General features: G+C 33.9%; 71 protein-coding genes and 1 pseudogene (1 of these 72 running past the window's edge). 54 read left to right on the top strand and 18 right to left on the bottom strand.

All coding sequences use genetic code 11. The annotated features are described in order from the left end of the window. Positions 1–134: 134 nt before the first annotated feature. Together JVU85_RS08510 and JVU85_RS08515 are read right to left on the bottom strand one after the other, a co-directional pair. Complete coding sequence (locus JVU85_RS08510; protein WP_002509324.1) at positions 135–602, bottom strand: CHAP domain-containing protein; 468 nt, start codon at positions 600–602, stop codon at positions 135–137. A gap of 318 nt (positions 603–920) precedes the next feature. Then, complete coding sequence (locus tag JVU85_RS08515) at positions 921–1,265, bottom strand: DUF4870 domain-containing protein (protein WP_031266534.1); 345 nt, start codon at positions 1,263–1,265, stop codon at positions 921–923. A gap of 193 nt (positions 1,266–1,458) precedes the next feature. Here JVU85_RS08515 and JVU85_RS08520 point away from each other — a divergent pair, with 193 nt between their 5' ends. Beyond that, positions 1,459–2,529, top strand: coding sequence for an NAD/NADP octopine/nopaline dehydrogenase family protein (locus tag JVU85_RS08520; protein ID WP_002509322.1), 1,071 nt, complete (start codon positions 1,459–1,461; stop codon positions 2,527–2,529). 33 nt (positions 2,530–2,562) lie between these two features. After that, positions 2,563–3,963: a Na+/H+ antiporter NhaC gene (gene nhaC / locus JVU85_RS08525; protein ID WP_002509321.1), complete on the top strand. Its 1,401-nt coding sequence runs from the start codon at positions 2,563–2,565 to the stop codon at positions 3,961–3,963. A 452-nt stretch (positions 3,964–4,415) separates the two neighbouring features. Here the strand turns inward: nhaC and JVU85_RS08530 are convergent, their stop codons facing one another. Next, positions 4,416–5,159: a CHAP domain-containing protein gene (locus JVU85_RS08530; protein WP_002509320.1), complete on the bottom strand. Its 744-nt coding sequence runs from the start codon at positions 5,157–5,159 to the stop codon at positions 4,416–4,418. 497 nt (positions 5,160–5,656) lie between these two features. On the opposite strand from JVU85_RS08530, the gene JVU85_RS08535 reads away from it, so the two are divergent. The 4 genes from JVU85_RS08535 (at position 5,657) to JVU85_RS08550 (ending at position 8,916) form a co-directional block, all read left to right on the top strand. Next, a complete protein-coding gene (locus JVU85_RS08535) occupies positions 5,657–6,709 on the top strand; it encodes an LLM class flavin-dependent oxidoreductase (protein ID WP_204171500.1) in 1,053 nt (350 codons plus the stop codon). A 13-nt stretch (positions 6,710–6,722) separates the two neighbouring features. Further along, on the top strand, positions 6,723–7,082 hold the full coding sequence (locus JVU85_RS08540) for a DoxX family protein (protein WP_002509318.1): 360 nt from the start codon (positions 6,723–6,725) through the stop codon (positions 7,080–7,082). Between the two features lie 198 nt (positions 7,083–7,280). Then, complete coding sequence (locus tag JVU85_RS08545) at positions 7,281–7,631, top strand: transcriptional regulator, SarA/Rot family (protein ID WP_002509317.1); 351 nt, start codon at positions 7,281–7,283, stop codon at positions 7,629–7,631. 205 nt (positions 7,632–7,836) lie between these two features. Continuing rightward, positions 7,837–8,916 carry a PTS sugar transporter subunit IIC gene (locus tag JVU85_RS08550; RefSeq protein WP_002509316.1) on the top strand — a complete coding sequence of 360 codons (1,080 nt, stop codon included), beginning with the start codon at positions 7,837–7,839 and terminating at the stop codon, positions 8,914–8,916. Between the two features lie 53 nt (positions 8,917–8,969). On the opposite strand, the gene JVU85_RS08555 is transcribed toward JVU85_RS08550, so the two are convergent. Genes JVU85_RS08555 through JVU85_RS08570 form a run of 4 tightly spaced genes read right to left on the bottom strand, consistent with a single transcriptional unit; the run spans position 8,970 to position 11,954 of the window. Next, a complete protein-coding gene (locus JVU85_RS08555; RefSeq protein WP_002509315.1) occupies positions 8,970–9,671 on the bottom strand; it encodes an amino acid ABC transporter permease in 702 nt (233 codons plus the stop codon). Between the two features lie 11 nt (positions 9,672–9,682). Next, a complete protein-coding gene (locus tag JVU85_RS08560) occupies positions 9,683–10,366 on the bottom strand; it encodes an amino acid ABC transporter permease (protein ID WP_204171499.1) in 684 nt (227 codons plus the stop codon). Continuing rightward, the gene (locus JVU85_RS08565) at positions 10,366–11,208 is read right to left on the bottom strand and encodes an amino acid ABC transporter substrate-binding protein (RefSeq protein ID WP_021458955.1); all 843 of its coding nucleotides are present in this window, start codon (positions 11,206–11,208) and stop codon (positions 10,366–10,368) included. Before JVU85_RS08565 ends, JVU85_RS08560 begins: the two co-directional genes overlap by 1 nt. Beyond that, positions 11,205–11,954: an amino acid ABC transporter ATP-binding protein gene (locus JVU85_RS08570; RefSeq protein WP_103388512.1), complete on the bottom strand. Its 750-nt coding sequence runs from the start codon at positions 11,952–11,954 to the stop codon at positions 11,205–11,207. The genes JVU85_RS08565 and JVU85_RS08570 overlap by 4 nt, the downstream gene beginning before the upstream one ends. A gap of 147 nt (positions 11,955–12,101) precedes the next feature. Here JVU85_RS08570 and JVU85_RS08575 point away from each other — a divergent pair, with 147 nt between their 5' ends. From JVU85_RS08575 to JVU85_RS08590, 4 genes are all read left to right on the top strand, one after another. Continuing rightward, positions 12,102–13,250, top strand: coding sequence for an acyl-CoA dehydrogenase family protein (locus tag JVU85_RS08575; RefSeq protein WP_142019459.1), 1,149 nt, complete (start codon positions 12,102–12,104; stop codon positions 13,248–13,250). 209 nt (positions 13,251–13,459) lie between these two features. Then, positions 13,460–14,371, top strand: a complete 912-nt coding sequence (locus JVU85_RS08580; RefSeq protein WP_204171498.1) for an ABC transporter substrate-binding protein — start codon at positions 13,460–13,462, stop codon at positions 14,369–14,371. A 293-nt stretch (positions 14,372–14,664) separates the two neighbouring features. Beyond that, positions 14,665–15,216, top strand: coding sequence for a biotin transporter BioY (locus tag JVU85_RS08585; protein ID WP_204171497.1), 552 nt, complete (start codon positions 14,665–14,667; stop codon positions 15,214–15,216). A 40-nt stretch (positions 15,217–15,256) separates the two neighbouring features. Further along, positions 15,257–15,994 carry a GNAT family N-acetyltransferase gene (locus tag JVU85_RS08590; protein ID WP_037558448.1) on the top strand — a complete coding sequence of 246 codons (738 nt, stop codon included), beginning with the start codon at positions 15,257–15,259 and terminating at the stop codon, positions 15,992–15,994. 44 nt (positions 15,995–16,038) lie between these two features. Here JVU85_RS08590 and fdhD read toward each other — a convergent pair. Then, positions 16,039–16,818, bottom strand: a pseudogene (fdhD, locus tag JVU85_RS08595) (formate dehydrogenase accessory sulfurtransferase FdhD); the annotation flags it as partial. A gap of 153 nt (positions 16,819–16,971) precedes the next feature. Between fdhD and JVU85_RS08600 the strand changes: the two are divergent. The 9 genes from JVU85_RS08600 (at position 16,972) to JVU85_RS08640 (ending at position 25,764) form a co-directional block, all read left to right on the top strand. After that, positions 16,972–17,973: a LacI family DNA-binding transcriptional regulator gene (locus JVU85_RS08600; protein ID WP_204172349.1), complete on the top strand. Its 1,002-nt coding sequence runs from the start codon at positions 16,972–16,974 to the stop codon at positions 17,971–17,973. Positions 17,974–18,058: 85 nt separating this feature from the next. Further along, on the top strand, positions 18,059–19,231 hold the full coding sequence (locus JVU85_RS08605; RefSeq protein ID WP_107376994.1) for a galactokinase: 1,173 nt from the start codon (positions 18,059–18,061) through the stop codon (positions 19,229–19,231). Between the two features lie 26 nt (positions 19,232–19,257). Continuing rightward, entirely contained in the window at positions 19,258–20,256 is a 999-nt protein-coding gene (gene galE / locus JVU85_RS08610) for a UDP-glucose 4-epimerase GalE (protein ID WP_002509305.1), read from the top strand. A 1-nt stretch (position 20,257) separates the two neighbouring features. Next, positions 20,258–21,748, top strand: coding sequence for a UDP-glucose--hexose-1-phosphate uridylyltransferase (gene galT / locus JVU85_RS08615; protein ID WP_204171495.1), 1,491 nt, complete (start codon positions 20,258–20,260; stop codon positions 21,746–21,748). Positions 21,749–21,888: 140 nt separating this feature from the next. Next, positions 21,889–22,662 (top strand): molybdate ABC transporter substrate-binding protein, encoded by a 774-nt coding sequence (gene modA / locus JVU85_RS08620; protein WP_037558450.1) that lies wholly within the window; start codon positions 21,889–21,891, stop codon positions 22,660–22,662. An 18-nt stretch (positions 22,663–22,680) separates the two neighbouring features. Further along, positions 22,681–23,352 (top strand): molybdate ABC transporter permease subunit, encoded by a 672-nt coding sequence (gene modB, locus JVU85_RS08625; protein WP_204171494.1) that lies wholly within the window; start codon positions 22,681–22,683, stop codon positions 23,350–23,352. Further along, positions 23,352–23,969, top strand: coding sequence for an ATP-binding cassette domain-containing protein (locus JVU85_RS08630; protein WP_021458960.1), 618 nt, complete (start codon positions 23,352–23,354; stop codon positions 23,967–23,969). Before modB ends, JVU85_RS08630 begins: the two co-directional genes overlap by 1 nt. 269 nt (positions 23,970–24,238) lie before the next feature. Continuing rightward, positions 24,239–25,243, top strand: coding sequence for a ThiF family adenylyltransferase (locus JVU85_RS08635; RefSeq protein WP_002509301.1), 1,005 nt, complete (start codon positions 24,239–24,241; stop codon positions 25,241–25,243). A gap of 14 nt (positions 25,244–25,257) precedes the next feature. After that, complete coding sequence (locus JVU85_RS08640; RefSeq protein WP_021458961.1) at positions 25,258–25,764, top strand: MogA/MoaB family molybdenum cofactor biosynthesis protein; 507 nt, start codon at positions 25,258–25,260, stop codon at positions 25,762–25,764. A 40-nt stretch (positions 25,765–25,804) separates the two neighbouring features. Here the strand turns inward: JVU85_RS08640 and moaC are convergent, their stop codons facing one another. Next, positions 25,805–26,308: a cyclic pyranopterin monophosphate synthase MoaC gene (gene moaC, locus JVU85_RS08645; protein ID WP_002509299.1), complete on the bottom strand. Its 504-nt coding sequence runs from the start codon at positions 26,306–26,308 to the stop codon at positions 25,805–25,807. Positions 26,309–26,368: 60 nt separating this feature from the next. Here moaC and JVU85_RS08650 point away from each other — a divergent pair, with 60 nt between their 5' ends. The 7 genes from JVU85_RS08650 (at position 26,369) to JVU85_RS08680 (ending at position 31,198) form a co-directional block, all read left to right on the top strand. Then, positions 26,369–27,628, top strand: a complete 1,260-nt coding sequence (locus tag JVU85_RS08650) for a molybdopterin molybdotransferase MoeA (protein ID WP_204171493.1) — start codon at positions 26,369–26,371, stop codon at positions 27,626–27,628. Beyond that, entirely contained in the window at positions 27,625–28,104 is a 480-nt protein-coding gene (gene mobB, locus JVU85_RS08655) for a molybdopterin-guanine dinucleotide biosynthesis protein B (RefSeq protein WP_002509297.1), read from the top strand. Before JVU85_RS08650 ends, mobB begins: the two co-directional genes overlap by 4 nt. Then, positions 28,101–28,547, top strand: a complete 447-nt coding sequence (locus JVU85_RS08660) for a molybdenum cofactor biosynthesis protein MoaE (protein WP_002509296.1) — start codon at positions 28,101–28,103, stop codon at positions 28,545–28,547. The genes mobB and JVU85_RS08660 overlap by 4 nt, the downstream gene beginning before the upstream one ends. Before the next feature lie 2 nt (positions 28,548–28,549). Then, positions 28,550–28,783 (top strand): molybdopterin converting factor subunit 1, encoded by a 234-nt coding sequence (moaD, locus tag JVU85_RS08665; RefSeq protein WP_002509295.1) that lies wholly within the window; start codon positions 28,550–28,552, stop codon positions 28,781–28,783. A gap of 7 nt (positions 28,784–28,790) precedes the next feature. Continuing rightward, positions 28,791–29,396 (top strand): molybdenum cofactor guanylyltransferase MobA, encoded by a 606-nt coding sequence (mobA, locus tag JVU85_RS08670; RefSeq protein WP_002509294.1) that lies wholly within the window; start codon positions 28,791–28,793, stop codon positions 29,394–29,396. A 13-nt stretch (positions 29,397–29,409) separates the two neighbouring features. Further along, a complete protein-coding gene (gene moaA / locus JVU85_RS08675) occupies positions 29,410–30,432 on the top strand; it encodes a GTP 3',8-cyclase MoaA (protein ID WP_204171492.1) in 1,023 nt (340 codons plus the stop codon). A 415-nt stretch (positions 30,433–30,847) separates the two neighbouring features. Next, positions 30,848–31,198: a SarA family transcriptional regulator gene (locus JVU85_RS08680; protein ID WP_002509292.1), complete on the top strand. Its 351-nt coding sequence runs from the start codon at positions 30,848–30,850 to the stop codon at positions 31,196–31,198. Between the two features lie 99 nt (positions 31,199–31,297). Here the strand turns inward: JVU85_RS08680 and JVU85_RS08685 are convergent, their stop codons facing one another. After that, positions 31,298–32,500, bottom strand: a complete 1,203-nt coding sequence (locus tag JVU85_RS08685) for an MFS transporter (RefSeq protein WP_002509291.1) — start codon at positions 32,498–32,500, stop codon at positions 31,298–31,300. Positions 32,501–32,503: 3 nt separating this feature from the next. Next, positions 32,504–32,938, bottom strand: coding sequence for a MarR family winged helix-turn-helix transcriptional regulator (locus tag JVU85_RS08690; protein ID WP_021458965.1), 435 nt, complete (start codon positions 32,936–32,938; stop codon positions 32,504–32,506). Positions 32,939–33,143: 205 nt separating this feature from the next. On the opposite strand from JVU85_RS08690, the gene JVU85_RS08695 reads away from it, so the two are divergent. Continuing rightward, on the top strand, positions 33,144–33,902 hold the full coding sequence (locus tag JVU85_RS08695) for a VOC family protein (protein ID WP_181566902.1): 759 nt from the start codon (positions 33,144–33,146) through the stop codon (positions 33,900–33,902). On the opposite strand, the gene JVU85_RS08700 is transcribed toward JVU85_RS08695, so the two are convergent. Continuing rightward, on the bottom strand, positions 33,899–34,150 hold the full coding sequence (locus JVU85_RS08700; protein WP_002509288.1) for a hypothetical protein: 252 nt from the start codon (positions 34,148–34,150) through the stop codon (positions 33,899–33,901). The genes JVU85_RS08695 and JVU85_RS08700 overlap by 4 nt on opposite strands. A 120-nt stretch (positions 34,151–34,270) precedes the next feature. Between JVU85_RS08700 and JVU85_RS08705 the strand changes: the two genes are divergently transcribed. Then, positions 34,271–35,521 carry a lipid II:glycine glycyltransferase FemX gene (locus JVU85_RS08705; RefSeq protein WP_002509287.1) on the top strand — a complete coding sequence of 417 codons (1,251 nt, stop codon included), beginning with the start codon at positions 34,271–34,273 and terminating at the stop codon, positions 35,519–35,521. Positions 35,522–35,669: 148 nt separating this feature from the next. Here the strand turns inward: JVU85_RS08705 and mspA are convergent, their stop codons facing one another. Together mspA and JVU85_RS08715 are read right to left on the bottom strand one after the other, a co-directional pair. Then, positions 35,670–35,987 carry a membrane stabilizing protein MspA gene (gene mspA / locus JVU85_RS08710; RefSeq protein ID WP_002509286.1) on the bottom strand — a complete coding sequence of 106 codons (318 nt, stop codon included), beginning with the start codon at positions 35,985–35,987 and terminating at the stop codon, positions 35,670–35,672. Positions 35,988–36,050: 63 nt separating this feature from the next. Then, positions 36,051–36,227: an SE1832 family protein gene (locus tag JVU85_RS08715; RefSeq protein ID WP_002509285.1), complete on the bottom strand. Its 177-nt coding sequence runs from the start codon at positions 36,225–36,227 to the stop codon at positions 36,051–36,053. Positions 36,228–36,363: 136 nt separating this feature from the next. Between JVU85_RS08715 and JVU85_RS08720 the strand changes: the two genes are divergently transcribed. After that, positions 36,364–37,272, top strand: a complete 909-nt coding sequence (locus tag JVU85_RS08720; RefSeq protein WP_002509284.1) for an AEC family transporter — start codon at positions 36,364–36,366, stop codon at positions 37,270–37,272. Between the two features lie 605 nt (positions 37,273–37,877). On the opposite strand, the gene JVU85_RS08725 is transcribed toward JVU85_RS08720, so the two are convergent. The 3 genes from JVU85_RS08725 to JVU85_RS08735 form a co-directional block, all read right to left on the bottom strand. After that, positions 37,878–38,669 (bottom strand): glucose 1-dehydrogenase, encoded by a 792-nt coding sequence (locus JVU85_RS08725; RefSeq protein ID WP_002509283.1) that lies wholly within the window; start codon positions 38,667–38,669, stop codon positions 37,878–37,880. A gap of 25 nt (positions 38,670–38,694) precedes the next feature. Then, complete coding sequence (locus tag JVU85_RS08730) at positions 38,695–39,552, bottom strand: RhaT/GlcU family sugar-proton symporter (protein ID WP_021458966.1); 858 nt, start codon at positions 39,550–39,552, stop codon at positions 38,695–38,697. Between the two features lie 456 nt (positions 39,553–40,008). Next, complete coding sequence (locus tag JVU85_RS08735; RefSeq protein ID WP_107380007.1) at positions 40,009–40,878, bottom strand: GNAT family N-acetyltransferase; 870 nt, start codon at positions 40,876–40,878, stop codon at positions 40,009–40,011. Between the two features lie 137 nt (positions 40,879–41,015). On the opposite strand from JVU85_RS08735, the gene JVU85_RS08740 reads away from it, so the two are divergent. Together JVU85_RS08740 and JVU85_RS08745 are read left to right on the top strand one after the other, a co-directional pair. After that, positions 41,016–43,154: a DNA topoisomerase III gene (locus JVU85_RS08740; RefSeq protein WP_107377808.1), complete on the top strand. Its 2,139-nt coding sequence runs from the start codon at positions 41,016–41,018 to the stop codon at positions 43,152–43,154. Between the two features lie 110 nt (positions 43,155–43,264). Further along, the gene (locus JVU85_RS08745) at positions 43,265–44,599 is read left to right on the top strand and encodes an NCS2 family permease (protein WP_002509279.1); all 1,335 of its coding nucleotides are present in this window, start codon (positions 43,265–43,267) and stop codon (positions 44,597–44,599) included. A gap of 68 nt (positions 44,600–44,667) precedes the next feature. Here JVU85_RS08745 and JVU85_RS08750 read toward each other — a convergent pair whose 3' ends face one another. Then, entirely contained in the window at positions 44,668–45,057 is a 390-nt protein-coding gene (locus JVU85_RS08750) for a hypothetical protein (protein WP_002509278.1), read from the bottom strand. 360 nt (positions 45,058–45,417) lie between these two features. On the opposite strand from JVU85_RS08750, the gene rpsJ reads away from it, so the two are divergent. The 23 genes from rpsJ to JVU85_RS08865 form a co-directional block, all read left to right on the top strand. After that, a complete protein-coding gene (rpsJ, locus tag JVU85_RS08755; RefSeq protein WP_167867853.1) occupies positions 45,418–45,726 on the top strand; it encodes a 30S ribosomal protein S10 in 309 nt (102 codons plus the stop codon). A gap of 27 nt (positions 45,727–45,753) precedes the next feature. Continuing rightward, positions 45,754–46,416: a 50S ribosomal protein L3 gene (gene rplC / locus JVU85_RS08760; RefSeq protein ID WP_002509277.1), complete on the top strand. Its 663-nt coding sequence runs from the start codon at positions 45,754–45,756 to the stop codon at positions 46,414–46,416. Positions 46,417–46,442: 26 nt separating this feature from the next. Beyond that, positions 46,443–47,066, top strand: a complete 624-nt coding sequence (gene rplD, locus JVU85_RS08765) for a 50S ribosomal protein L4 (protein WP_002509276.1) — start codon at positions 46,443–46,445, stop codon at positions 47,064–47,066. Next, on the top strand, positions 47,066–47,341 hold the full coding sequence (rplW, locus tag JVU85_RS08770) for a 50S ribosomal protein L23 (protein ID WP_002509275.1): 276 nt from the start codon (positions 47,066–47,068) through the stop codon (positions 47,339–47,341). Before rplD ends, rplW begins: the two co-directional genes overlap by 1 nt. Positions 47,342–47,369: 28 nt before the next feature. Continuing rightward, the gene (gene rplB / locus JVU85_RS08775) at positions 47,370–48,203 is read left to right on the top strand and encodes a 50S ribosomal protein L2 (RefSeq protein WP_002509274.1); all 834 of its coding nucleotides are present in this window, start codon (positions 47,370–47,372) and stop codon (positions 48,201–48,203) included. Between the two features lie 64 nt (positions 48,204–48,267). Then, positions 48,268–48,546, top strand: coding sequence for a 30S ribosomal protein S19 (gene rpsS / locus JVU85_RS08780; protein ID WP_002509273.1), 279 nt, complete (start codon positions 48,268–48,270; stop codon positions 48,544–48,546). A gap of 28 nt (positions 48,547–48,574) precedes the next feature. Beyond that, positions 48,575–48,928 carry a 50S ribosomal protein L22 gene (gene rplV / locus JVU85_RS08785; protein ID WP_002509272.1) on the top strand — a complete coding sequence of 118 codons (354 nt, stop codon included), beginning with the start codon at positions 48,575–48,577 and terminating at the stop codon, positions 48,926–48,928. A gap of 24 nt (positions 48,929–48,952) precedes the next feature. Next, positions 48,953–49,606, top strand: coding sequence for a 30S ribosomal protein S3 (gene rpsC, locus JVU85_RS08790; protein WP_002509271.1), 654 nt, complete (start codon positions 48,953–48,955; stop codon positions 49,604–49,606). Positions 49,607–49,608: 2 nt separating this feature from the next. After that, a complete protein-coding gene (rplP, locus tag JVU85_RS08795; RefSeq protein WP_002509270.1) occupies positions 49,609–50,043 on the top strand; it encodes a 50S ribosomal protein L16 in 435 nt (144 codons plus the stop codon). Continuing rightward, positions 50,033–50,242: a 50S ribosomal protein L29 gene (gene rpmC / locus JVU85_RS08800; RefSeq protein WP_002509269.1), complete on the top strand. Its 210-nt coding sequence runs from the start codon at positions 50,033–50,035 to the stop codon at positions 50,240–50,242. The genes rplP and rpmC overlap by 11 nt, the downstream gene beginning before the upstream one ends. 25 nt (positions 50,243–50,267) lie before the next feature. Beyond that, entirely contained in the window at positions 50,268–50,531 is a 264-nt protein-coding gene (gene rpsQ, locus JVU85_RS08805; RefSeq protein ID WP_002509268.1) for a 30S ribosomal protein S17, read from the top strand. Between the two features lie 30 nt (positions 50,532–50,561). Beyond that, the gene (gene rplN / locus JVU85_RS08810; RefSeq protein ID WP_002509267.1) at positions 50,562–50,930 is read left to right on the top strand and encodes a 50S ribosomal protein L14; all 369 of its coding nucleotides are present in this window, start codon (positions 50,562–50,564) and stop codon (positions 50,928–50,930) included. Positions 50,931–50,969: 39 nt separating this feature from the next. After that, entirely contained in the window at positions 50,970–51,287 is a 318-nt protein-coding gene (rplX, locus tag JVU85_RS08815) for a 50S ribosomal protein L24 (protein WP_002509266.1), read from the top strand. 25 nt (positions 51,288–51,312) lie between these two features. Further along, the gene (gene rplE, locus JVU85_RS08820; protein WP_002509265.1) at positions 51,313–51,852 is read left to right on the top strand and encodes a 50S ribosomal protein L5; all 540 of its coding nucleotides are present in this window, start codon (positions 51,313–51,315) and stop codon (positions 51,850–51,852) included. A 22-nt stretch (positions 51,853–51,874) separates the two neighbouring features. After that, the gene (locus JVU85_RS08825) at positions 51,875–52,060 is read left to right on the top strand and encodes a type Z 30S ribosomal protein S14 (RefSeq protein WP_002482625.1); all 186 of its coding nucleotides are present in this window, start codon (positions 51,875–51,877) and stop codon (positions 52,058–52,060) included. Between the two features lie 30 nt (positions 52,061–52,090). Further along, on the top strand, positions 52,091–52,489 hold the full coding sequence (rpsH, locus tag JVU85_RS08830) for a 30S ribosomal protein S8 (protein WP_002509264.1): 399 nt from the start codon (positions 52,091–52,093) through the stop codon (positions 52,487–52,489). A gap of 24 nt (positions 52,490–52,513) precedes the next feature. Further along, positions 52,514–53,050 (top strand): 50S ribosomal protein L6, encoded by a 537-nt coding sequence (rplF, locus tag JVU85_RS08835; protein WP_002509263.1) that lies wholly within the window; start codon positions 52,514–52,516, stop codon positions 53,048–53,050. Between the two features lie 31 nt (positions 53,051–53,081). Further along, positions 53,082–53,444, top strand: coding sequence for a 50S ribosomal protein L18 (gene rplR / locus JVU85_RS08840; protein WP_204171491.1), 363 nt, complete (start codon positions 53,082–53,084; stop codon positions 53,442–53,444). Positions 53,445–53,464: 20 nt separating this feature from the next. Next, the gene (gene rpsE / locus JVU85_RS08845) at positions 53,465–53,965 is read left to right on the top strand and encodes a 30S ribosomal protein S5 (RefSeq protein WP_002509261.1); all 501 of its coding nucleotides are present in this window, start codon (positions 53,465–53,467) and stop codon (positions 53,963–53,965) included. 15 nt (positions 53,966–53,980) lie between these two features. After that, positions 53,981–54,160 carry a 50S ribosomal protein L30 gene (gene rpmD, locus JVU85_RS08850; protein ID WP_002482630.1) on the top strand — a complete coding sequence of 60 codons (180 nt, stop codon included), beginning with the start codon at positions 53,981–53,983 and terminating at the stop codon, positions 54,158–54,160. 16 nt (positions 54,161–54,176) lie between these two features. After that, the gene (rplO, locus tag JVU85_RS08855; protein WP_002509260.1) at positions 54,177–54,617 is read left to right on the top strand and encodes a 50S ribosomal protein L15; all 441 of its coding nucleotides are present in this window, start codon (positions 54,177–54,179) and stop codon (positions 54,615–54,617) included. Beyond that, positions 54,617–55,909, top strand: coding sequence for a preprotein translocase subunit SecY (gene secY / locus JVU85_RS08860; protein WP_002509259.1), 1,293 nt, complete (start codon positions 54,617–54,619; stop codon positions 55,907–55,909). Before rplO ends, secY begins: the two co-directional genes overlap by 1 nt. Before the next feature lie 17 nt (positions 55,910–55,926). Beyond that, on the top strand, positions 55,927–56,162 hold the 5' portion of the coding sequence (locus JVU85_RS08865; RefSeq protein WP_002509258.1) for an adenylate kinase. 415 nt of this gene lie beyond the right edge of the window; only the first 236 of its 651 coding nucleotides appear in the window; it begins with the start codon at positions 55,927–55,929; its stop codon lies off the right edge, out of view.

A 56,162-nucleotide genomic window follows, 5' to 3' on the forward strand; every position in this document is an offset into this window, starting at 1 on the left:
GATGACTAGCATTGAAACAAGATTGGTTTAAAGGGCATTTTCAATGCAGTCAGCTACTGCCAATATGAAAAGAGGCTAGGACAATCAATATTGTCCCAGCCTCTTACAAAATATTTGTTAATTTATTTGTCTTATTAGTTAACGTGGATGTAGTTATATGAACTAGCTTCACCAGCAGGAATAGTACGTTCACTTACTGAGTAAGGTCCACCGCTATAGTTCATTTCAGATACTTCAACTGAACCATCGCTATTTACATTTTCAACGTATGCAACGTGGCCCATTGGACCTGATGAAGATTGTAAAATTGATCCAGCTTCTGGTGAATTATTTACAGTATAACCTGCTGAAGATGCTGCTGAAGCCCAGTTATTTGCATTTCCCCATGTAGATCCAATATCTCCGCCTACTTTATCAAATACATACCAAGTACATTGTCCAGCAGTGTATAAGTTACCACTTGAACTTTGTGTTGTAGTTGATTGTGTAGTTTGAGTTGATTGTGTAGTTTCTGCGGCATTTGCTTCTTGTCCGTGATCTAATCCTACGATTGCTGCTCCAATACCTGCTGTTAATGTTGTAGCTGTTACTAATTTTTTCATAATTAAAATATCCTCCCAAGATTTTGTCTAACTTATATAGTAATTCGTTTGATTGTCTGAGTTAAAATTTTTAGCCGCGAATTCATTTTTTTCAACGACAAGTCATACTGTATCAGATAAATTTACGTTTGTGTGGAATGTTATTGTTTTGTAAAGTAATTAAAAAAACCTCACATATCGTTGTAATAAACGATGTGTAAGGTTACAAAATTAAGACAAGGCGCAAAGCCCTATATTAGTTGCTTTACATTGAAAAAATAATGTAAATACGTTTTTACTATTACAATGGCTGTAAAATATCACAAAATTGTGTAACTATTATTTGAAAAATCTAATAGATAATGGTGGTAAATAATCTTCGCCATTATTTGCTTTCACAATAGCTACAATTGTAAAGATAAGCGAAAGTATTCCTAAAACAAATGAAGTAATAATACCAATAATAATAAAAACTAAAATACCACTAATGATTCCCCAAATAAAGTAAGAGAGAATAAAATTAAAATAATTCTTGCCAGCGCGATCAACAAAAGCTGATTCTTCTCGTTTGATTAACCAAATAATTAACGGCCCAATAAAACCAGTGAAAAAACTCAAGATATAAATAAGCATTGCCATCAGTCTATCATCCTTGCTAGACTGATTAAGGCGATTTTTATCCATGTTAAATTCAGTATCCTCATGCACGTGTTCAGTCACGAATATCACTCCTTTTCAGTGTATTATAGCAAATACTTAGTATTATATATATAAGAAATAAGTTGAATTTGGTTTTTACTATAGTTTATAAACAACAGAGTTGGGTTATAAAGATGAATAAAGCCTAACAAGTATTTTTATAGAAAGAAGGGAAATTATGAAAATAGCAATTGTTGGATCAGGCAATGGTGCTGTTACTGCAGCGCTAGATATGGTTAATAAAGGACATGAGGTTAAATTATATTGCCGTAATCAATCGATACACAAGTTTGATAAGGCGATGGAACGAGGTGGCTTCGATTTTAAGAATGAAGGCAGTGAACAATTTGTACCATTTACAAATGTTAGTGATGATATGGAATATGTGCTAGAAGGAGCAGAAGTGATTCAAGTTATTATTCCGTCATCGTTTATAGAGCATTATGCACAAACTATGGCGCCTTTTGTGACTGACAAACAACTGATTTTATTTAATATTGCAGCAGCTATGGGGTCTATTCGATTTATTAATGTTTTAGAAGATATGCATATTGATGTAATGCCTAAATTTGCAGAGGTAAATACTTTAACTTATGGTACGCGTGTTAATTTTAATACAGCAGAAGTAAACTTATCACTCAATGTTCGTAAAGTACATTTTACTACGTATGATGCTGAGTATTTATCAGATTCATTTAAGTTAATAGAAAAACTTTATCCATATATAGTGAAAGAAGAAAGTTTATGGAAGACTAATTTAGAAAATGGAAACCCTGAAGTTCATCCAGGTCCTACATTGCTCAATGTAGGCCGAATTGATTATGCAGATGACTTCTCATTATATAAAGAAGGTATCACTAAGCATACGATTAAATTGTTGCATGCAGTAGAATTAGAACGTTTAGCATTAGGTAGAAAACTAGGTTTTGAACTTAATACTGCTAAAGGTGCCAGAATTGAAAGAGGTTATTTATCACAAGAAGATGAAGATGAACCTTTAAATCGTTTGTTTAATACGAGTCCAGTGTTTTCACAAATAAATGGTCCGAATGAAGTGAAAAATAGATACTTAACAGAAGATATAGCTTTTGGTTTAGTTTTATGGTCAAGTCTAGGCAGACTAATAGATGTGAGTACACCGAACATTGATGCAATTATCGTGCTTGCATCTACTATATTAGAAAGAGATTTTTTTGAAGAGGGACTTACAGTAGAAGAGTTAGGGGTCGATAAACTCGGTTTAGACTAATAACCGTAACTAATTGAATAAGGGGGACTGTGTATGGTAAGACAACCAACATTTTTGGAAGCAATATCAACTATTATTGTAATGGTTATTATTGTGATTACTGGATTTGTAGTATTTGAAATACCGATACAGGCATTATTGATAATGTCTTCAGCTTATGCTGCGTGGATTGCTAAACGTGTTGGATTGAAATGGTCAGACTTAGAAGATGGCATTACTAAGCGCTTATCTACAGCAATGCCAGCATTATTCATTATATTAGCAGTTGGTATCGTTGTCGGAACTTGGATGTATTCCGGTACGGTACCAGCATTAATTTATTATGGTTTAGAATTTCTTAATCCGCATTATTTTTTAGTGTCTGCATTTATTATTTGTGCAATAACATCAGTTGCGACAGGTACAGCATGGGGTTCTGCTTCCACAGCAGGTATTTCGTTAATGGCTATAGCACATCAATTAAATATAGATGATGGCATGGCTGCTGGGGCTATTATTGCAGGTGCTGTGTTTGGGGATAAGATGTCGCCGTTATCAGATACAACAAATTTAGCTGCACTGGTTACAAAAGTTAATATTTTTAGCCATATTAGAGCGATGATATGGACAACAGTACCAGCTTCAATTATTGGTTTAATCGTTTGGTTTTTTGCAGGCTTAGGCTTACAGCAGACAGCAAATACTTCACAAATAAATCAATTACTGAATGAATTGGAAAATATTTATAACTTGAATGTTTTTGTATGGCTACCGATCATCATTATTATTATTTGTTTGATTTGTAAAATTGCAACCGTACCAGCGATGTTGATATCGAGTTTAAGTGCGATTTTAGTTGGAACGTTCAATAATAAATTTAATATAGTTGATGGATTTAAATCTACATTTGATGGCTTTAACCAGTCTATGTTGATACATAGTGATGGTTTATCTGAACGTACTATGACTCTCATTCAGCAGGGGGGAATGATGAGTATGACAGAGATACTCGTCACAATATTTACGGGTTATGCATTTGCAGGAATTGTTGAAAAAGCAGGTTGTTTAGATGTTATTCTTCATAGAATTTCTAGTAATATCCATTCGGTCGGACAACTAATTTTAGTAACAATTATTGGTAGCTTAATTATGGTATTAGCTGCTGGAGTTGCCTCTGTTGTTATTATCATGGTTGGTGTATTGATGATGGATATGTATAATAAAATGGATTTAGATCGTTCAAATTTATCTCGAACTTTAGAAGATTCAGGAACAATGATTATTCCATTGATTCCATGGGGGACTTCAGGCATCTACTACACGCAACAATTAGGAGTGACTGTTGACCAGTTCTTTATTTGGACAGTGCCGTGTTATCTATGTATCATATTTGCGTTGTTTTATGGTTTTAGTGGCATAGGTATTAAGAAGCGTAAAGATATAAAAAATGTATAGTTGACTGCGTTATTTTGGTAAAAGTGTAAATAGTATGTAATTAATTTGTTTATTTTAAGTTTTAGTAGTAGTTAAAACGGTTAAATATAACTATGGATGAGATGTATCATTATGTTACATAGTAATACTTGTAGCGATATTATTATGAAGATAACTAATGAGTAATCGTTCACTTTAAATTTTTATAAGAGAAAATATCCTTCAATTTTTTGTCTTATTTTCAGTTTTGTATTGTATATTGTAGCGATACTACAGTACAAAACTGTTTTTCATGAAGCGTAAATTTTAATAGTAAACGTTATGATACTTAACTACTATAATATAAGATAATAAAAATAGGCTATGACCAGTATAGTTGCTGTACTGATTATAGCCTATTAATTATGCTAAGTAAGAGTAAATAAAAAAGGCTAGAACATACTATGTCCAGCCTTTAATAATAAACATCAATCTTAGTGAATGTAGTTGTAGCTTGAAGCTTCGCTTGCTGAAATTGTACGTGAAGTAACAACACCAGCACCTTGGCCGTAGTTCATTTCTGAAACTTCTACTGAACCGTCACTGTTTACATTTTCAACATATGCAACGTGTCCCATAGCACCTGTTGAACTTTGTAAAATTGAACCAGCTTTAGCTGTGTTATTTACTGTGTAACCTGATGAAGCAGCAGCGCTTGCCCAGTTACTTGCGTTACCCCATGTAGAACCAATTTTTCCGCCTACTTTGTCATAAACATAATATGTACATTGACCAGCAGTGTACAAGTTACTTGATGAACCTGAAGCACTTGAAAGTGAAACTGAAGAGCTTGAAGGTGCACTTTGAGTAGTTACTTTAATGTTACGGTCTGAAGTAGAGTTAGAAGCAGCTCCGCCTCCACCAGTTGTGTTATTTGAAGTATAAGATTGGTTAGAGTAGTTGTTATATGAACCACTATTATTTGAATAACTATCATTACTATATGAGCTATAGTTATAGTTATAGTTATAAGTGTTATGTTGATTTGGGCTCCAATTACCTTGCCAAGTGTAGTTGTAGTTACCTTGTTGGTCTATAGTGTAAGAGTAGCTGTATGAAGTTGGATCATTTGGATTGTATCCACCTTGGTTATTTTCTGCTGCATCAGCTTCGTTTTGAGCAAAAGCAAACGTAGCGATTCCAGCTGTAGCGATAGTAGCTGTAGCGATTTTTTTCATTTTAAAATATCCTCCTAAATTTTTTCTTAATAATAAGTTTTATTTGTATGTCTCTATCGACGATTGTTTATATTTTCTTGGTTGTTTTTACGACAAGAATTAATATATCAGAAAATCATTCATTTGTGCTCAATGTTATTGATTTGTAATTTAGTTCTAATAAAATCGAGTCTTATGTAACAATTCGAAATATAAGAAATTCTTCTAAAAGGCTTGATAGACGGGCATTGAAGGAATTTGTAGAGAAAAATTACACGCTAATATATTACAAAGCTGTAAAATAACAGAAAATTTAAAATCAATTGTAAACACATAAATTCAGTAATATGAATATTTAAAAACATATGTATCTTCATATTAATAATAAAAATAACTAATTAATAATATATAAGAGCTTCGAGAAACAATCGGGGATTTGAAGCAATGATATTGACAACAATAAAATAATAGATTAATATCTAAGTATAAAAAGTATACTTATTTAGAGGGAGTGCGCTATGAAAGTTGAATTGGGAATCACATCATTTGCAGATAATAATGACATCATTACAGAAGAAGGTAGACAACCTGCTCTATCTGCAGCACAAAGAATACGCAATATTATAGAAGAAATTGAAACGGCAGATGCTCTAGGCTTAGATGTTTATGGTTTGGGAGAACATCATCGAGCAGATTATGCGGTTTCTGATCCAGTATCAGTATTAGCATCTGCAGCGCGTTCCACTACCCATATAAAATTATCAAGTGCAGTGACGGTATTATCTTCAGATGATTCTGTTCGTGTATTCCAACGATTTTCAACTCTTGATGCACTTTCTAACGGGAGAGCTGAAATTTTAGTAGGTAGAGGTTCATTTATTGAATCCTTCCCATTATTTGGACATAATTTACAAGATTATGAACAATTATTTAATGAAAAATTAGACCTATTAATGAAGATAAATGCACAGACAATTGTTAACTGGGACGGTAATTTTCGTCCTAATATAGATAATTTAGGTGTGTATCCACGTCCTGAGCATGGTAAGTTAAAAATTGGGATTGCAACAGGAGGTACACCAGAATCATCATTAAGAGCAGGGGCATTAGGTTTACCAATAACTTATGCTATAATTGGTGGAGATTCAAAAAGATTTAAGCGCAATGTTGAGATGTACAAATCAAGTGCCTTATCTTATGGACACGATGCTAATCAACTATCTGTTGCTACTCATTCGTGGGGCTTTATAGCGGATACTGATGAAGCAGCAATGCGTGCCTTTTTCCCTTCGTTAAAAGCAAATCATGATATGTTAGGTCGTGAGCGTGGATGGCCACCATATAATGAGTATACTTTTGAAAGAGAAATAAGCCAGCATGGTGCATTATATGTTGGTAGTCCAGAAACAGTAGCACAAAAGATTATTAACACGGTAGAAACTCTAGGTCTTAATCGCTTTATGTTGCATACGCCGGTAGGTTCAATACCTCATGAAGATACACTTAAAACAATTAGGTTATTAGCAACACAAGTGAAACCTATTGTAGATAAATATTTTGAAGATAAATAAGGAGAGAAAGTACATGATTTTACGTTATTTAACAAATTTGAAATTAGCGAAAGAATTATTTGATTCAGCAAAACCTAAATTAAAAGGTGACCAAACAATGAAAGATACATTTGAAAATGTATTTGGTCTACCGGCAAATTCAGTACCTTTAGCTGGTGCTATTGAAGCATTAAGTGCATTATTTTTTGTATTAAGCTTTGCAAGTAAAAAATTATCTCGTTTAGGTTCATTATTTACTTTTGCAGTATTAGGTGTTGCAATTGTAAAACACTTTGAAGCTGGTCATGGTAAGCAAGGTGCTAAACATGCATTAGACTTAACAGGTTTAGCAGCATTAAGCTTTTTAGATACATTTAATGGTAAACAAAAATAATTTTGTGTTGAACGATATTCCAAAAATTTTGGAATATCGTTTTTTTATTTAAGTTTATTTTGGTGTTAGATCTTGTTTTAGCAATTTAACTGTTGAATTTTGATAACATAGTAGTATAAAATAAATATATTAATGATTGTTGAAATTATTATATTGTGAATTATGAAACCTAGAATTAACAACAAAGGAGTGATTACTATGGAGGAAAAAGTATTTAAATCACTTGATGAATTATTTTTGATAAACCAACAACTAAAAGGATTTTTCAAAGTTGTAAAAGCACATTTTAAACTAAATTTTGAAGAAATATATATTTTAAATATTCTTAACAACTGTCAAGGCCATGAAGTTACTGCAAAAGAAATAGCACAACAAACACATTTAAAACCTTATTATTTAACTAAAGCATTACAAAAATTAAAAGATTTAGGGTACTTAAATAAAAAAAGAAGTGACTTCGATGAACGCACAGTTATTGTATTTGTAAATGATCAAGAGAAAGCAAAGATAAGGCATACTATTGAAGAAGTTAAAAAATATTTTATATAGCTATATATTGAGAATACTTACTATCATTGGTTTCATTCGATGAAACGACCGTAGTAGGTATTCTTTTTTGTGATTATTCGCAAAATTCAGATAACACTATTTTATTCTATTTAATAAAAAATTGTTCTAATAATAGTTGATATACAAGGTAAAAATGATATAATGAGTTCGTTAATGAAAGCGTATACACAAAAGGAGTTATATCATGAATTTGATTTTAGGTGTCATTTTTTTAGCATTAGTATTATGTTTATTTACTTTATTTACGAGTAAGGCTCCACAAGGTGGAAAAGCTATGGGTGCGTTAGCAAATGCAGCAATAGCTTCGTTTTTAGTCGAAGCATTTCAAAAATATGTAGGTGGAGATTTATTGGGTGTAGATTTTTTAGGTACACTTGGTGAAACGGCAGGCGGATTAGGTGGACTTGCTGCAGCAGGCTTAGTAGCATTAGCAATGGGTGTAAGTCCTGTTTATGCCTTTGTGATAGCTTTAGCATGTGGAAATTTAGATTTATTACCTGGGTTTATCGCAGGTTATCTTATAAGCTTTGCTATGAAATGGATTGAAGGCAAAGCGCCAGCAGGTGTAGATTTAATTTTAGCAATAATCGTCATTGCGCCGTTAACACGTATTATTGCAATGGGTGTATCGCCATTAGTAGATGCAAGTTTAATGCAAATCGGTAATATTATTAAAGAATCTACTACATCGAGTCCTATTCTCATGGGTATTGTTCTTGGAGGTATCATTACAGTAGTAGCTACTGCACCACTAAGCTCTATGGCATTAACTGCATTATTAGGATTAACTGGCACACCAATGGCAATCGGTGCTTTAGCTGTCTTTGGATCATCATTTATGAATTTTGTGTTATTTAAACGCATGAAGTTTGGTGATCGTAAAACTACGATGTCAGTAGCTATAGAACCATTATCACAAGCTGATATTGTTACTGCCAATCCATTACCAGTTTATGCAACTAATTTTGTTGGTGGCGCTATTTCTGGCATTATCATCGCATTATTTGGTTTAGTCAATGATGCAACAGGAACGGCTACACCTATTGCGGGATTAATGGTAATGTTTGGCTTTAATAATCCGGTAACTGTTATCATTACTGCATCATTATGTGCTATTAGCAGTGCTACGTGTGGATGGTTAGGTTCTATGGTGTTTAAAAACTACCCTATAGTAACTAAAGATGAATTGCAGTCAGGCAACATTCCTAAAAAAGTAAAACAATATTATGCTCGAAAAAAATATTTTGCAGAAAGTTTAGCATAAAATAACACGCTTATTTCAATTAAAAATGAAATAAGCGTGTTTTATTGTGTATGTTAAATAGAGCTTTGAGTGCTTAAGTGGTTTGTAGAATTACTTTCAATTTTATGAAATACCTTTTCTAAAATAATAGCTAATATCCAATAAAATGCGGCTGCAATGGAATAGACTGTAATAAATTGATATCCTTCATTTGCGATAATCCGGCTTACTGCCATAATTTCAGTTACTTGAACTGCGAACGCTAAAGAAGTTCCTTTGATAAGCATAATAAATTGGTTTTCGATATTAGGTAAAGCATAATTAAAAGCTTGAGGTAAAACGATGCGCGTATAAATATGACGATTAGACAAACCTACTGTTTTTGCTGCTTCAATTTGTGAGTAGTCAACTGATAGCAAACCACTTTTCATCGTTTCACTAAGGTAAGCAATTGCGTGTAGAGAAAATGCAATTAAAGCAATCAACATCGGTGAAAACATATCGGGATTGATTTTCAAGCCGAGTGTAGCATTTAAGTATAATATCAAATTAGGTATGCCATAATATAAAATAAATAACTGTATTATGAGGGGCGTACTTCTAATAAATGAATTATAGACAATAATAAACTGTGAAAAAATGGGTGTTTTTCTAATCTGAATGATGGCAAATAACGTCCCTACACAGAGCCCTACAGTCATTGCTACTAAAGATATAATAATTGTATTTGGAAGACTTTTGAATATTTCCCAAATTGTTTGAAAGATAAAGGACAAAGTTTTACCTCCTATACTTGATAAGGTTTTTGAGTAGATTTATTCAGCCAAGCTAAGCTGCCTTGAATGATAAGCGAGATGATCCAATAAATAATTGAAATAACTATATAGACTTCTAGCATGCCCAAACCATAATTGTTACCAATAATTAATTTAACTTGTCCCATCATATCGATAATACCGATTGTAAAAGCCAATGAAGTATCTTTAACGAGTTCAATGATTTGAGTAGTTAAATTTGGAATGGCATTACGTAGGGCCTGAGGTACTATAACTGACAAGAAAATTCTTACAGGAGATAAACCTACTGTTAAGCCTGCTTCAATTTGGTCATAGTCTACAGATAAATAACCTGCTCTAAAAATTTCAGCTAAGTATGCGCCAGTGTGCATTGAAAACGCTAGAATTACAAAAAACAATCTACTAAAATGATTTATATCAATATTAATAATCATAAGTACTTGCGGTAAGGCAAAATACACTAGAAATAATTGTAATATTAACGGTGTGCTACGAATAAAAGAAATATATACACGCACGAGCGAAGATAAAAATTTTATGTGCTTAAGACGTATAGTACATAATATGAGACCTAATATAGCGGCAAAAATCAAAGCTAACACAATCATCAATAATGTGAGGGGCAATTTTTGTAATACTTGATTAAAGAGATTTAGCCATTGTTCTAGAGACATTATTGCACCTCCAAGTTATTTTTTTGTTCGTTAATATCTGTTAAATTGTCGAAAACATTAATATCAAAATATTTTCGAGATAATTGTTGTAATTTACCTTCTTTTTTTAATTCAATAGTTGCTTTATCGATATCATCATGCAAACGTTGTTGTTTTTTGTTATAAACGATATGTAAAGGTTCCTTTTTAACAATGCCACCTATTTTGACATCTGCATTTATTTCACTTTGTATGGCGTGGTATGTGTTCCAATTTAAAAACATAACGTCACGACGTTGGTTACTTACAGATTTTAAACTATCACCATTTGAAGGTTCTTGAATGGTGTTAATATCAATCTTCTGACTATGTTGTTTATTATATTGGCTTAGTATTGAATATAGTCCTCCACTTGGCGCCATAGGTGTTAATGTTTTGCCGGGTAAATCACTTAATTTTTGAATATCATTCGTATCTTTATGTACTGCTAACATCGGTAACGCATAACTATATGGAACATCTTGATATAGAAATTGTTTTTCGCGTTCAGGAGTTTTGAAAAACCAATTAATCCCCATATCAAATTTACCTGCTCCAATACCAACAAGGTTAGACTCTTCTTCTCCAACTTCGTAAGTGAATTTATATTGAGGTAATTTTTTTTCTAATAATTTGAGATAATCCATATCTAAACCAACAAATTCATTATGTTTATTCGTATATAAATAAGGTGGGTTCACTTCTGCTGAGAGTGCGACTTTTATTTCTTTTTTGTTATTATTGTCGGTGTCGTTATTACAAGAAGCCAATAGCAAGCAACTACATGCAATGGTAATGAAGAAAACAATGTGTTTTAACGTCATTTATATACACCTTCAACTTCTACTCTGTTTAAAAAGCGATTCAGTCGCTCAGAATGAGTGTGTTCTAATACTTCTTCTGGACTACCTCTATGTAAAATTTCTCCATTATCTATAAATAAAATTTGATCTGCTATTGCTTTAGCGAAGTTGATTTCATGAGTGACTAAAACCATCGTCATGCCTTCTTCAGCGATAGATTTAATAAGTGATAACACACTTTGAATTGATTCAGGGTCTAGTGCTGAAGTTGGTTCATCAAGTAATAATACATCTGGATTTAGCGCTAATGCACGTACAATGCCAACGCGTTGGCTTTGGCCACCTGAAAGTTGGATAGGATATTTATGTTTATGCTCTAACATATTCACTTTCTTTAAATATGAGAGTGCAATTTCTTCAGCCTTAGCCTTATCATAGTTTTGACCATAAATTAAACCTTCAGTGATATTTTCTAAAATTGTTTTGTTTTTAAATAAATTATAGTTTTGAAATACCATTGCCGATTTATTGCGTAATTGTTTAATGTCCTTTTTGGAATGTTGTTGGGTATTAAATTGGAAGTCGTCTATAGTAATAGTGCCACTCCATGGAGTGGCTAATAAATTAAGTGAACGTAGTAAAGTCGTTTTGCCTGAACCACTCGGTCCGATTATCGCTGTAACTTCTCCTTTACGCTGACTGAAACTGACATCGTTTAATACAGAATTTGAATTATATTTTAATTTTAAATTATTTACTGTAATCATGGTTATCCTCCTTAATTGCTTGATTTAAAATTATCATACTAATTCTTATCGGTAAAGTAAGATTTTGGGCTGTGAAAGGTTTCAATTGAGTAAATCGAGTGTTAAACTAGGAAAGAATGAAAGATAAGTAAATATGAGGTGATTATATTGAATCGTTCCGCATTAATACATACGGATATTCAACGGAAATGGATTGCAAAATTTGAGCAAGTTAAAGGGCAATTTAGAGAAAATGCCGAATACAATGATAAGAACTCAGACTTTCCATATAAAAATATACAATGGCTAGTAGATGAAGGATATACGCTCCTATCCTTACCTAAAGCATATGGTGGTGAAGGTGCCACAATTGAAGATATGGTGATTTTACAAAGTTACTTAGGGTCATTAGATGGTGCTACTGCATTATCCATAGGTTGGCATATAAGTGTTGTAGGTCAAATTTATGAACAACAACTATGGGCGCCAGCTATGTTGGATCAATTTGCACAGGAAATTAAAAATGGTGCATTAGTTAATAGAGCAGTTAGTGAAGCGGAAACTGGAAGTCCAACAAGAGGTGGTAGACCTAGCACGTATGTAACTAAAAATGAACATGGTTATCTCATTAATGGTGTAAAAACATTCACATCGATGAGTAAACGTTTATCCCATTTTATTGTGGGTGCATTTGATTCGGAATCACAGCAAGTAGGCTTTTATTTGGTTGATAAAACTATGCCAGGTGTAGAAATAGCTAATAATTGGAATATGGTAGGTATGCGTGCCACTGAAAGCCATGATTTAGTACTAACTGATGTACAAATTCCAACAGAAAATTTTGTAGAAACACGCGTTGGTAAACCAAGTTCTCCTAATGGTTGGATTTTACACATTCCAAGTACATACTTAGGTATAGCACAAGCTGCAAGAGATTATGCAGTTGATTTTTCCGCAACATATAGTCCAAATAGTGTCGATGGTACAATTGGTGATATTGCTACCGTACAACAAAATATCGGCAAAATGGAATCATTATTATTATCTGCACGACACTTTTTATGGAGTACGGCAAGTTTGTACAATAATCCAGAAAATAACAATATGTGGAACGAAACCTCTGCAAGTAAAGTATTGGTTATGAATCAAGGGTTAGAAGTTATAGATTTAGCAATGCGTATTGTTGGGGCTAAAAGTTTAGAAATGGAGCGCCCATTACAGCGTTATTATAGAGATATGCGTGCTGGTTTGCACAATCCTCCAATGGAAGATATGGCATATACTAATATAGCTAAATCAGTTTTAGGGAAAATTTAATAGCTTTTAAGCGTATTTAGTTATGATTGTTCCACACGGGCAGGCAGAATAAGTTTTATAATTTTGCGTGCGCTAGTATAAGTATAATAGCTTCGGTCAAGTTACTGTGAAAATAATTTTTCTGTTGCCTCTATTTAGGTATTGTAATTAAAAGCGTAAAATTTTATAATATATTGGAAGTGATAATCATTTTCAATGGAGGGTAAATTATGAAGAAATTATGGTTAGTATTAATAGCATTCGTACTTGTATTAGCAGCATGTGGGAATGGCTCCGACAGTAATTCAGATAAAAATAAAAAAGAAACGAAGTCATATACATTAGATAGTGGTAAAAAGGTGGAAATTCCTAAAAATCCTGAGCGTATTGCATCTGTGGCACCAACTTATGCACCAGGTTTGAAATATTTAGGTGCTAATTTAGTGGCTGTTAGTGATCAAGTAGAGCAAAGTGATGTTATTAAAGATAAATTTAAAGGAGTAGAAAAAGTCGGAGAAAATGATGTAGAAAAAGTTGCTAAAACAAAACCAGATCTCATCATTGCTTATTCTACAGATAAAAATATCAAAAAATATAAAAAAATAGCTCCAACAGTAGTTTTTGATTATGGCAAACACGATTATTTAGATCAACAACAAGAACTTGCTAAAATTGTCGGTAAAGAAAAAGAACAACAAAAATGGGAAAAAGAATGGAAAGCTAAAACGAAAAAAGATGGTGAGCAAATCCAAAATAAAATTGGAAAAGACTCAACTGTAACTATTTTCGATGAGTTTGATAAAAAACTATATACTTACGGTGAAAACTGGGGACGTGGTGGCGAAGTCCTTTATCAAGCGTTCGGCTTGAAAATGCCAGACAAAGTAAAATCGTTAACTGAAAAAGAAGGTTGGGCGGAAATTAAGCAAGAAAAAATGGCTGATTACGCTGGTGATTATATAGTTTCAACGAGTCAAGGAAAAGCAGAGCCAAGTTATCAATCGACTGACTTATGGAAAAACATTCCAGCAGTTAAAAATGATCAAGTCATAAAAATTAATGCTACGTCATATTGGTATAATGATCCATATACGTTAGAATTTATGCGTAAAGATTTAAAAGAAAAACTGTTAAATCAATAATTGTAGTTCTAATAATAGTGAACACGATGTTTAATAACTTAAAAACATACTGCTCAACGGTTCACCTATTAAAGTAGAACGAGCGTGGGACATAAAGCCCCATGCTCAAAATAAGAGGACCAATCCTTAATATGGATTGGTCCTCTTTAAATTTGACATTTATTATTAGTTAAAGATTTTTATTTTCCGGACTCGTATTTTCATTTTTATAGAAGTAAAAAACATTTGTAAACTTTTTATTTTTTGTAGTTAACATTTATGGTATAATTTTGCTCATATAAGGAGGAATGAGTATGTCAACGAAATATCTTGTTTATACTGCACTCATGACTGCTATAATTGCAGTAATGGGGGCGATCCCATCAATTCCTTTACCATTTATGCCTGTTCCAATTGTTTTACAAAATATTGGAATCTTTTTAGCTGGTATTATATTAGGGCGTAAATACGGTATGATTAGTGTATTGATTTTATTATTATTAGTTGCTACAGGGTTGCCGTTATTATCAGGCGGTAGAGGTGGTATAGGCGTATTTGTCGGACCATCTGCAGGTTTTTTATTTATGTATCCTGTCGTCACTTTTTTAATAGGATTACTGCGTGATTTGTATTTTGACAAAATAAATTTTGTCGTACTGTTAATAATTACTTTAGTAGTAGGTGTTTTACTATTAGATATTGTGGGAACTATGATTATGGGTCTTATTACTAATATTCCGGTAACGAAATCATTAACTTTAGCATTAGTGTTTATGCCAGGAGATATTATTAAAGCTATTTTAGCTAGTCTATTAGGTAATATTTTATTAAATCATAGTAGATTTAAACAATTATTGAAACAATAGTATATTTGGCGGGGAGAGAACATAGATGGAGCATATTTCAATGAAGGATATTTATCAAGGTGGACTAGTTTATAGTACAGATATGATGAAAACAATTTATTTAACACCGGAAGATAGTATCATTTTCGATGAAAATAAATGGATGTATCATCGCATGCCTTCATTACAACAATGGCTATCTGATATTGATACGCAATTACAAATGCATCATGTTCAAGGTTCGCATCATTTGTCGTTTACCTTTCCGGAAAATATAGATTTAAATGAACAGTTTAAAGCTGAAATAAACAACAGAGGTTTTGAATTAGGTTGTTTAGAAATGTATGCGATTGATTCCAACCAAGTTCAATATGCTGAACACCCTGATATTACCGTGAAATTTGTATCTCATTCAGAAGTGGAAGACTATCTGAAAGTGTATCAAGTTTTTGCAGAACCTTTTGGCGATACATACGTACAACATAGTAGCCAAATGATTCGTAACAATCATGATTTGGACCATGTAGATCGTGTTATTGCTTATTACAATAACAAACCAGTAGGTATTTTAGATTTGATTATCACTTCAAAATGTGTGGAAATTGACGGTTTTGGCGTCATCCCTGAATTTCAACGACGCGGCATTGGCACAATAATGCAAAGTTTTGTCGCAGATGTTGCTCAAAATAAAATAATAATCTTAGTTGCTGACGGTGAAGATACAGCCAAAGATATGTATGTTAAGCAGGGCTACAGCTATATTGGCTTTTGCCAGCAAGTGTTAAAAGAAGATGTATAATAAATATAAAAGCTATTGAATCTAANNTTAGATTCAATAGCTTTTATACGTTCTGGATGACTATAAATATTAAAATTACCATCTCTTATAAACCCAACAGCTGTAATATTTAAATCTTTCGCAAGTTGTACAGCTAATGTAGTTGGAGCAGATTTTGATAATATCACCCCTACACCTATTTTAGCTGCTTTAATTAATATTTCTGATGAAATACGGCCACTAAAAATAAGTACTTTATCTCGAATAGATATATGGTTATAAATACAGTAGCCATAAAGTTTATCAAGTGCATTATGACGCCCGATATCTTGTCTATGTTCAAAGAAGTTGTCACCATCGCTAATAGCAGCATTGTGCAAGCCGCCTGTTTGTTTAAATACAGTGCTGGCATTTTGTAAACCTTTCATCATTTCTAATACTTGGTGTGGAGAGATTGTAATATTGGACATGGAAGTTTTGGCGATGGCTGCATCATTCTTGAAATAAAATTCTCTACTTTTACCACAACATGAAGCAATCATTCGTTTAGTAGAATACTCGACGCGCTCACCTAAGTCTTTGGTAAGTTCAACGTGTGCAAACCCCTTACTATCGTCAATTTGTATTGATTTTAATTGATCTCTTTTTAGAATAACACCTTCAGATGCGAGAAATCCTACCACGAGCTCTGTTAAATTGTTAGGACTGCAAATAACAGTTGCAAACTCTTGACCATTAACCATAATTGTCAGCGGAAATTCAGTAACATAATGATCATGTGATTCTACTAACTCACCATTTTCATAGCGCACTATAGGTTGATTGTTTAACACATCTTTCGACATAGCTTTCACTCCTTATCCACCAATTATTTCTAGTTTAGCGTATCTAAAGTCTACTATCAAAACAATAACCTTGGAAAAAAATAGTAATGAACTATTATTGCAAGACATCGAGTAAATAGGTAAACTTATAGTAAACAAAGCGAGGTGTTTAAATTGGCAAGTATAAGAGATATTGCACGTGAAGCTGGTGTAAGTCCAGGTACAGTATCACGTGTTTTAAATGATGATAAAACTTTATCAGTGTCACCGAAGACACGTAATAGAATTTTAACGATTACTGAGCAATTAAAATATCATAAAGTAGAAAGAAAAAATAAACGGATACAAATAATTACATACGCTTCAAAGGAACGAGAAATGACAGACCCATACTATCGTGAAATCCGTTTGGCTATTGAAAAAGAAATAAAACGATTGAATCTTTCATTGAAACGAACATTACGAATTGATGGGACGAATAAATTAGAGAACATTTCACAAATCGAAAAAGCTGGAGCAATCATTGTTATCGGCAAGTTTTCGAGTGATACATTACAGACCTTGCATGGTTATAATAATAATATGGTAGTTATTAATAATCCAGAAACCCCTAAAAATATAGATGCCGTTTATAGTGATTTAGGGGATGCAATGTATCAATTATTAGAAAAAGTCAAAGCACAAAATGTGACGCAAGTAACTTATGTAGGTGGTGTTAAAACAAACCGTGATTTAACTGGGACACCTACATTTTGTAATAATGATCCAAGATATATGAGTTATCAACAGTGGTGTAGGCACCATGATATAACTGAAGATGCGTATATAGTTGGTTGGGATAAAGAACATGGTCAACAAGTAATAAAAGACTTAGTAAAACAATCCAACTTACCAGAAGTATTAATTGCGGGTAATGATATGTTAGCAATAGGTATGATGCAACAATTATTTGCTGAAAAAATTTCGGTACCTGAGCAAGTTCAACTTATTAGTTTCAACGATTTAGATATTTTGCAATATGTTAGTCCTAGTGTTAGTAGTGTACATATTGCTATTGATGAATTCGGTAGAAGTGCAGTGAAGATGGCTGAAGAACGTATTCATAATATACGTAGTGTAGCGCATCATATTGTAGTAGAAGCGCAATTAATTGAGCGGGAAACGTTTCATGCTTAAAAGTCATTTAATTGACAAAGTGTAGAGTAAACAAGTAAACTTTATTTATGTTTACTAAGTAGCTATATATAAAGGGGTGTGAAAGATGTTACAACAATTAAACTCTGATTTTGAGACACAATTCCAAACGCAGCCAACAGTTAATGCATTTGCGCCAGGGCGAATTAATTTAATTGGCGAACATACTGATTATAATGGTGGTTATGTTTTTCCTGCTGCTATTGAATTAGGAACATATGGGATGGCGTCGTTACGCACAGATCAAACTATACAATTATATTCAAAGAATTTTCCAGAACAAGGTATTGTTAAAGTTAATTTGAATCAGTTAGATTTTGATGCATCACATGATTGGGCGAATTATCCCAAAGGAGTTATTAAATATTTAAAAGAACAATATCCAGAGATTAATCGTGGATTTAATTTGATTTTTGAAGGCACTATTCCTAATGGTGCGAGCTTATCATCATCTGCATCAATCGAATTAGTGACAGGTTGGATGATTAATGCATTATTTGAACTCGAACTAGATAAATTGGCACTTATTAAGATAGGCCAACAAGTTGAAAATAACTACATGGGTGTAAATTCCGGTATCATGGATCAATTTATTATTGGTTTAGGTAAAGAAGAGCATGCTATTTTGTTAGATACGCCAACTTTAGACTATACATACGTACCGGCAAGGTTTGGGAATTATGTAATTTCCATTATGAATACGAATAAACGTCGTTCTTTAACGGAATCTAAATATAACGAACGTCGGGCGCAATGTGAGGAAGCACTGTCTGATTTGCAGCAACAATTAAATATTACCCAACTATGTGATATTGATTTGAAGACCTTTGATCAATATAGTCATTTAATTAAGGATGATATTAATATTAAAAGGGCACGCCATGCTATAGCTGAAAATGAGCGAACGAAATTAGCACATGCAGCTTTAACAGAGAATGACTTACATCGTTTTGGACAATTGTTAAACGCATCACATCAATCATTGAAAAGTGATTATGAAGTTACTGGTATAGAATTAGATACTTTAGCCGAAACTGCACAGCAAGTAGATGGTGTACTTGGAGCACGAATGACAGGGGCTGGTTTTGCAGGGTGTGCAATTGCTTTAGTGCATAAAGATAGCATTAAGCAATTAGAGCAAGAAGTATCTACCATATATCAAGAAAAAATTGGCTATGCGCCAGCTTTTTATCATGTTCGAATTAGCGATGGTATGAAATTAATTACACATAACTCATAAGACGAATTAGGAGAAAGGATGTTTATATGTCTGTATTAGTATTAGGTGGCGCAGGTTATATTGGAAGCCATGCAGTCTATCAATTAATTGAACAAGGATATGATGTAGCTGTTGTAGATAATTTACAAACAGGACATCGTCAAGCCGTACATACGGCGGCGCGTTTTTATGAAGGAGATGTACGAGACAAAGAATTTCTCACTGAAGTTTTTACACATGAAGATGTAGAGGGAGTCTTTCATTTCTGTGCATACTCGTTAGTAGGGGAATCGGTAGAGAAACCTTTGGCGTATTTCAATAATAATGTACAAGGATTACAAAGTGTATTAGAAGTAATGTATACATTTAATGTTAAACATATTGTGTTTTCTTCGACTGCTGCTGTCTACGGTGAACCTGACACTATTCCAATTAATGAAACAGATACTACTAATCCAACGAGTCCTTATGGTGAAAGTAAATTAGTGATGGAGAAAATGATGCGTTGGTGTCATGAAGCATATGGCGTTAATTTTGCAGCTTTACGTTATTTCAATGTAGCGGGTGCACATCCGGATGGAGTCATTGGTGAAGATCATAGACCTGAAACACATTTAATTCCAATTGTGTTGGAAGTGGCATTAGGACAACGAGAGCAATTAACAGTCTTTGGTGATGATTATAATACAGCTGATGGTTCATGCATTAGAGATTACCTGCACGTAGTCGATTTAATTGATGCACATATTTTAGCTTTTGATTATTTAAAAAATGGAGGCGCCTCTGGTGCATTTAATTTAGGTAGTAGCAATGGTTATTCAGTATTTGAAATCTTAGAAGCGGCTAGAGCAGTAACAGGCCACTCCATAAATGCGAGTGTAGGCAAGAGACGTGCTGGGGATCCTAGTGTATTAATTGCTGCAAGTGACAAAGCAAAGAATCAACTAGGATGGCAACCGCGCTTTGATGATATTAATGAAATCATTCGTCATGCATGGGAATGGCATCAACATCATCCTCATGGCTATGATAAAGAGGAGGTTTAACATGTTATTAAGCCAACATTTAGTTAAACGATTCATTGATGAAGCGGTACAACATGGAGATTATGAATATGAAGATGCTTACTACATTCAAAATCAATTATTGACTTATTTAAATGCAGAAGGTGTTACAACGACTGAAGAAGAAAGTAATTATGGACAGCTCGATGCTAATGAAATTACACAACTATGGATAACACAAGCCATCGACAATGAATTGCTAGAAGATAGTTTATATCGTAAAGAAATAACTGAAGCTAATATTTTAGATTTAATCACTCCGAAACCTTCACAAATAAATAAAATTTTTTGGGAAAAATATCAAAATGACCACAGTGCAGCGACGGATTATTTTTATGACATATCGAAACGTAACCATTATGTAAAAGAAGATGCAATTGCGAAAAATATTAATTATACGGTGCCAACTGAATATGGCGAACTAGAAATAACAATCAATTTATCAAAGCCAGAAAAAGATGCAAAACAAATCGCACGCGAGAAAGCTCAAAAAACTACTAACTATCCAAAATGTGCGTTATGTATGGAAAATGAAGGTTTTGAAGGTAGTGTGACTCAAGCAGCACGTCGCAATCATCGAATAATTAGATTGCAACTTGGTCAACATCGCTGGGGATTTCAATATTCACCGTACGCATACTTTAAAGAGCATAGTATAGTCTTGTCAGAACGTCATGAACCAATGAATATCAATAGAGAAACTTTTGTTAATTTATTAGATTTTATTGATCAATTTCCACATTATTTTATAGGTTCTAATGCGGATATTCCTATCGTTGGAGGATCTATTTTATCGCATAATCATTATCAAGCAGGTCGTTACACTTTTCCGATGGATTTAGCTGCACAACAAGAAGCTTTTCAGTTAACACCTTACCCAGCTGTTACAAGTTATACATTGCAATGGCCAATGAGTGTTATTAGATTAAAATCAAAGGATAAAGCTGAATTAATTGAAGCGGCTACATATGTGATGGAACAATGGAATAGCTATTCAGACATTCAAGCGGATATTAAAGTAGTAAGTGAAGATGGCCAACGTCATCACACAGTTACACCAATCGCACGTTATCGTGCACAGCAATATGAAGTGGACATCGTGTTGCGAGATAACCAGACCTCTGAGCAATATCCTGAAGGTATTTATCACCCACACCGAGATGTACAACATATTAAACAAGAGAATATAGGTTTAATTGAAGTTATGGGTACTGCTATTTTACCTGGACGTCTAAAAAAAGAACTACAAGATGTAAAGCGTTATTTGCTAGGTGATTATGCTATAGATATAGGATCGCACAAAACATGGGCAGACCAAATGCTTAAGCAATATAATTTCACAAACTCTAACGTGGATAGCATTGTTGAACAAGAAGTTGGTAAAAAATTTACACGTGTATTAGAAGATGCAGGTGTATTTAAACAAACTGATGAAGGAAAACAAGCCTTTCATAGATTTACATCAAAACTATAATAAACAACTAGAGATTTATGTTCAACGACTATTAACTTCAACGAAAGAGTGGTGTAGGAATCAAATTAAAAATTTGAATCCTACACCACTCTCTTTAATTTGAATATTAATACGGTTATAATTAATTTGTGGAAGGGGTAATATACATGAAAAGACTAATTACATTTTTACTAATTGCCATAATTATTTTAGCAGGTTGTGGCCAATCAACAGAGAAAAAGTCGAACAAAAGTTCAACACAAAAAGACACGCTAAATATTTCAGCAGCAGCTAGTTTAACTGATGTTACAAAAGAATTAGAACAAGCCTTTAACAAACAACATGACAAGGTAGCTATCAATTTTAATTACGGTGGTTCTGGGTCCTTAAGACAACAAATTGAAAAGGGAGCACCTAGCGATGTTTTTATGTCAGCTAACATCAAAGATGTTAAAATATTAGCGGATAAAGACAAAGCGCATAATACATATAATTACGCTCAAAACGAACTGGTTTTAATTGGTAATAGTAAAACGGATAAACAAGATTTATCACAACTTCAAAACGATGAGAAGGTAGCTATTGGTGAGCCTAATTCTGTGCCAGCTGGAAAATATGCACAGCAATTTTTAAAAGACCAAAACTTATATGACAATGTGAAACCGCATCTAGTTTATGCTAAAGATGTACGTCAAGTTCTTAATTATGTAACTAAAGGTAACGCACAATTTGGTTATGTTTATCAAACCGATTTAGCACAGCATAAAAAGAATGGCCAAACTGATGTTAAAGAACTTGGAAAAGCAACTTTAAAAACACCAATTACGTATCAAGCTGCGACAGTGTCTAATAAAAAAGAAGCAAAAGCATGGATGAAATTTTTAAAAACCAAAGAAGCGAAAGAGATTTTAGAAAAGTATGACTTTAAAGTTTAACTATAGGAGGTAATTGAAGTGCCAGATATTACACCATTTTGGATTTCGCTAAATGTTGCTATCACTAGTACTATAATTGTTACTATACTTGGTATTATCATCGCAAAATGGTTATATCAGCAAAAAGGTTGGTTTTCTAGAATAATGGAAAGTTTGATTATTTTACCAATCGTTTTACCTCCTACTGTGTTGGGATTTATTTTATTAATTATTTTTTCACCAAACAATTATATCGGTGGTTTTATAACTAATGTATTACATATACCTGTTATTTTTACGCTGACAGGCGCAGTTATTGCATCTGTTATTGTCAGTTTTCCATTAATGTATCAACATACAGTACAAGGGTTTCGTAGCATAGATAAAAAAATGTTGAATACCGCTAGAACTATGGGTGCTAGCGAAGGGAGAATTTTCTTTCGCCTCATTTTACCGTTAGCGAAAAGACCTATAATTTCCGGTATTATGATGAGCTTTGCTCGTGCAATTGGTGAATTTGGAGCGACGTTAATGGTTGCCGGTTATATACCGAATAAAACCAATACGTTACCTTTAGAAATCTACTTTTTAGTAGAACAAGGCAAAGAAAATCAAGCGTGGTTATGGGTACTTGTGCTTATTGCATTTGCAGTCTCAGTTATTGGAGCATTGAATTTAATGAATAGGTCACGTTATTTGGAGGGGGATTAATGTTACATATTGCTTTATCACATCAGTTACAACTAAACAAAATTCAAATTCAAATTAATGATGACGAACCTAAAATTTATGCTATACAAGGGCCATCAGGTATTGGTAAAACTACTATTCTTAACATTATAGCAGGACTAACTCAACCAGATTCAGCATTTATTAAAATCGGCAATAAAACTTTGACGGATACTAAAGTTGAACAGCAAGTGAAAATTCAAAAACGTAATATTGGCTATTTGTTTCAAGATTATCAATTATTTCCACATATGACGGTATTGCAAAATCTCACTTTTATGACTCCAATGTCACAACATATTACGCAGTTAATGCAGAAGTTAAATATTTCTGATTTAGTAAAACAATACCCCGCAACTTTATCTGGTGGTGAGGCGCAAAGGGTGGCATTAGCTAGAGCCCTGAGCACTAAACCTGACTTGATTTTATTGGATGAGCCGTTTTCTAGCCTTGATGACTTAACTAAAGAAAATAGTATGTCTATGGTAAGAACAATATTTGAATTATGGCAAATACCTATGATTTTTGTTACCCATTCAAATTTTGAAGCACAACAATTAGCAGATGAGATTATAACAATAGAAGGGGAAAAAGAGTAGCATATAAGGGTGTTACTCTTAGACTGTCGACAAGTATTGACTTTGTCGGCAGTTTTTTTGCACGCTTTCCGTGGACACTGTCTCAGCTTGTAATCTTCGACGCGTGCTATTTCCACAGGAATCAGGTCAAAGCAATGCCAATATTATGTTGCATAAATTAATTGTCAATTGAGATAAATATGAAATAAATCTATGATTTGTTTGAAACTATTGTTACAGGTGACTACAAGTTCTATAATGAAGTTAACGATAAAAAAAGGGGAATTAAGGTGACTAATGGACGTTATTCTAGGCAAATATTATTTCATAACATAGGTCAGCAAGGTCAAACATTGATTGCTAAAGCACATATCTTAATTATAGGTATGGGTGCATTGGGTACACATGTAGCTGAAGGGCTAGTGCGCGCAGGTATAGGTGAAATAACTATTATCGATCGTGATTATATTGAGTATAGTAACTTGCAAAGACAAACATTATTTACTGAACAAGATGCGCTTGAAGCGCTACCTAAAGCAATAGCTGCCGAACAAGCATTAAAACAAATAAGCAGTGATGTCGATATTCACGCATATGTAGAACATGTGACACCTGCAACGTTAGAACAATATGGGCACAATATAACATTAATTATTGATGCTACAGATAATTTTGATACTAGACGTTTAATTAATGATTTTGCATATAAGCAGCGTATTCCGTGGATATATGGTGGCGTAGTTCAAAGTACTTATGTCGAAGCTGTTTTTAATCCCGGTAAGACACCGTGTTTTAATTGCTTGTTACCACAATTACCTGCCATTAATATGACGTGTGATACTGTAGGTGTGATTCAACCTGCAGTTACCATGACGACGAGTCTGCAAATTAAAGATGCACTCAAGTTAATCGTAGGTGCTGAAGTTGACACTAAATATACTTATGGGGACGTGTGGTCAGGAGAACATCATGCCTTTGGTTTTAGCAAAATGCATCGGAAAGATTGTGACACATGTGGCGACCACCCTCAATTTACCGAGTTAACACAAGCGAATAAACAATACGCAACGCTATGTGGAAGAGATACTGTACAGTTTGATAATCCAACTATTTCCCAGGAAATGTTGCATCAATTTTTAATAGCTAAAGCAATTCCATTTAAATCTAATAATTATATGATAATGTTTCAATATGAAGGACATCGTATTATAAGTTTTCAAAATGGTAGATTGCTCATTCATGGTATGACCAAGCCAGCACAAGCCGCCACTTTAGTGAATAAATTATTTGGTTAAAAGGGGGAATAATAGTGCATACGAATGTGAAGTTGAATAGGCCAATTAATTGTGCCGTATTAACAGTTTCAGATACGAGAGATAAAACTACAGATAAGGGTGGGCAATTAATACAAGAATTACTTACTGAGATGTCAGATGAAGTAGTGATTCAGCAGTACGAAATTGTCAAAGATGATTTAGTGTCGATTCAGCAAGTAATTGAAACATGGAAAAGTTTAGCAATAGATGTGATTATTACCACTGGAGGTACGGGAATAGCTCCAAGAGATGTAACGATTGAAGCCGTGAAACCGATGTTGACCAAAGAAATAGAAGGCTTTGGTGAACTATTTAGATATTTAAGTTATACCGAGGATGTTGGTACCCGTGCGTTGTTGTCAAGAGCGTTGGGTGGAACGATGAACCAACAATTAATCTTTTGCCTACCCGGTTCTACAGGTGCAATCCGATTAGCCATAACCAAATTAATCCGTGTCGAATTGACACATTTAGTACATGAGATGACTAAAAAAAATTAAACGCATATCATTTCGTATATGCGTTTAATCGTATTCAATGCTATTCCAAGTCGTTGGTATTACCATTACGTTGATAGTCTCCGGACTTACCTCCAGATTTTGCTTCCAAATACGTGTTACCAATGATCATACCTTTATCTAGTGCTTTCGTCATATCATAAATAGTTAATGCAACTACAGATGCAGCGGTTAAAGCTTCCATTTCTACGCCAGTTTTACCGGTAGTAGAAACTGTTACTTCAATATTAAGTGTATATTCCGAATCAGTTGTATGCCAACGGTAATTAACATCGATACCTGTTAAAGGTAATGGGTGACACATAGGAATTATTGTAGCAGTATTTTTAGCAGCCATAATGCCTGCAATTTGAGCTGTATTAAGTACATTACCTTTGTGATTCGTATGCTCGATAATTTGCTGGTAAATATTAGCGTTTACGGTAATACTTGAGTGTGCAGTTGCTGAACGTTTTGTAATATCTTTAGTGGAAACATCTACCATTTTAGCGTTACCTTGTTCGTTTATATGTGTAAAATCAGACATAATTTACCTCCTCAACATGACATATTATAACATGAATTATATTTTGAAAGGAGCAATACAATGACTGTAGAAAAGAGAACGCCCATACCAGTTAAAGATGCAATTGAGCGTGTTGTAAAAGAAAGCTTTGTTATGCCTACTACTACAGTAGCATTAGATGAAAGTTTAGGTTACATTTTAGCGCAAGATATTATTGCAACTTATGACATCCCAAGATTTAATAAATCGCCATATGATGGATTTGCTATTAGAAGTGTTGACTCACAAAATGCGAGTGGAGAACATAGAAAAACATTTAGGGTGATTGATCATATCGGAGCAGGGTCGGTATCAGACAAAACATTAGCACAAGGTGAAGCTATAAGAATTATGACTGGTGCAGCTATTCCAGAAGGTGCAGATGCAGTAGTGATGTTAGAACAAACAATAGAAGATGACGACTCATTTTCTATTAGAAAACCTTTTGAACATCATGAAAATGTGTCATTACAAGGTGAAGAAACACAAGAAAATGATGTCGTTTTACAGGTAGGACAACATATTAATGCAGGTGCTATCGCAGTATTAGCTACATATGGCTATACTGAAGTTCCAGTTTATCGAAAACCAAGCGTAGCAATTATTGCTACTGGCAGTGAACTGTTAGATGTTGCTGACCCATTGGAACCTGGAAAAATAAGAAACTCTAATGGTCCAATGATTAATGCACTCATTACTAAACACAAGCTCACGAGTAAAGTGTATAAAATACAACATGATGATTTAGAGAGTAGTATTGCAGTGGTTAAACAAGCTACAGAAGAACATGATATTGTAATTACAACAGGTGGTGTTTCAGTTGGCGACTTCGACTACTTGCCTGCTATTTACGAGGCATTACAAGCAAACGTGTTGTTTAACAAAGTAGCGATGCGTCCCGGTAGTGTGACTACAGTTGCAGTAACAAAGGACACTTATTTATTTGGTCTATCCGGTAACCCATCAGCCTGCTTTACTGGTTTTGAATTATTTGTCAAACCAGCTGTATATGCCATGATGGGGGCAAATGCAATCTATCCTCAAATTGTACAAGCTACATTAATGGAAGCCTTTGCAAAGCCTAATCCTTTTAGTCGCTTTATCCGTGCCACAACAACGTTTAACGGCAAAGAAATGACCGTAGTACCTTCAGGCTTCAATAAATCAGGTGCCGTCATTGCTATTGCACATAGTAATGCGATGATTATGTTACCAGGCGGAACACGAGGGTATCAAAAAGGTTATACGGTTGATGTCATATTAACTGATTCTACAGCATTTGAAACGGAATTATTGTTATGATTTTGCAAATTGTAGGATATAAAAATTCAGGTAAGACGACATTAATGGAACATACAGTTGCATTGTTGAAAGCACACAATTTGCGTGTTGTGACAATAAAAAATCACGGTCACATAGACGATGAAATCACTTTACAACATAGTAACGTGGATCATATGAAACATTTTAATGCCGGAGCTGATCAAGCTATTGTGCAAGGTAATTATGTTCAACAATCCGTTACACGCCAACCAAAGCAGAACCTTTCAACACTGATTGACTCATCTGTTACAATAGACTGTGATATTACATTGGTAGAAGGTTTTAAACATGAAGATTTTGATAAGGTTGTTATTTATCGAGATCAAGAAGCATTGACTGAACTATTAACGTTGACCAATGTTCAATATAGTTTAACATTGAATGATCAGGAAGCTTTAAACGATTATAATTTATGGTTACGGTCATTTATTACAGCTAAAGGGTTGATAACATGAAGCAGTTTGAAGTAATTGAGCAACCAATCGAACCAGAACAATATAGAGAATTTGTAGTCGATGCGCATAAAGGTGCTGTCGTAGTATTTACAGGACATGTCCGAGAGTGGACTAAAGGTGTGAAGACTCAATATCTAGAATACGAAGCATATATACCAATGGCAGAAAAAAAGTTAGCTCAAATAGGTGATGAAATTTCAAAAGAGTGGCCTGGTACGACTATAGCAATTGTACATAGAATTGGGCCATTGAATATTTCAGATATTGCAGTATTAATTAGTGTGGCTGCACCACATCGAAAAGCTGCATATCAAGCGAATGAGTACGCAATTGAGCGTATTAAAGAGATTGTACCTATTTGGAAAAAAGAAATTTGGGAAGACGGTGCACAATGGCAAGGTCATCAACGTGGTTATTATGATGATGCAGTTGAAAGGAGATAACTATGCAAATTCTGTATTTTGCCGAATTAAAAGAAATTTTGAAGAAAAATACTGAAATTATAGAAATAAATGATAGTATATCAGTTAAACAATTAAAAGAGACAATCAATGCTAAATATCCTGAAGTGTCAGAAAAAACGTATCAAATAGCTGTTAATGAAGAGTTCGTCCAAGACAATGATACGGTGAAAAATATGGATATTGTAGCATTGATTCCACCAGTTAGCGGAGGTTAATAGAGAAATGAAAGCAATTATCCTTGCCGGAGGCCAATCAGAACGTTTCGGCGATCAAAAAGCATTTGCACAAATACAAGGGCAATATTTTTATCAACGCATTATTGAAGTACTCAATGCTACTAATATGTTTAATCAAATTATTATTAGCACCAATGAACAATTAGAGAAAAAATTTGAACATTTAGATGTACTTGTCGACAATCCACTACATCGTGATAAAGGCCCTTTGGCAGGAATCTATACAGTTATGGAGCATTATAAAGAAGAAGAACTGTTTTTTGTAATTTCCGTAGACACACCTATGATAACGCAAAAAGCTATTAGTAACCTTTATCAATTTATGGTGGAACATTTAATTGAAGATCAATTAGATATAGCAGGTTTTATAGCAGATGAGCGACCGATACCAACAATTGCATTCTATAGTCCTAATACATTTAAAGTTATCGAGCGTGCTTTAAATTCCGGTGATTATAGTTTGAAAAATGTGTACACACGAGTGGCACATGATTGGTTAGATGTGAAAAAGATAAATGCACCTGACTATTGGTATAAAAATATTAACTACCAACAAGATTTAGCCTCTTTAGAGCAAACATTAAAGCAGTAAGGGGGGCTTTAAGATGAGCGAACAAATAACGGATAAATTAGGAAGACCAATTCGTGATTTGAGATTATCAGTAACTGATAGATGTAATTTTCGCTGTGACTACTGTATGCCAAAGGAAATATTTGGTGATGATTTTGTATTCTTACCGAAAGATGAATTGCTAACTTTTGATGAAATGACGCGAATAGCTAAGCTTTACACTGACTTAGGTGTGAAAAAGATACGTATAACTGGTGGCGAACCCTTATTACGCCGTGATTTATATAAATTGATTGAGCAGTTATCGCAAATTGAAGCGATAGAAGATATAGGCTTAACAACAAATGGATTGCTGTTAAAAAAACATGGTCAAAATTTATATAATGCGGGCTTACGTCGTATCAATGTCAGTTTAGATGCAATAGATGATGAGGTGTTCCAAGCGATTAACAATCGTAATATTAAAGCTTCAACCATCTTATCGCAAATTAACTATGCCATTGCAATTGGTTTTAAAGTTAAAGTTAATGTAGTTATTCAAAAGGGAGTCAATGATGATCAAATATTACCAATGATACAATATTTTAAAGACAAAAAAATCGAAATTCGGTTTATTGAGTTTATGGATGTTGGTAATGATAATGGTTGGGACTTTAGTAAGGTGGTTACAAAAGATGAGATGCTTAGCACAATCGAAGAAGCTTATGATATTACACCTGTTACACCGAAATACTACGGAGAAGTAGCTAAATATTATCGTCATAATGATAACGGTGCACAGATTGGATTGATCACAAGTGTATCACAATCTTTTTGTTCGACATGTACGCGTGCACGCTTGTCATCTGATGGCAAGTTTTATGGCTGTTTATTTAGTGCTGTTGATGGCTTTGATTTGAAAAACTTTATGCGAAATGGTGCCACAGATAGTGAGTTGAAAGCTAAGTTTAAAGCATTATGGGGTGTAAGAGACGATCGTTATTCTGATGAACGTACAGAACAAACTGTAGCTAACCGTAAACGCCAAAAAATTAATATGAACTATATAGGTGGTTAATATTACTTAACTTAAATTTGTAATAACTATCTATTATAATAATTAGCTATTCCCTTTAAAGTTTCGACTTTAAAGGGAATTTTTTATGCAAACAGATGAAATGCGTTTATTTTTTTCGCGGCAATTAAAGCTAAAGTTATTTTTATTAACGTACTACATTATTATCTTAGGTAATGTTCAAATAGTTGAATTTAAAAAATTACTATAATAAAAATTGTAACTTTATCAATGCTTAAGAAGTGAAATACATAATATTAATTTAAATAACATTGCAAAACACCTAGTTAAAACTAAAAACTAAAAATTATAGATTTAAAGATGGAACTGTTATATAATATTTTAAAAGCATATTACTATAAATAAAGCCATTTTAAATTTAAAAACAACTAGAAAATTACTGGAGGCTGGTCTTAATATGGAAAATAAAGTTCAACAATTTATCGCATCTGAAAAGGCTTTAAGTCAATTAAAGCACTGGCTTAAAACGACGCAAGGTTTATCAATGGAAGAATTCGTAGTATTATACAAAGTGTTTGAAGCAGAAAAAATTAGCGGCAAGGTATTGCGTGATACATTGCATTTTGAGATGTTATGGGATACAAGTAAAATTGATGTCATTATTCGTAAGATTTATAAAAAAGAACTTATTTCTAAAGTACGTTCAGAGTCAGATGAACGCCAAGTCTTTTATTATTTTGATGATAAACAATTAACATTGTTACAAGATATAACGTCAGCGATTGAAACGACACAATTAGTGAAATAACAATTTTATCTTGTTTAGTTAGAGTGTAATACCTACATAAAAAACAGATTATAAAAGCAGGTCAATGCGCATAGGCATTGACCTGCTTTTATTTTTATATTAGAGCTGACTGCGTTTGACTTTCCGTCCGTGAACAAAGAAATAGAGGAAGGTCGTAAATATGATCATAATAGCCATTATGCCATACAATTGACCATATGAAAGTGTAGATGTAATAAATCCTAATACATATGGTCCAAAACCAAGACCTAAATCTAAACCTATAAAATAAGTAGATGTGGCGATACCATATTTTGCAGGTGGTGATACTTTGATGGCAATTGCCTGCATACTCGATGATATATTACCGTAACCTGCTCCAAGTAATAACCCGGCAACTATAAGCATCCAACCAGTATCAGTTATACTTAAGACAAAGTAAGTTAGTATTAAGAATATAAATGCGGGATATACCACCACATTTTCATTTTTATCATCCATTAAGCGACCAGCTACTGGTCGTGTAATTAATGACGCAATAGCATAGAATATAAAGAAATAGCTTGATAACGTTACTAAATTAATCTCTTCAGCAAAAAATTGTAAGAACGTTAAAATTGAAGAGTAACTCAAGCCTGCAATCATCATAATAATAGCAACCGGTATAGCTTCTTTTGCTATATAATTATTAATGTCAAAGGCTTTTTTGGGAGTTGTTGATGGTGTTTTCGCAGGTTGTGTAATGTCAAATTGAATATTAATGAAGAAAGATATTAACAAACTAACGATGCCACACAATAAGCAAATAGTGAATAAGAAGCTAATAGGGAAAGCACCAATTAATAATAAACCAAAAAATGGCCCAATTGCGGCACCGATTACTAAACTTAATGAAAATAAACTGATACCTTCACTTTTACGTTCAGCTGGTGTTACATAAGCTGCAATAGTTCCTGTTGCTGTAGTTGTTACTCCGGTAGCAATACCATTAAGAATTCTAGTAATCATTAGAATAGTAATAGAACCTTCAATAAAATAAAATAATTGCGTTATAATTAACAAGATTAAACCAATTAATAAAATGCGTTTTGGTCCTATTTTATTAACATACTTCCCTGTAGCAAATCGACCAATTAATGAACCAATAATAAAAAGGCCAGAAACAAGTCCAGCCACGCTATCAGAAACATTGTAAGTTGATTTAGTATAACTAGCAATTATAACTATTAATAGATACATACATAAATAGACTAAAAAATTAGTTAGAAAATTAATATTAAAACTTTTCGTCCATATGGGCGATTTTAGTGTTGATTGAGCCACACATTATTCCTCCTCAAGTGTTGATAATTGTGAATGAATTGCTGTGACAGTTTTGATAGTTGTTGCTAAATCATCTGCTGTTAATCCTGTGTCTGCAACGATTTGTTCTTGCACAGATTCAATCTGGTTATTGATTTCGTCATATAGGGATTGACCTTGAAGTGATAAAGTCAAAATACGTTCTCTTTTGTCTTTACCTTGTGTTACAGATAACAAATTTTTTTCTGATAGTACTTTTAGTATTTTACGCGTTGTTGGTTTTTCAATTGCACGTCTCTTTGAAATTTGAACGAGTGTCGTCGGTGCATTGAGGCCAATATCTTTTAACACTAACCATTGGGCTGGATATAAATCATATCGCTCAAATATTGGTTGGAATAGTTTGACATAAGGTCTATATACAGCGGTTAAACTATTGAATAAATTTTTGGTATCCATAACAAACTCCTTCAAGAAATAGTTAGCTTTGCTAACCTTATTTTGTGACAAACCCCATTGTAAGGTAAATAGCAATATAAATCAATAGCTGTGTAATATATTTTGAGAATAGATAACTATAGTAAGTTATTACTTTTGTTTTTAACGGTAAAGTCAGCGTTGATTTGTTATGATTAAGGTGAATAAAGCAATAGGGGGAATTAAGTTGAATCTAAAATTAGATCACATGATTCATTATATAAATCAGCTTCAAACATTTAAATATCCGGGAGAATTACTGCGTATTTATGATGGGGGAAAACATGAAAAATTGGGAACTTTTAATCGCTTAGTGTACTTGGATAATGCGTATATTGAGTTATTGGATGTTTATAATGCTGAAATATTACGGAAAATTACTAAGTCAGAAGAAGGTAGAGTATCGTTTCCATCTAAAATAATTCAAGATAACTTTGCTCAAGGTTTAAAAACAGTGGCGTTTCAAACAGATGATTTAGATTTAGTAAAACAGCAATTAATTGCCAAAGATGTAGATGTTGTCGGACCTGTCAATATGCATCGTGTAGATGAAAAGGGGAATAAAATACATTGGCGCTTGTTGTACATAGCCGATCCAGATTATCGAGTAAAACCGCCATTTTTCATACAATGGGAGGAACCACTTGCTGTTAGAAATAAAAAGTTGGCCCCATTTCAGCAACAAGAATTCACTGTAAAGCAAATACGTATCGATAGTACTGAACGCGCAGTGACTGTTCAAAAATGGCAAACTTGGTTCGATATGGAAATTATTGATGATACAGAAACCTACACATCATTAAAATTACCCAATGACACTATAGTGTATGAAATATATGATGGTGAGGTTTCTAAGTACCATACTGTAATTTTAAAGGATGAAAAGGCTACTTCATCATACTCGCTTATTATTAGAGGGATCAGATATCGATTTGATGCAGATTAATAAATATATTCATATGCAGTATGTGCGATATAGATAATGTGTATTAGAGAAAAAATTAATGTTATAATTGATAAGTAGGTTGCAACCTTATTGCTTCTTAATAACAAAAAGAATGTTGACAATACTAACGTCAACGCAACAAGTAAAATACGTAAACTTAAATTATCAATTGATAACGTTTGTGATGCGGATTGTATAAATACAAACAAATTGGCAACTAATAATAACAGAATAATTATAATACGCATAACAAATACCTCATTTTAAGTGTTTCTTTAATTATAACAAAATTGAAGCTACAACGTGAAAGAAAGCGGCAAGCATTGTATAATTAAATCATCGTATAGACAAAGGAGAAAAAGAATAATATGGAAAAGATGAATATCACAAATCAAGACCATGATGCTTTTGTTAAAAATCATCCTAATGGTGATTTGCTCCAATTAACAAAATGGGCTGAAACGAAACAACTAACAGGTTGGTATTCTAAACGTATCGCTGTTGGAGAAAATGGCGAAGTTAAAGGAGTTGGCCAGCTGTTATTTAAAAAAGTACCGAAACTACCTTTCACACTATGTTATGTTTCTCGTGGTTTTGTCACAGATTATAATGATAAATTAGCACTTGAAGCGTTGTTAGAATATGCTATTCAAGTTGCCAAACAAGAAAAGGCCTATGCGATTAAAATTGATCCAGATGTTGAAGTGGAGAATGGCACAACAGCATTAAAACATTTAAAAGAACTAGGCTTTAAACATAAAGGCTTTAAAGAAGGCTTATCTAAAGATTATATTCAACCACGTATGACGATGATTACCCCAATAGATAAAGACGATGAAAGTTTAATTCAAAGCTTTGAACGTCGTAATCGTTCTAAGGTGAGATTAGCATTGAAACGAGGCACTACCGTAGAACGTGCAGGGCGTGATGGTTTAGAAACGTTTGCAAACTTAATGAAAATTACAGGTGAACGTGATGGTTTCTTAACACGAGATATTTCATATTTTCAAAATATATATGATGCATTACATGAAGATGGTGATGCAGAGCTCTTTTTAGTTAAATTAGAACCAAAACCTGTATTAACAGATTTGAGAGCAGAAATGATACAACTAGAACAAGAGCGAGCGAAGTTACTTGAGAAAAAACAAGATAAAAAAACATTAAATAAAATAAATGATGTAGATAATAAGGTAGAAAAAACACAAGCGTTGATACAAGATATGGAGACTTTAGAGCAAAAGCATCCTGATGGTATGTATTTATCAGGCGCGTTACTCATGTTTGCAGGCGACAAATCTTATTATCTATATGGTGCGTCGTCAAATGAATATCGTGACTTTTTACCGAATCATCATATGCAATTTGCTATGATGCAATACGCAAGACAACAAGGCGCAAAAACTTATGATTTTGGTGGTACTGACAATGACCCTGACAAAGATTCAAGTCATTATGGCTTGTGGACTTTCAAAAAAGTGTGGGGCACATATTTAAGTGAAAAAATTGGTGAATTTGACTACGTACTCAATAAACCACTGTATCAAGTGATTGAAAATGTAAAACCTAAATTAACAAAAGCCAAAATAACAGTTTCTAAAAAAATAAAAAGAAAATAGTCAAACTTAACTTTGTGAAATGAATTATGCTTAGTTACCTTATTGAACAGTAAATAGCATCTCATTGAGTAACCATAGCTTTATATATAAATAAAACCACTGATATAGCNNGCTATATCAGTGGTTTTATTTTTTTAGTTCAAGCAAATTAATAAAGTACAAGTGTTAAAATGATATAGATAACGAGTAAAATCGCTGTTAAAATGTTTAAAATTTTAACACCTTTAATATCTTGCTTACCATATTTAAATGCAGTTACTTCTACATTACCTACGAGTAATAGTAATACTACAAATACCCACCAATTAGACAATGGGAAAGATAGTGTAGTGACTGCTACAACGAATAATAACAATAATGCCATTATTATTCGTAGAATGCGAGTGAATATTGTATTCATTTTATATATACTTATATAACTCACAATTAAGTAAAGTATAGGTAACAATACCAAGTAAAGTTGCATATCTAACATCCTTTCAAAGTTCGCCTTTAATCTTAGCATGAAACAAAAGTGCTGACTAGAATGTTATTCACTTTCTTTTTGACGCATTTTTGAACGAATATCAGCAATTTCATTTTCAATTTGAGCTAATTGACGGTGTAAAGGATCGGTATCTTGATTTACTGACTCTCTTTTATCTAAGTCATTTTGTAATCTAATATAATCATCTTTAAGTTCTGCTAATTTAGAATTTAAATCCATTATAATATCTCCTTTAATTTAATTATATATTAGATAAAATTATAACATGGAATTGAATGGTTCTAAAACAAGTACAAAAGTGTTATAGTATGAAAATGTATTGAAAACGAAATGTATGTTGGAAAGAAGGATTAAAGTGACGCAACAATTCATTATAATTATTTTACTTATTGCATTAGGGTATGGTCTAAAAAAGTTAAAATACTTTAAAGCTAATGATAGCCAAATATTTGCTACATTAGTACTTAATATTACGCTTCCTTCTTTAGTCATTGTTAATTTAAATAAAGCAGAATTGGACCTTTCATTATCAATTTTACCTATTATGATGATCATTTTTGGTGTTTTAGCAAAGATTATTGTGATTTGGTGTTTTTTAAATCATGATAACCAAGTTCGTGGGACAGTAGGAATGATGACAGCTTCTTTAAATATAGGTTTATTTGCGTATCCGTTAGTTGAGGCGATATGGCCTGAAAAAGGAATGATTTACTTTGGAATGGCAGACATCGGTGGCGCTATCATAATGTTTGGTGTTACTTATTTCGTTGGTAGCTATTTTAGTGAAGGACCGGATAGCTTTGATTTCAAATATTTAGGTAAAAATATTGTGAAATCTGTGCCTTTAATGACTTATATGATTATGTTTATTTTAAATTTGCTCAATATTCATTTTCCTAAGCCTGTTATTGACTTTTTCTCAGTATTGTCACAGGCTAACATGCCATTATCAATGTTATTACTTGGTTTAATGTTGAGTTTTAATATTGAAAAACGTTACTTACCATTGGTGTTAAAATATTTATCATTACATTATGGTTTAGGATTAATTGCAGGATTACTGGTGTATTTTTTCTTACCTGTAGATGATGCAATGATTAAAACAACATTATTGATAACATGGTTGTTACCAGTAGGTGTGTCTATTATTCCGTACTCTATACAATTTAAATATAAAACTTTACCGATTGTTGGCATGGTTACCAACTTGACGATAGTGATTAGTATAGTAATTATTTATGTTTATCAGGCGCTATTTATATAACAAAACGAGATTGGATATAAATTTCCATGCTCAAAATAAGAGGACCAATCCTTAATATGGATTGGTCCTCCTTATATATAAAACATTTGATTTTGATCGTGCATGTTTGCCTGGGGTATGGTTCGAGCCAATAGTCTCTCACGCATACTATTTCCCCGGACGTCAGCACGATTCAAAATCGGGACAATTTATATTTTTCTATTCAAAAAAGGTCAATTCGTACGAGTTGATTAATATTACGAAAATAAATAAACGATGTACTTTATGTATAAAGATTTTCGCAGTACATAATTTAAATTACCAATGAAAACTTTAATTTTATATTTGAAAACATTTGGTTTTGACCGTGCATGCTTGCTTGGTGTATGGTTCGAGCCTGTAGTCTCTCACGCATACTATTTTATTAGAAGTCAGTAGGTACAATTTACATTTTGTTATTTAAAACATAATAACCGTCGAAAACAAAATGTTAAAGAATAATTTTGATTGATGATATTTCATAAATCTAAAGAAAACGCCAATTTCTATATCTTTTCAATAGAAATTGACGTTTATTTTTTAGTCAAAGACATGATTGTCTCGAACTTGTTTTTGCAATATTAGATTTATCCTTTTCCACCCATAAAGGCAGGGTAGTTCGTCATTCCACCGTCAACATAAATTGTTGTACCGTGAATGTAATTAGAGAAATCAGAAGCTAAAAATAGCGCGACGTTAGCAACTTGTTGTACTTCGCCTATTTCTTTAGCAGGAATCATCTCTAGAGTTTCAGCACGTGTTTCTGGATCAGAGAATTTTTCACGAGTATGTTCAGTAACAATAGCCCCAGGAGATATATTATTAATACGGATACCATATTGTGCATATTCCATAGACATGGTTTCCATCATTAATTTAAGTCCACCTTTACTTGCTGCGTAGTTAACGTAGTTTGGCCAAGGTATAGTGTCATGTACACTAGAGGTATTGATAATAACACCTTTTTTGTTCTCTTGTAGAAAATGATTCACAGCAGCTTTAGCTCCCATAAATGCTCCAGTTAAGTTAATATCAATTACTTTTTGCCATTCTGCAACAGACATTTCATGCGTAGGGATTGGTTTTTCAAATCCAGCATTGTTCATCATAATGTCTAACGTACCAAAATGTTCAATAGCTGTATTTACCAAACGATTAACATCGTCTTCTATTGAAACGTCCGCTTGAACTTTTATAGCTTGTCCACCAGCTTCTTCGATCAAACGAATTGAAGCATCTACATCTGGAATATGATGGTCAGATAAATAATTTAATACAACTTTTGCTTGAGCTTTACCAAATTCTTCGGCGAATGATTTTCCTAAACCACTACCAGCCCCAGTGATAACTACTACTTTGCCTTCTAAATCTTTAAACATAAAAACTCCTCCTTAAAACTGCAAGTTAACCTTTCAAATTACCTAAAATAAATGCGGCAATAATAATTAATATAATTCCTGCCCATATACCAATCATTTGGCGCTTATCTTTACGCTCTCCTAATAGGAAGATACCACCAAGTGTTGATACAATAACTAGTAATTGTGAAAATGAGAAACTTGTTGCTACTCCAACTCTTGGTTGAGAATAGAACATAAATAAATTACCGATACCCCACACGATACCAGGAATTAAATTTAAAGCTGTACTCTTGATTGATGTTTCGTGTTTCATTGATAAAATAAATCCACCAATGGCCATACCAATAGATTGGAAGAATAAAGCACTTGTACCATCTACACCGAAAATTTGAGCTACAACTACATATACAACATAACCAACAGTTGAAATTAATAAGATAACCATTGCTTTACTAAAGTTATTTGTAGTGTCGGCTGCTTCATTTTTTCCTTTAATAGAAGTTAATGCAATACCGATAACTAATAACAACATTGAAACTAAGCCAAGTGTTACTTGTGTCCCTGTACTCCATTCTCCTAAGAATATGGCACTAAACAATGTTGTACCAACTAATTGTAAACCAGTTGATATAGGCATTGTTTTAGATACACCGATTAAGTTAACTGATTTTAATTGGTAGCCTTGACCTAATGCCCAAAAGGCACCGGAGATCAGACCGACGATAATGACAATTGGTTTGTCAAATTCTGTATTACCAGTTAACAATAAGATAATCCCGATAATTAACGCACCTAAAGTAGTACCTCTGATTTGGTTGAAAGGGCCACCACCGACATATACGTTAATTAAAACAACACTACCCCAAAATAGTGCAGGTAATAGTGCAATTAATAAGTCCATGCTATTACTCACTTCTCTCTCTATGAATTTGTACGTTCAGCCATCCACAATTTGAATAGCTACAAATATATATTTTAAAGGAAAATTATAACTTAGTAAAAAGAAATTTATTTTGAAAGCGTTTTAATTTAGAACATTTATATTTTTCCTTGAATGAATAGTCTGAAGAATAAACATAAAAGGGCAGAAGACGTGAGGATAAATACCTTATTTTAAGGTGAAAGTATATTTGAGGGAATGATGTTTGTTCTTTTCGTGTAACGGATAATGCTACGCCATAAAAAACGAGGGTAGTACAATATTTGGGTGTCGTTGTAACTACTAAAAATTGTATTTAAAACAATGTAAAAGGTAGGCTAAGACATCATAAGTGTCTCGACCTACCTTTATATAGTAGTTATATAATGTTAAGTTACAAACATTAGTGATTTAGAAATAATAAATATTAAGACAGTATTAAACATTGGCAAGTACAAATTTAAATTTTTTAAATTCATTATTTATGTGAAAACCTAATTCATCAAAACGCTCAACTAGTGTTGCATTCTTGCTGCGTATCTTAAATGAAATTTTTGATAAGTTATAGTGTGCAAATGCATAATGCAAAGTATATTTAAGTAAATCGAAGGCGATTCCCATAAAGCGATAATCTGAATGGGAGGTAAAGTATTTAATTTCAGCAGTTTGAGCATTTTCAAATACTTGTAAATATACATAACCTTTTAACACACCTTCTGACATGAATGTAAATAAGTGGTTGGTTTGTTTTAATGAATTAATGATTTCATCAGTTGTCATGGCATCATGATAAAATGTATGTTCATGTAGTTTGCCAAAAGAACGATAATAAGCAGGATGATATTCGGTAATGTTTTGTTCATGAGTTAATTCACCTACATCAGAAGTTGCCTCTAAATGATAATCTGTAAAGTTGTAGTAGGCATTAATTGTTTTCATCGCTTCAGTGAAATCTTGTTCTGTTTCTTCAAAAGTGAAATTAAAGTTTGCTGTCGCTGGATATGCTTGGTACATTGCTGTGAATAGTGTATTAAATTCATTTATTACATCAGTAAGTCCATGTGCTATGAAAGGACCAATCATCTTAAATTTATTTTCACCATAGGCGACAGCTAACAGTAACATCTGAACTTGATTATTGTCGTTAACGCGTGCATAAACACCTGGTGCCTCGATTGATTGTTCAATTAATGAGAGCAATGCATCTTCTTGTTGTGGCAATTTATATAAATATGAAGCCATATGTCGATCTGCGCTATTAATAAATGATTGAATTTGAGTGATATTACTTAGTTTAATTGTGTCCATGATATATACCTCCTTTATAAAAAGACCTAGCCTAAATATATTACTTTAATTATAGGTATATTTGATGAGAATTGAAAGCTAAGATGTGCTATATACATGTTACAATAATATTATTATAAATTTGAAAGGGCGAAATTATGAAATCTCTTATATTAGCTGAGAAGCCTTCAGTAGGAAAAGATATCGCGAAAGCGTTAAATATAAACGAAGGAAAAAATGGTTATTTTGAAAATAATCGTTATATAGTAACTTGGGCATTAGGTCATTTAGTAACAAATGCAACTCCTGAACAATATGACAAAGCGTATCAAGAATGGAAATTAGCAGATTTACCTATTATTCCGTCGACAATGAAAACAGTAGTAATTGCTAAAACTAAAAAACAATTTCAAACAGTTAAAGCATTAATCAATAAACAAAGTGTAAATGAAATAATTATTGCGACTGATGCTGGTAGAGAAGGGGAACTCGTCGCACGATTAATATTAGATAAGGTGCATAATACTAAACCAATTAAACGATTATGGATTAGTTCTGTAACACCTAAAGCTATTAAAGATGGTTTTAATAAACTTAAAGACGGTAGACAATACAATAATCTTTATCAAGCAGCATTAGCAAGAAGTGAAGCAGACTGGATTGTTGGTATAAATGCGACTCGTGCACTTACGACAAAATATGATGCGCAACTTTCCTTAGGACGTGTCCAAACACCAACGATTCAATTAGTGCAAATGCGTCAAAATGAAATTAATCAATTCCAACCAGAAACATACTATACATTAAATATAGAAGTAGAAGGTTTGAAATTTAACTGTACAACTCCGAAACAACATAAAAATAAAGACGTTTTTGCGGATATAAGTGAGAAAGTTAAACATCAAACTGCAAGTATCCAGTCAATTGAGCGTAAAGCTAAAAAAGCATATCCTCAAAAATTATATAATTTAACGGATTTGCAACAAGATGCCTATAAGCGTTTTCGATTTAATCCTAAAGAAACGTTAAATACATTACAAGTATTGTATGAACGCCACAAATTAGTAACTTATCCACGTACAGATTCTAATTATTTAACGGATGATATGGTTTCTACTTTGAAAGATCGATTAAAGGCAATTATGGGGACAGATTTAAAAGAGCATGCCAAAGCACAACTGTCACGTTCATTTAACACAAGAGACAAATTTATTAATAATCAAAAAGTCTCAGATCACCATGCAATCATTCCAACTGAAGTACGAGCAGATTTAAACACGCTCTCACCTAAAGAACAAAAAGTTTATATGCTGATTGCTCAAAGGTTTTTAGAAAATATAATGCCACCATATCAATATGAAGCGGTTGATATAGTAATTAATATAGGTGAGTATAGTTTCTCCTTTAATGGGCAAGTACCACAACAATTAGGTTTTAAAGCGTTGTATGATAACGAGCAACATAACTTTGCATTGAACAGCAACTGGCAGCAAGGAACAACATTATCAGTGAGTCGGACACATATCGCTGAACATGAAACTACTGCACCATCGTATTTTAATGAAGGTTCATTACTGAAAGCGATGGAAAATCCACAGAAATTTTTTGATTTTAAGGATAGCAAGCATGCACAATCGTTAAAACAAGCTGGAGGTATAGGTACAGTAGCTACCCGTGCAGACATTATTGATAAACTGTTTAATATGAATGCTATTGAGTCTCGCGATGGCAAAATTAAAGTGTCACAAAAAGGTAAACAAATATTAGAATTAGCACCTCAAGCATTAACATCACCAATATTGACAGCAGAGTGGGAAGATAAATTAACAAGAATTGAGAAAGGTCAATATAGTGCGAAACAATTTATGGTTGAAATGCGGGACTTTACACAAACTGTAGTTACAGACATTAAAAATAACGAGCAAAAATATAAACATGATAATTTAACTACTACAGAGTGCCCGACATGTGGGAAATTTATGATTAAAGTAAATACAAAGCAAGGTTCCATGCTCGTATGTCAGGATCCAAAATGTAAAACAAAGAAAAATGTCCAACGAAAAACCAATGCACGTTGCCCTAATTGTCATAAGAAAATGACGCTTTTTGGTAGAGGTAAGGATGCCACTTATCGTTGTGTGTGTGGTCATACGGAAACACAAACCCAAATGGATCAACGTCACAAAAATAAAAAGAATGCAAAAGTATCCAAAAAAGATATGAAAAAATATTTGAATAATAATGAAGGAATAGAAAACAACCCGTTCCAGGATGCATTGAAAGGGCTCAAATTTTAGATAATTCGAACTTAAAAACATTTAAAAAACAAAAAGTTCGGATTTACTATTGTGTTTTAGCAATTTGGGTATTAAAATATTAAGGTATTTTAATTAAAGGAGAATTAACCGTGAGAAAATACTTTAAGTTTGATAAGTATGAAACAAACTATAAAAAAGAAGTCCTGGGTGGTTTAACTACGTTTTTATCCATGGCGTATATTTTAGCCGTCAACCCACAAGTATTAAGTTTAGCAGGCGTCGATGGCGTTTCTGACAATATGAAAATGGATCAAGGTGCGATATTTGTTGCAACTGCGCTTGCTGCATTTGTAGGGTCATTATTTATGGGGCTCATAGCACGTTATCCTATCGCTTTAGCTCCAGGAATGGGACTAAATGCATTTTTTGCCTTTACAGTCGTCTTAACAATGGGGATTCCATGGCAAATAGGATTAACCGGAGTACTATTTTCCGGCATATTCTTCGCCATATTAACACTGACCGGATTACGAGAAACCATAATTAACGCAATACCGCATCAGATGAAAATGGCAGTATCAGCAGGAATTGGACTCTTTATTACATTTGTAGGTTTACAAAGTTCAGGTATTATTACGAATAACGATTCAACATTAGTTACTTTAGGTCAAATTACAGATGGACCAGTATTATTAACAATTTTTGGAATTATTGTTACGGTCATTATGTATGCAAGAAAAGTACCGGGAGCTATTTTTATTGGTATGATTTTAACTTCTATTGCCGGTATGATTACAGGATTAATTGATCCACCAAGTAGTGTGGTAGGTAAAGTTCCAAGTATTGAGCCAACTTTCGGAGCGGCTTTTGAAGCTTTCAAAGATCCAAGCCAGTTATTTACGGTTCAATTTTTAATAGTAATTTTAACATTTTTATTTATCGACTTTTTCGATACAGCCGGTACGTTAGTAGCTGTAGCAACTCAGGCTGGTATAATGAAAAATAACAAATTACCACGTGCTGGTAGAGCACTATTTTCAGATTCATTAGCGACAATTGTTGGTGCTATCTTTGGTACGACAACAACGACTTCATATATAGAGTCAACTTCTGGAGTTGCTGTAGGAGCTCGTACGGGATTTGCCAGTGTAGTAACCGGCCTTTGTTTCTTATTGGCTATCTTCTTCAGTCCATTAATGGAAGTAGTTACTAGTGCGGTTACAACACCAGCATTAATTGTAGTAGGTGTTTTAATGGCTGCTAACTTCGCTGAAATAGAGTGGCGTAAATTTGAAGTAGCAGTACCATCATTTATTACTATAATAATGATGCCACTGTCATATTCTATAGCGACAGGTATCGCATGTGGATTCATTTTTTATCCGATAACAATGCTTATTTCCAAACGACATAAAGAAGTACATCCTATGATGTATGGATTAATGGTCTTATTCATTCTATATTTTGTATTTGTTCATGGTTAATAATAAAGAGCATTCGGCATCAAACCGAATGCTCTTTTTATATAATGTATAGTTCCAACATAAATAAACTAATATCTATTGCCATAACGATCTTGCGTATAAACTACTTTAGCATGTTTGTTTGGTACGTATATTGGTGAGGACAGTACAACAAGTATGAAAAATAGCATTAAAAAGAATAGTATCCAATGCACAATCATTCCTATAAATGGTATGAAGGCGATAAACGTACCAATAATACCAAGTAACGGGATGATAAGCATAGGCTTGATTGAATTTTGGCGATCAACAAACAAAATTAGTACGATTATAAAATAAAGAAAAATATTTATAAGCAGCGGCTGCCAGCCAAAACTCAAAATTAAACTACCACCTAAAAAAGGAATGCCATAAATAAGCTCACTTAAAATTAGAACAGTACTAAGGATAAGCAAAGTTATTCTTATTCCGTTCTTCATTATCATTCACCACCTATCAATAACTATTATATAGTAAGAACAGAAAAATTTATAACAATATGGAATGGTTTAAACCTAAAATAATTATATAAATTTCATAAATTTTAGGTAAATGGTTGAAGTGAGCTACAAATTCAAGTACAATATCAAAGTATGTGTTAGACAAAAGTTATAAAAGTTTTGTAGAAAAGCTTGATAAATCAATGCTTTTCGTGTAACATATCTAATGTTGGACTTTAAGAAAACGCGAGGAAGCGAAAGGTTACTGACACACCCGGCCGCTTTGCCATGGCGTTGTGTGAGATAGTTTTCGTGGAGAAGTCTATCAACTTAAATGTAGACGAATAAGGAGGGAAAATTATGGCAAAACAAAAAATCAGAATCAGATTAAAAGCTTATGATCACCGCGTTATTGATCAATCAGCTGAAAAAATTGTTGAAACAGCGAAACGTTCTGGAGCAGATGTTTCTGGACCGATTCCATTACCAACTGAAAGATCAGTTTATACAATTATCCGTGCCGTGCATAAGGACAAAGATTCACGTGAGCAGTTCGAACAACGTACTCATAAACGTTTAATCGACATTGTTAACCCTACACCTAAAACAGTAGACGCTCTAATGGGCTTAAACTTACCATCTGGTGTAGACATCGAAATCAAATTATAATAGAAAAAATTAGGAGGTGGACTTTCGATGACCAAAGGAATCTTAGGAAGAAAAATCGGGATGACACAAGTTTTCGGAGAAAACGGTGAATTAATCCCAGTAACAGTAGTAGAAGCAAACCAAAACGTTGTATTACAAAAGAAAACTGAAGAAGTTGACGGATACAACGCAATCCAAGTAGGCTTTGAAGATAAAAAAGCTTATAAAAAAGATAGCAAAACAAACAAATATGCTAGTAAACCAGCTGAAGGTCATGCTAAAAAAGCTGACACAGCACCTAAGCGCTTCATTCGTGAATTCAGAAACGTTAATGTTGATGAATACGAAGTAGGTCAAGAAGTCTCAGTTGATACATTTGAAGCTGGCGACGTTATTGATGTAACAGGCGTATCTAAAGGTAAAGGTTTCCAAGGCGCAATCAAACGTCATAACCAAGCACGTGGACCAATGGGTCACGGTTCTCATTTCCACAGATCACCAGGTTCAGTTGGTATGGCTTCAGATGCTTCAAAAGTTTTCAAAGGACAAAAAATGCCTGGACGTATGGGCGGTAACACTGTAACAGTACAAAACTTAGAAGTAGTTCAAGTAGATACTGAAAACAATGTTATTTTAGTTAAAGGTAATGTACCTGGTTCTAAGAAAAGCTTATTAGAAATCACAACTTCAATTAAAAAAGGTAATAAATAATAAAGACGAAAGGAGGAAAAAGCATAATGGCTAATTATGATGTAGTAAAAGTAGACGGAACTAAATCAGGTTCAGTAGAATTAAATGATGCAGTATTTGCAATCGAACCAAACAAAGACGTTCTATTTGAAGCAATCACTTTACAACGTGCTTCATTACGCCAAGGTACTCATGCTGTTAAAAATCGTTCAGCAGTACGTGGTGGTGGACGTAAACCATGGAGACAAAAAGGTACAGGACGTGCGCGTCAAGGTACAATTCGTGCGCCACAATGGCGTGGTGGTGGTATCGTATTCGGACCAACTCCAAGAAGTTATGCTTATAAAATGCCTAAGAAAATGCGTCGTTTAGCTTTACGTTCAGCATTATCTTACAAAGTACAAGAAAATGCGTTAACAGTAGTTGATGCAATTAACTTTGAAGCTCCTAAAACTAAAGAGTTCAAAACAGTACTAGCAAACTTAGAACAACCTAAAAAAGTATTAGTAGTTACAGAATCAGAAGATGTGAATGTTGCATTGTCAGCACGTAACATCCCTGGAGTACAAGTTTCTACAGCACAAGGTTTAAACGTATTAGACCTAACAAGCGCTGATAGTGTTGTAATCACAGAAGCAGCTGCTAAAAAAGTTGAGGAGGTGCTCGGATAATGGAAGCAAGAGACGTTCTTAAGCGCCCCGTAATCACTGAAAAATCTTCTGAAGCTATGGCTGAAGATAAGTACACATTCGACGTTGATACTCGTGCGAACAAAACGCAAGTTAAAATCGCAGTTGAAGAAATCTTTGATGTAAAAGTTGATAATGTAAATATCATTAACTACAAACCAAAGAAAAAACGTATGGGCCGTTACCAAGGCTATACAAATAAAAGACGCGTAGCAATCGTGAAATTAAAAGAAGGATCAATCGATCTATTCAACTAAAAAATTACCAATAAGGAGGTAAACGACAATGGCTCTAAAAAAATATAAGCCAATTACTAATGGTCGTCGTAATATGACTACGTTAGATTTCGCTGAAATCACGAAAACTACACCTGAAAAGTCATTATTACAACCGCTACCGAAAAGAGCGGGACGTAACAACCAAGGTAAATTGACAGTTCGCCATCATGGTGGAGGACACAAACGTCAATACCGTGTTATTGATTTTAAACGTAACAAAGATGGAATTGCTGCAAAAGTAGATTCTATCCAATATGACCCAAACCGTTCAGCTAACATTGCATTACTAGTTTATGCTGATGGTGAAAAACGCTACATCATTGCTCCTAAAAACTTACAAGTAGGTCAAGTTGTTGAGAATGGTGAATCAGCTGATATTAAAGTAGGTAATGCGTTACCACTTCAATTCATTCCAGTAGGTACTGTTATTCACAATATCGAATTAAAACCTGGTAAAGGTGGACAACTTGCACGTTCTGCAGGTACAAGTGCTCAAGTACTTGGTAAAGAAGGTAAATATGTATTAGTAAGATTAAGATCTGGCGAAGTACGTATGATTCTTTCAACTTGTCGTGCGACAATTGGTCAAGTTGGTAATATTCAACACGAACTTGTTAACGTTGGTAAAGCTGGACGTTCAAGATGGAAAGGTATTCGCCCAACTGTTCGTGGTTCTGTAATGAACCCTAACGATCACCCACACGGTGGTGGTGAAGGTCGTGCACCTATCGGTATGCCATCTCCAATGTCACCTTGGGGCAAACCTACACTTGGTAAGAAAACACGTCGTGGTAAGAAATCATCAGATAAACTTATCGTTCGTGGTCGTAAGAAAAAATAATAATAACTTATTTGGGTGTGCGGCTTAAAGGCTGCACGCACATAATAAGAAGGGAGGCGCCAATATGGCTCGTAGTATTAAAAAAGGACCTTTCGTCGATGATCATTTAATGAAAAAAGTCGAAGCTCAAGGCGAAAGCGAGAAAAAACAAGTAATTAAAACTTGGTCACGTCGTTCAACTGTATTCCCTAATTTCATCGGTCACACATTCGCTGTATACGATGGACGTAAACATGTACCTGTATTTGTAACTGAAGATATGGTTGGTCACAAATTAGGAGAATTCGCTCCAACTCGTACATTTAAAGGACACGCTGCAGACGACAAAAAAACTAGAAGATAATTTCTAACAAGTAGAGGAGGAAATCCGAATGGAAGCAAAAGCGGTTGCTAGAACTATAAGAATCGCACCTCGTAAAGTTAGATTAGTATTAGATCTAATTAGAGGTAAAAGCGCTGGAGAAGCTATTGCAATTTTAAAATTAACTAACAAAGCTTCATCACCAGTTGTTGAAAAATTATTAATGTCCGCTTTAGCAAATGCAGAGCATAACTATGACATGAATACAGATGAGTTAGTTGTGAAAGAAGCATATGCTAACGAAGGACCAACATTAAAACGTTTCCGTCCACGTGCACAAGGCCGTGCAAGTGCGATTAACAAACGTACAAGCCACATTACAATCGTCGTAAGTGACGGTAAAGAAGAAGCTAAAGAAGCTTAATAAAAAATTTAAGGAGGGAACACTGTGGGTCAAAAAATTAATCCAATCGGACTTCGTGTCGGTGTAATTCGTGATTGGGAAGCTAAATGGTATGCAGAAAAAGACTTCGCTTCACTATTACATGAAGATTTAAAAATCCGTAAATTCATTGATAACGCATTAAAAGAAGCATCAGTTTCTCATGTAGACATCGAACGTGCTGCTAACCGTATCAACATCGCTATTCATACTGGTAAACCAGGTATGGTAATCGGTAAAGGCGGTTCAGAAATTGAAAAACTTCGTAATAAATTAAATTCATTAACTGATAAAAAAGTACACATCAACGTAATCGAAATTAAAAAGGTTGACTTAGATGCTCGTTTAGTTGCAGAAAACATCGCGCGTCAATTAGAAAACCGTGCTTCATTCCGTCGTGTACAAAAACAAGCTATTACAAGAGCTATGAAACTTGGTGCTAAAGGTATTAAAACACAAGTATCAGGTCGTTTAGCTGGAGCAGACATCGCTCGTGCTGAACAATATTCAGAAGGAACTGTTCCACTTCATACATTACGTGCTGACATTGGTTACGCACACGCAGAAGCTGACACTACTTACGGTAAATTAGGTGTCAAAGTATGGATCTATCGTGGAGAAGTTCTTCCTACTAAGAACACTAGTGAAGGAGGAAAATAATAATGTTACTACCAAAACGTGTAAAATATCGTCGTCAACATCGTCCTAAAACAACTGGTCGTTCTAAAGGCGGTAACTATGTAACATTTGGTGAGTATGGTTTACAAGCAACTACAACTTCTTGGATAACATCTCGTCAAATCGAATCAGCTCGTATTGCAATGACACGTTACATGAAACGTGGCGGGAAAGTTTGGATTAAAATCTTCCCTCATACACCATATACGAAAAAACCTTTAGAAGTACGTATGGGTGCTGGTAAAGGTGCTGTAGAAGGCTGGGTTGCAGTAGCAAAACCTGGTAGAATTTTATTTGAAATTGCAGGCGTTAACGAAGACGTTGCGCGTGAAGCATTACGTTTAGCAAGTCACAAACTTCCAGTTAAAACTAAGTTTGTAAAACGTGAAGAATTGGGTGGTGAAACAAATGAAAGCTAAGGAAATTAGAGACTTAACCACTTCAGAGATTGAAGCACAAATCAAATCTTCGAAAGAAGAGCTTTTTAACCTACGCTTTCAGTTAGCTACAGGTCAATTAGAGGAAACTGCACGTATTCGCACAGTCAGAAAAACGATTGCCCGTCTAAAAACTGTTGCTCGTGAAAGAGAAATTGAACAAGGTAAAGCTAATCAATAATTAATTGAAAGAGGAGGTTACAAAAGTGAGCGAAAGAAATGATCGTAAAGTTTATGTAGGTAGAGTCGTTTCAGATAAAATGGACAAAACTGTAACTGTACTTGTAGAAACATACAAAACACACAAATTATACGGTAAACGAGTAAAATACTCTAAAAAATATAAAACTCATGATGAAAACAACTCAGCTAAGTTAGGGGACATCGTTAAGATTCAAGAAACTCGTCCTTTATCAGCTTCTAAACGTTTCCGTTTAGTCGAAATTGTTGAAGAATCAGTAATCATATAATAAACACTATAGATAAAGGAGGTTTAACTCATGATCCAACAAGAAAGTCGCTTAAAAGTAGCAGATAACTCTGGTGCTCGTGAAGTTCTTACAATCAAAGTATTAGGTGGATCTGGTCGTAAAACAGCTAATATTGGTGACATTATCGTTGCTTCTGTTAAAAATGCTACACCAGGTGGCGTTGTTAAAAAAGGCGAAGTAGTTAAAGCTGTTATCGTACGTACAAAATCTGGCGTACGTCGTAACGATGGTTCATATATCAAATTTGATGAAAATGCATGTGTCATCATCCGTGACGACAAAGGCCCACGTGGTACTCGTATTTTCGGTCCTGTTGCTCGTGAATTACGTGAAGGTAGCTTCATGAAAATCGTATCATTAGCTCCAGAAGTACTATAATAATCTTTTATAATATATAAGCTTAAGGAGGTGCCACACATGCATATCAAAAAAGGTGACAACGTAAAAGTTATCGCAGGTAAAGACAAAGGTAAAGAAGGTAAAGTATTATCAACTGAACCTAAAAAAGACCGTGTCGTTGTGGAAGGTGTCAACTTTATCAAAAAACACCAAAAACCAACTCAATTTAACCCTGAAGGTGGAATCTTAGAAACAGAGGCAGCTATCCATGTTTCTAACGTACAATTATTAGATCCAAAAACGAATGAACCTACTCGTGTTGGATATAAATTCGAAGATGGTAAAAAAGTTCGTATCGCTAAAAAATCAGGCGAAGAAATCAAATCTAATAATTAATAACTAGTTGAAAGGAGGATCCACTGTGAACCGTTTAAAAGAAAAATTCAATACAGAAGTTGCTGAAAGCTTGGTTAAGAAATTTAATTATAGTTCAGTAATGGAAGTACCAAAAATCGAAAAAATCGTTGTAAATATGGGTGTCGGTGACGCTGTTCAAAACTCTAAAGTGTTAGATAACGCTGTAGAAGAATTAGAACAAATCACTGGTCAAAAACCATTAGTTACAAAAGCTAAAAAATCAGTTGCAACATTCCGTTTACGTGAAGGTATGCCAATCGGTGCTAAAGTTACTTTACGTGGCGAAAGAATGTATGACTTTTTAGATAAATTAATTGCTGTATCATTACCACGTGTTCGTGACTTCCGCGGTGTTTCTAAAACTGCATTCGATGGTCGCGGTAACTACACATTAGGTGTTAAAGAACAATTAATTTTCCCTGAAATTGACTATGACAAAGTATCAAAAGTACGTGGAATGGATATCGTTATCGTAACTACTGCTAACACTGACGAGGAAGCTCGTGAATTGTTAACACAATTCGGTATGCCATTTCAAAAATAATCTCTAAAAGGAGGCTAATTAAGTGGCTAAAACTTCAATGGTTGCTAAGCAACAAAAAAAACAAAAGTTCCAAGTACGTGAATATACTCGTTGTGAACGCTGTGGTCGTCCACATTCTGTATATCGTAAATTCAAATTATGCCGTATTTGTTTCCGTGAATTAGCTTATAAAGGCCAAATCCCTGGCGTTCGTAAAGCTAGCTGGTAATTAAAAGAGTCTGAAAGGAGGCAACAATCAATGACAATCACAGATCCAATTGCAGATATGCTAACTCGTGTAAGAAACGCAAACATGGTTCGTCACGAAAAGTTAGAATTTCCTGCTTCTAATATCAAAAAAGAAATTGCCGAAATCTTAAAAAGTGAAGGTTTCGTAAAAAACGTTGAATTTGTAGAAGACGATAAACAAGGTGTAATTCGTTTATTCCTAAAATATGGTCAAAACAATGAACGTGTTATCACAGGATTAAAACGTATTTCTAAACCAGGTTTACGTGTTTATGCTAAAGCTAACGAAGTACCTAAAGTACTTAACGGTTTAGGTATTGCTCTAGTATCAACTTCTGAAGGTGTTATCACTGACAAAGAAGCTAGAAAACGTAATATCGGTGGAGAAATCTTAGCATACATTTGGTAATAATAAATAAGGAGGTGCGATAACATGAGTCGTGTTGGTAAAAAAATTATTGACATCCCTAGCGACGTAACAGTTAGCATAGAAGGTAACAATGTAACTGTTAAAGGTCCAAAAGGCGAATTATCTAAAACTTTAAACGAAAGAATGACATACAAACAAGATGAAACTACTTTAGAAGTTGTTAGACCTACTGATTCTAAAGATGACAGAACAGTACATGGTACAACTCGTGCTTTAATTAACAATATGATCCAAGGTGTTTCTCAAGGTTTCACAAAAACACTTGAACTTGTTGGTGTTGGTTACCGTGCACAAATGCAAGGTAATGACTTAATTTTAAACGTTGGTTACTCTCACCCAGTAGAAATTAAAGCTGAAGATGGCATTACTTTCACTGTTGAGAAAAACACAACTGTAACTGTAACTGGTATTTCTAAAGAACGCGTAGGTGCTTATGCTTCTAACATCCGTTCAACTAGACCACCAGAACCATACAAAGGTAAAGGTATCCGTTACCAAGGTGAATACGTTCGCCGTAAAGAAGGTAAAACTGGTAAATAATAAATAACTTTCTACAGAAAGGAGTATTGAAATGATCAGCAAAATTGATAAAAACAAAGTACGTTTGAAAAGACATGCACGTATTCGTACTAAATTATCTGGTACAGCTGAAAAACCTCGTTTAAACGTTTACCGTTCAAACAAACACATCTATGCACAAATCATCGATGATGTTAAAGGTGTAACTTTAGCTCAAGCTTCAACTCAAGATAAAGAAATTGCTAATGCAGAATCTTCAAAAGTTGAATTATCAGCAAAAGTAGGCGAAACAATTGCTAAAAAAGCAAGCGACAAAGGCGTATCAACAATAGTATTCGATCGTGGAGGATATTTATTCCACGGACGTATTAAAGCATTGGCAGATGCAGCTCGCGAAAACGGTTTAGAATTTTAATTTAAAGGAGGGACAATTACATGGCTCGTAGAGAAGAAGAAACTAAAGAATTTGAAGAACGCGTTGTAACGATCAATCGTGTTGCAAAAGTTGTAAAAGGTGGACGTCGTTTCCGTTTCACTGCTTTAGTAGTAGTGGGAGATAAGAATGGCCGCGTTGGCTTTGGAACAGGTAAAGCACAAGAGGTTCCAGAAGCAATCAAAAAAGCTGTTGAAGCAGCTAAAAAAGATTTAGTTGTAGTTCCACGTGTTGAAGGTACTACACCTCATACAATTACAGGAACTTTCAGTTCAGGTAGTGTATTCATGAAACCAGCTGCACCTGGTACAGGTGTTATCGCAGGTGGCCCAGTTCGTGCCGTATTAGAGTTAGCTGGTATTACTGACATCTTAAGTAAATCATTAGGATCTAATACTCCAATTAATATGGTTCGCGCCACTCTTAATGGATTACAAAATCTTAAAAATGCTGAAGAAGTTGCGAAATTACGTGGCAAATCAGTAGAAGAATTATACAATTAAGGAGGGAATAGAGTTATGGCTAAATTACAAATTACCCTCACTCGTAGTGTTATTGGTCGTCCGGAAACACAACGTAAAACTGTTGAAGCTTTAGGTTTGAAAAAAACTAATTCTTCAGTAGTTGTTGAAGATAACCCTGCTATCCGTGGGCAAATCAACAAAGTAAGTCACTTAGTGACTGTAGAAGAAAAATAATTAAGGAGGTGCCGAAATGAAATTACATGAGTTAAAACCAGCTGAAGGTTCTCGTAAAGTACGTAACCGTGTCGGTCGTGGAGCGGCTACAGGCAACGGTAAAACAAGTGGACGTGGACAAAAAGGTCAAAAAGCGCGTTCAGGTGGTAGTGTAAGACCAGGTTTCGAAGGTGGACAATTACCTTTATTCCGTCGTTTACCAAAACGAGGTTTCACTAACATTAATCGTAAAGAATATGCTATTGTTAACTTAGACCAACTTAATAAATTTGAGGAAGGTACTGAAGTAACTCCAGCTTTATTAGTAGAATCTGGCGTAGTTAAAAGTGAAAAATCTGGTATTAAAGTACTAGGTAACGGTTCACTAGAGAAGAAATTGACAGTAAAAGCTCATAAATTCTCTGCTTCTGCAGCAGATGCTATTGATGCTAAAGGTGGAGCACACGAGGTGATCTAATGATTCAAACGCTTGTGAGCTTCTTTAAAACCAAAGAAGTTCGTAACAAGATCTTTTTTACACTCGCAATGTTAGTTATATTCAAAATAGGTACTTATATTCCAGCACCTGGTGTTAATCCAGCTGCCTTTGATAGTCAACAAGGTTCTCAAGGTGTCACTGACTTGTTAAACACGTTTGGTGGCGGTGCCTTGAAGAACTTTTCAATCTTTGCAATGGGTATCATGCCATATATCACTGCATCAATTGTAATGCAGTTGTTACAAATGGATATTGTACCTAAATTCACTGAATGGGCAAAACAAGGTGAAGCTGGAAGGAAAAAATTGAATAATTTTACACGGTATTTTGCAATAATACTTGCGTTCGTCCAATCTATAGGGATGGCGTTCCAATTTAATAACTACTTAAAAGGTCAATTGATCATGGATCAATCGATTACAAGTTATTTATTAATTGCTGTAGTATTAACAGCTGGAACAGCATTTTTAATATGGTTAGGTGAGCAAATTACGCAATTTGGTGTTGGTAATGGTATTTCAATTATTATCTTTGCAGGAATATTATCAACGCTTCCATCATCATTAATTCAATTTTATCAACAAGCATTCGTCGGACAAGATGACGTAACTATGGCTTGGTTAAAAGTAATTGGATTACTAGTTGGAATGGTTTTATTAACGGTTGGTGCAATTTTCGTACTACAAGCTGTACGTAAAATACCAATTCAATATGCGAAGAAACAAACAGCGCAACGATTAGGTTCACAAGCAACATATCTACCTTTAAAAGTCAATTCAGCAGGGGTAATTCCAGTTATCTTTGCAATGGCATTCTTTTTACTACCTAGAACATTAACACTGTTCTTCCCTGATGCTGATTGGGCACAAAAAGTATCAGATGTAGCAAATCCATCTAACAATATTGGAATGATCGTATATGTAGTACTAATTATTGCGTTTACGTATTTCTATGCGTTTGTACAGGTTAATCCTGAAAAGATGGCAGAAAACCTTAAGAAACAAGGAAGTTACGTTCCGGGTATTAGACCTGGAGAACAAACTAAAAAATATATTACTAGAGTACTCTATCGATTAACATTCGTTGGATCAATCTTCTTAGCTGTCATTGCAATTCTACCGATAATTGCAACTAAAGTGATGAGTTTACCGCAATCTATTCAGGTTGGCGGAACGAGTCTTTTAATTGTAATTGGTGTAGCAATTGAAACAATGAAAAGTCTTGAAGCTCAAGTGGGCCAAAAAGAATATAGAGGCTTTGGTGGTAGATAAATTGTAGGAGGGCACTTATGAATATCATTTTAATGGGTTTACCTGGAGCAGGTAAAGGAACTCAAGCGAGTGAAATTGTAAAGAAATTCCCGATTCCACACATATCTACTGGTGACATGTTCAGAAAAGCGATTAAAGATGAGACAGATTTAGGGAAAGAAGCTAAATCGTACATGGATCGTGGAGAATTAGTTCCTGATGAAGTTACTGTGGGTATCGTTAAAGAAAGAATTTCTGAAGACGATGCAAAAAA

Origin of the sequence: Staphylococcus sp. GDY8P72P (genome assembly GCF_016890655.1) — a bacterium.
Classification (GTDB): domain Bacteria; phylum Bacillota; class Bacilli; order Staphylococcales; family Staphylococcaceae; genus Staphylococcus; species Staphylococcus arlettae.

Excerpts from the sequence above, each read along its gene's own strand:
- JVU85_RS08510 (WP_002509324.1), bottom strand. The coding sequence starts at position 602 with ATGAAAAAATTAGTAACAGCTACAACATTAACAGCAGGTATTGGAGCA.
- JVU85_RS08515 (WP_031266534.1), bottom strand. The coding sequence starts at position 1,265 with ATGGATAAAAATCGCCTTAATCAGTCTAGCAAGGATGATAGACTGATG.
- JVU85_RS08520 (WP_002509322.1), top strand. The coding sequence starts at position 1,459 with ATGAAAATAGCAATTGTTGGATCAGGCAATGGTGCTGTTACTGCAGCG.
- nhaC (WP_002509321.1), top strand. The coding sequence starts at position 2,563 with ATGGTAAGACAACCAACATTTTTGGAAGCAATATCAACTATTATTGTA.
- JVU85_RS08530 (WP_002509320.1), bottom strand. The coding sequence starts at position 5,159 with ATGAAAAAAATCGCTACAGCTACTATCGCTACAGCTGGAATCGCTACG.
- JVU85_RS08535 (WP_204171500.1), top strand. The coding sequence starts at position 5,657 with ATGAAAGTTGAATTGGGAATCACATCATTTGCAGATAATAATGACATC.
- JVU85_RS08540 (WP_002509318.1), top strand. The coding sequence starts at position 6,723 with ATGATTTTACGTTATTTAACAAATTTGAAATTAGCGAAAGAATTATTT.
- JVU85_RS08545 (WP_002509317.1), top strand. The coding sequence starts at position 7,281 with ATGGAGGAAAAAGTATTTAAATCACTTGATGAATTATTTTTGATAAAC.
- JVU85_RS08550 (WP_002509316.1), top strand. The coding sequence starts at position 7,837 with ATGAATTTGATTTTAGGTGTCATTTTTTTAGCATTAGTATTATGTTTA.
- JVU85_RS08560 (WP_204171499.1), bottom strand. The coding sequence starts at position 10,366 with ATGTCTCTAGAACAATGGCTAAATCTCTTTAATCAAGTATTACAAAAA.
- JVU85_RS08565 (WP_021458955.1), bottom strand. The coding sequence starts at position 11,208 with ATGACGTTAAAACACATTGTTTTCTTCATTACCATTGCATGTAGTTGC.
- JVU85_RS08570 (WP_103388512.1), bottom strand. The coding sequence starts at position 11,954 with ATGATTACAGTAAATAATTTAAAATTAAAATATAATTCAAATTCTGTA.
- JVU85_RS08580 (WP_204171498.1), top strand. The coding sequence starts at position 13,460 with ATGAAGAAATTATGGTTAGTATTAATAGCATTCGTACTTGTATTAGCA.
- JVU85_RS08585 (WP_204171497.1), top strand. The coding sequence starts at position 14,665 with ATGTCAACGAAATATCTTGTTTATACTGCACTCATGACTGCTATAATT.
- JVU85_RS08590 (WP_037558448.1), top strand. The coding sequence starts at position 15,257 with ATGAAGGATATTTATCAAGGTGGACTAGTTTATAGTACAGATATGATG.
- JVU85_RS08605 (WP_107376994.1), top strand. The coding sequence starts at position 18,059 with ATGTTACAACAATTAAACTCTGATTTTGAGACACAATTCCAAACGCAG.
- galE (WP_002509305.1), top strand. The coding sequence starts at position 19,258 with ATGTCTGTATTAGTATTAGGTGGCGCAGGTTATATTGGAAGCCATGCA.
- galT (WP_204171495.1), top strand. The coding sequence starts at position 20,258 with ATGTTATTAAGCCAACATTTAGTTAAACGATTCATTGATGAAGCGGTA.
- JVU85_RS08630 (WP_021458960.1), top strand. The coding sequence starts at position 23,352 with ATGTTACATATTGCTTTATCACATCAGTTACAACTAAACAAAATTCAA.
- moaC (WP_002509299.1), bottom strand. The coding sequence starts at position 26,308 with ATGTCTGATTTTACACATATAAACGAACAAGGTAACGCTAAAATGGTA.
- JVU85_RS08650 (WP_204171493.1), top strand. The coding sequence starts at position 26,369 with ATGACTGTAGAAAAGAGAACGCCCATACCAGTTAAAGATGCAATTGAG.
- mobB (WP_002509297.1), top strand. The coding sequence starts at position 27,625 with ATGATTTTGCAAATTGTAGGATATAAAAATTCAGGTAAGACGACATTA.
- JVU85_RS08660 (WP_002509296.1), top strand. The coding sequence starts at position 28,101 with ATGAAGCAGTTTGAAGTAATTGAGCAACCAATCGAACCAGAACAATAT.
- moaD (WP_002509295.1), top strand. The coding sequence starts at position 28,550 with ATGCAAATTCTGTATTTTGCCGAATTAAAAGAAATTTTGAAGAAAAAT.
- mobA (WP_002509294.1), top strand. The coding sequence starts at position 28,791 with ATGAAAGCAATTATCCTTGCCGGAGGCCAATCAGAACGTTTCGGCGAT.
- moaA (WP_204171492.1), top strand. The coding sequence starts at position 29,410 with ATGAGCGAACAAATAACGGATAAATTAGGAAGACCAATTCGTGATTTG.
- JVU85_RS08680 (WP_002509292.1), top strand. The coding sequence starts at position 30,848 with ATGGAAAATAAAGTTCAACAATTTATCGCATCTGAAAAGGCTTTAAGT.
- JVU85_RS08690 (WP_021458965.1), bottom strand. The coding sequence starts at position 32,938 with ATGGATACCAAAAATTTATTCAATAGTTTAACCGCTGTATATAGACCT.
- JVU85_RS08700 (WP_002509288.1), bottom strand. The coding sequence starts at position 34,150 with ATGCGTATTATAATTATTCTGTTATTATTAGTTGCCAATTTGTTTGTA.
- JVU85_RS08705 (WP_002509287.1), top strand. The coding sequence starts at position 34,271 with ATGGAAAAGATGAATATCACAAATCAAGACCATGATGCTTTTGTTAAA.
- mspA (WP_002509286.1), bottom strand. The coding sequence starts at position 35,987 with ATGCAACTTTACTTGGTATTGTTACCTATACTTTACTTAATTGTGAGT.
- JVU85_RS08715 (WP_002509285.1), bottom strand. The coding sequence starts at position 36,227 with ATGGATTTAAATTCTAAATTAGCAGAACTTAAAGATGATTATATTAGA.
- JVU85_RS08725 (WP_002509283.1), bottom strand. The coding sequence starts at position 38,669 with ATGTTTAAAGATTTAGAAGGCAAAGTAGTAGTTATCACTGGGGCTGGT.
- JVU85_RS08730 (WP_021458966.1), bottom strand. The coding sequence starts at position 39,552 with ATGGACTTATTAATTGCACTATTACCTGCACTATTTTGGGGTAGTGTT.
- JVU85_RS08735 (WP_107380007.1), bottom strand. The coding sequence starts at position 40,878 with ATGGACACAATTAAACTAAGTAATATCACTCAAATTCAATCATTTATT.
- JVU85_RS08740 (WP_107377808.1), top strand. The coding sequence starts at position 41,016 with ATGAAATCTCTTATATTAGCTGAGAAGCCTTCAGTAGGAAAAGATATC.
- JVU85_RS08750 (WP_002509278.1), bottom strand. The coding sequence starts at position 45,057 with ATGAAGAACGGAATAAGAATAACTTTGCTTATCCTTAGTACTGTTCTA.
- rpsJ (WP_167867853.1), top strand. The coding sequence starts at position 45,418 with ATGGCAAAACAAAAAATCAGAATCAGATTAAAAGCTTATGATCACCGC.
- rplC (WP_002509277.1), top strand. The coding sequence starts at position 45,754 with ATGACCAAAGGAATCTTAGGAAGAAAAATCGGGATGACACAAGTTTTC.
- rplD (WP_002509276.1), top strand. The coding sequence starts at position 46,443 with ATGGCTAATTATGATGTAGTAAAAGTAGACGGAACTAAATCAGGTTCA.
- rplW (WP_002509275.1), top strand. The coding sequence starts at position 47,066 with ATGGAAGCAAGAGACGTTCTTAAGCGCCCCGTAATCACTGAAAAATCT.
- rplB (WP_002509274.1), top strand. The coding sequence starts at position 47,370 with ATGGCTCTAAAAAAATATAAGCCAATTACTAATGGTCGTCGTAATATG.
- rpsS (WP_002509273.1), top strand. The coding sequence starts at position 48,268 with ATGGCTCGTAGTATTAAAAAAGGACCTTTCGTCGATGATCATTTAATG.
- rplV (WP_002509272.1), top strand. The coding sequence starts at position 48,575 with ATGGAAGCAAAAGCGGTTGCTAGAACTATAAGAATCGCACCTCGTAAA.
- rplP (WP_002509270.1), top strand. The coding sequence starts at position 49,609 with ATGTTACTACCAAAACGTGTAAAATATCGTCGTCAACATCGTCCTAAA.
- rpmC (WP_002509269.1), top strand. The coding sequence starts at position 50,033 with ATGAAAGCTAAGGAAATTAGAGACTTAACCACTTCAGAGATTGAAGCA.
- rplN (WP_002509267.1), top strand. The coding sequence starts at position 50,562 with ATGATCCAACAAGAAAGTCGCTTAAAAGTAGCAGATAACTCTGGTGCT.
- rplX (WP_002509266.1), top strand. The coding sequence starts at position 50,970 with ATGCATATCAAAAAAGGTGACAACGTAAAAGTTATCGCAGGTAAAGAC.
- rpsH (WP_002509264.1), top strand. The coding sequence starts at position 52,091 with ATGACAATCACAGATCCAATTGCAGATATGCTAACTCGTGTAAGAAAC.
- rplF (WP_002509263.1), top strand. The coding sequence starts at position 52,514 with ATGAGTCGTGTTGGTAAAAAAATTATTGACATCCCTAGCGACGTAACA.
- rplR (WP_204171491.1), top strand. The coding sequence starts at position 53,082 with ATGATCAGCAAAATTGATAAAAACAAAGTACGTTTGAAAAGACATGCA.
- rpsE (WP_002509261.1), top strand. The coding sequence starts at position 53,465 with ATGGCTCGTAGAGAAGAAGAAACTAAAGAATTTGAAGAACGCGTTGTA.
- rpmD (WP_002482630.1), top strand. The coding sequence starts at position 53,981 with ATGGCTAAATTACAAATTACCCTCACTCGTAGTGTTATTGGTCGTCCG.
- rplO (WP_002509260.1), top strand. The coding sequence starts at position 54,177 with ATGAAATTACATGAGTTAAAACCAGCTGAAGGTTCTCGTAAAGTACGT.
- secY (WP_002509259.1), top strand. The coding sequence starts at position 54,617 with ATGATTCAAACGCTTGTGAGCTTCTTTAAAACCAAAGAAGTTCGTAAC.